This window comes from Acidovorax sp. GW821-FHT10E04, from assembly GCF_059415185.1.
Genome location: NZ_JBWKMT010000003.1, coordinates 836,021 through 890,125, shown reverse-complemented (window position 1 = coordinate 890,125; position 54,105 = coordinate 836,021). Strand labels below are relative to the sequence as shown.

At 68.1% G+C, this 54,105-nt stretch carries 55 protein-coding genes (1 of these 55 running past the window's edge); 24 read left to right on the top strand and 31 right to left on the bottom strand.

What is annotated here, in order from left to right; translation table 11 throughout:
- The 9 genes from AC07OC_RS13500 to AC07OC_RS13460 all read right to left on the bottom strand — a co-directional run.
- On the bottom strand, positions 1-98 hold a 98-nt coding region (locus AC07OC_RS13500; RefSeq protein WP_233151794.1), incomplete at its 3' end, for a GTP-binding protein.
- 219 nt (positions 99-317) lie between these two features.
- Positions 318-2,420, bottom strand: a complete 2,103-nt coding sequence (fusA, locus tag AC07OC_RS13495) for an elongation factor G (RefSeq protein ID WP_218296707.1) — start codon at positions 2,418-2,420, stop codon at positions 318-320.
- Between the two features lie 151 nt (positions 2,421-2,571).
- A complete protein-coding gene (rpsG, locus tag AC07OC_RS13490) occupies positions 2,572-3,045 on the bottom strand; it encodes a 30S ribosomal protein S7 (RefSeq protein ID WP_005798541.1) in 474 nt (157 codons plus the stop codon).
- A 171-nt stretch (positions 3,046-3,216) separates the two neighbouring features.
- Positions 3,217-3,594, bottom strand: coding sequence for a 30S ribosomal protein S12 (gene rpsL, locus AC07OC_RS13485; RefSeq protein ID WP_007851137.1), 378 nt, complete (start codon positions 3,592-3,594; stop codon positions 3,217-3,219).
- 294 nt (positions 3,595-3,888) lie between these two features.
- Complete coding sequence (locus AC07OC_RS13480; RefSeq protein ID WP_218339102.1) at positions 3,889-5,058, bottom strand: D-alanyl-D-alanine carboxypeptidase family protein; 1,170 nt, start codon at positions 5,056-5,058, stop codon at positions 3,889-3,891.
- A gap of 100 nt (positions 5,059-5,158) precedes the next feature.
- Positions 5,159-5,812 carry an alpha/beta hydrolase gene (locus AC07OC_RS13475; protein ID WP_218339103.1) on the bottom strand — a complete coding sequence of 218 codons (654 nt, stop codon included), beginning with the start codon at positions 5,810-5,812 and terminating at the stop codon, positions 5,159-5,161.
- Positions 5,813-5,899: 87 nt separating this feature from the next.
- The gene (locus tag AC07OC_RS13470; protein WP_494601419.1) at positions 5,900-6,259 is read right to left on the bottom strand and encodes a (2Fe-2S) ferredoxin domain-containing protein; all 360 of its coding nucleotides are present in this window, start codon (positions 6,257-6,259) and stop codon (positions 5,900-5,902) included.
- Positions 6,260-6,268: 9 nt separating this feature from the next.
- On the bottom strand, positions 6,269-7,366 hold the full coding sequence (locus AC07OC_RS13465; protein WP_369641147.1) for a VanZ family protein: 1,098 nt from the start codon (positions 7,364-7,366) through the stop codon (positions 6,269-6,271).
- Between the two features lie 154 nt (positions 7,367-7,520).
- The gene (locus tag AC07OC_RS13460; RefSeq protein WP_218296702.1) at positions 7,521-7,949 is read right to left on the bottom strand and encodes a CopD family protein; all 429 of its coding nucleotides are present in this window, start codon (positions 7,947-7,949) and stop codon (positions 7,521-7,523) included.
- A gap of 332 nt (positions 7,950-8,281) precedes the next feature.
- Between AC07OC_RS13460 and hemB the strand changes: the two genes are divergently transcribed.
- Together hemB and AC07OC_RS13450 are read left to right on the top strand one after the other, a co-directional pair.
- Positions 8,282-9,289 carry a porphobilinogen synthase gene (gene hemB / locus AC07OC_RS13455; RefSeq protein WP_492808091.1) on the top strand — a complete coding sequence of 336 codons (1,008 nt, stop codon included), beginning with the start codon at positions 8,282-8,284 and terminating at the stop codon, positions 9,287-9,289.
- Between the two features lie 60 nt (positions 9,290-9,349).
- Positions 9,350-10,483 carry a magnesium transporter CorA family protein gene (locus tag AC07OC_RS13450; protein WP_369641145.1) on the top strand — a complete coding sequence of 378 codons (1,134 nt, stop codon included), beginning with the start codon at positions 9,350-9,352 and terminating at the stop codon, positions 10,481-10,483.
- Positions 10,484-10,506: 23 nt separating this feature from the next.
- On the opposite strand, the gene AC07OC_RS13445 is transcribed toward AC07OC_RS13450, so the two are convergent.
- From AC07OC_RS13445 to AC07OC_RS13435, 3 genes are all read right to left on the bottom strand, one after another.
- Positions 10,507-11,160 (bottom strand): glutathione S-transferase family protein, encoded by a 654-nt coding sequence (locus tag AC07OC_RS13445; protein ID WP_218296699.1) that lies wholly within the window; start codon positions 11,158-11,160, stop codon positions 10,507-10,509.
- Positions 11,161-11,226: 66 nt separating this feature from the next.
- On the bottom strand, positions 11,227-12,156 hold the full coding sequence (locus AC07OC_RS13440) for an amidohydrolase family protein (protein ID WP_255590915.1): 930 nt from the start codon (positions 12,154-12,156) through the stop codon (positions 11,227-11,229).
- 11 nt (positions 12,157-12,167) lie between these two features.
- Positions 12,168-12,857, bottom strand: a complete 690-nt coding sequence (locus tag AC07OC_RS13435) for a dienelactone hydrolase family protein (protein WP_218296698.1) — start codon at positions 12,855-12,857, stop codon at positions 12,168-12,170.
- 171 nt (positions 12,858-13,028) lie between these two features.
- Here AC07OC_RS13435 and AC07OC_RS13430 point away from each other — a divergent pair, with 171 nt between their 5' ends.
- From AC07OC_RS13430 to creC, 4 genes are all read left to right on the top strand, one after another.
- Positions 13,029-13,784 (top strand): SDR family oxidoreductase, encoded by a 756-nt coding sequence (locus tag AC07OC_RS13430; RefSeq protein ID WP_370627736.1) that lies wholly within the window; start codon positions 13,029-13,031, stop codon positions 13,782-13,784.
- Between the two features lie 147 nt (positions 13,785-13,931).
- Positions 13,932-14,567, top strand: coding sequence for a MarC family protein (locus tag AC07OC_RS13425; protein WP_218296696.1), 636 nt, complete (start codon positions 13,932-13,934; stop codon positions 14,565-14,567).
- A 99-nt stretch (positions 14,568-14,666) separates the two neighbouring features.
- Positions 14,667-15,356 (top strand): two-component system response regulator CreB, encoded by a 690-nt coding sequence (gene creB / locus AC07OC_RS13420; RefSeq protein ID WP_218339105.1) that lies wholly within the window; start codon positions 14,667-14,669, stop codon positions 15,354-15,356.
- A 73-nt stretch (positions 15,357-15,429) separates the two neighbouring features.
- Positions 15,430-16,890: a two-component system sensor histidine kinase CreC gene (creC, locus tag AC07OC_RS13415; RefSeq protein ID WP_218339106.1), complete on the top strand. Its 1,461-nt coding sequence runs from the start codon at positions 15,430-15,432 to the stop codon at positions 16,888-16,890.
- On the opposite strand, the gene AC07OC_RS13410 is transcribed toward creC, so the two are convergent.
- Positions 16,887-17,267 (bottom strand): phosphopantetheine adenylyltransferase, encoded by a 381-nt coding sequence (locus AC07OC_RS13410; RefSeq protein ID WP_218296693.1) that lies wholly within the window; start codon positions 17,265-17,267, stop codon positions 16,887-16,889. The two genes, creC and AC07OC_RS13410, sit on opposite strands and share 4 nt — an antisense overlap.
- A 172-nt stretch (positions 17,268-17,439) precedes the next feature.
- Between AC07OC_RS13410 and creD the strand changes: the two genes are divergently transcribed.
- Both creD and AC07OC_RS13400 read left to right on the top strand, forming a co-directional pair.
- Positions 17,440-18,882 carry a cell envelope integrity protein CreD gene (gene creD, locus AC07OC_RS13405; protein WP_218339107.1) on the top strand — a complete coding sequence of 481 codons (1,443 nt, stop codon included), beginning with the start codon at positions 17,440-17,442 and terminating at the stop codon, positions 18,880-18,882.
- Positions 18,879-19,202, top strand: coding sequence for a hypothetical protein (locus tag AC07OC_RS13400; protein WP_255590917.1), 324 nt, complete (start codon positions 18,879-18,881; stop codon positions 19,200-19,202). The genes creD and AC07OC_RS13400 overlap by 4 nt, the downstream gene beginning before the upstream one ends.
- A gap of 140 nt (positions 19,203-19,342) precedes the next feature.
- Here AC07OC_RS13400 and AC07OC_RS13395 read toward each other — a convergent pair whose 3' ends face one another.
- From AC07OC_RS13395 to AC07OC_RS13385, 3 genes are all read right to left on the bottom strand, one after another.
- The gene (locus AC07OC_RS13395) at positions 19,343-19,870 is read right to left on the bottom strand and encodes a hemerythrin domain-containing protein (RefSeq protein ID WP_218296691.1); all 528 of its coding nucleotides are present in this window, start codon (positions 19,868-19,870) and stop codon (positions 19,343-19,345) included.
- A 171-nt stretch (positions 19,871-20,041) separates the two neighbouring features.
- Positions 20,042-20,623: a hypothetical protein gene (locus AC07OC_RS13390; RefSeq protein WP_218296690.1), complete on the bottom strand. Its 582-nt coding sequence runs from the start codon at positions 20,621-20,623 to the stop codon at positions 20,042-20,044.
- Between the two features lie 69 nt (positions 20,624-20,692).
- Positions 20,693-20,911, bottom strand: coding sequence for a CsbD family protein (locus AC07OC_RS13385; protein WP_142149166.1), 219 nt, complete (start codon positions 20,909-20,911; stop codon positions 20,693-20,695).
- Between the two features lie 360 nt (positions 20,912-21,271).
- Between AC07OC_RS13385 and AC07OC_RS13380 the strand changes: the two genes are divergently transcribed.
- Genes AC07OC_RS13380 through AC07OC_RS13370 form a run of 3 tightly spaced genes read left to right on the top strand, consistent with a single transcriptional unit; the run spans position 21,272 to position 26,030 of the window.
- Positions 21,272-23,146 carry a DUF1800 domain-containing protein gene (locus AC07OC_RS13380; RefSeq protein WP_218339108.1) on the top strand — a complete coding sequence of 625 codons (1,875 nt, stop codon included), beginning with the start codon at positions 21,272-21,274 and terminating at the stop codon, positions 23,144-23,146.
- Positions 23,147-23,181: 35 nt separating this feature from the next.
- Positions 23,182-24,621 carry a DUF1501 domain-containing protein gene (locus AC07OC_RS13375; protein ID WP_218339109.1) on the top strand — a complete coding sequence of 480 codons (1,440 nt, stop codon included), beginning with the start codon at positions 23,182-23,184 and terminating at the stop codon, positions 24,619-24,621.
- 32 nt (positions 24,622-24,653) lie between these two features.
- Entirely contained in the window at positions 24,654-26,030 is a 1,377-nt protein-coding gene (locus AC07OC_RS13370; protein WP_218339110.1) for an NAD(P)/FAD-dependent oxidoreductase, read from the top strand.
- Positions 26,031-26,149: 119 nt separating this feature from the next.
- On the opposite strand, the gene AC07OC_RS13365 is transcribed toward AC07OC_RS13370, so the two are convergent.
- From AC07OC_RS13365 to AC07OC_RS13350, 4 genes are all read right to left on the bottom strand, one after another.
- Positions 26,150-26,857 (bottom strand): ABC-type transport auxiliary lipoprotein family protein, encoded by a 708-nt coding sequence (locus tag AC07OC_RS13365; protein ID WP_218339111.1) that lies wholly within the window; start codon positions 26,855-26,857, stop codon positions 26,150-26,152.
- Between the two features lie 9 nt (positions 26,858-26,866).
- A complete protein-coding gene (locus AC07OC_RS13360; protein ID WP_218296684.1) occupies positions 26,867-27,832 on the bottom strand; it encodes an MlaD family protein in 966 nt (321 codons plus the stop codon).
- Complete coding sequence (locus tag AC07OC_RS13355) at positions 27,832-28,692, bottom strand: ABC transporter ATP-binding protein (RefSeq protein ID WP_218339112.1); 861 nt, start codon at positions 28,690-28,692, stop codon at positions 27,832-27,834. The genes AC07OC_RS13360 and AC07OC_RS13355 overlap by 1 nt, the downstream gene beginning before the upstream one ends.
- A 219-nt stretch (positions 28,693-28,911) precedes the next feature.
- Positions 28,912-30,039: an MlaE family ABC transporter permease gene (locus AC07OC_RS13350; protein WP_218339113.1), complete on the bottom strand. Its 1,128-nt coding sequence runs from the start codon at positions 30,037-30,039 to the stop codon at positions 28,912-28,914.
- A 275-nt stretch (positions 30,040-30,314) separates the two neighbouring features.
- Between AC07OC_RS13350 and AC07OC_RS13345 the strand changes: the two genes are divergently transcribed.
- Complete coding sequence (locus AC07OC_RS13345) at positions 30,315-31,994, top strand: GMC family oxidoreductase (RefSeq protein WP_218339114.1); 1,680 nt, start codon at positions 30,315-30,317, stop codon at positions 31,992-31,994.
- Positions 31,995-32,014: 20 nt separating this feature from the next.
- A complete protein-coding gene (locus AC07OC_RS13340) occupies positions 32,015-32,365 on the top strand; it encodes an antibiotic biosynthesis monooxygenase family protein (RefSeq protein WP_218339115.1) in 351 nt (116 codons plus the stop codon).
- Positions 32,366-32,407: 42 nt separating this feature from the next.
- On the opposite strand, the gene AC07OC_RS13335 is transcribed toward AC07OC_RS13340, so the two are convergent.
- Together AC07OC_RS13335 and AC07OC_RS13330 are read right to left on the bottom strand one after the other, a co-directional pair.
- Positions 32,408-32,740 (bottom strand): hypothetical protein, encoded by a 333-nt coding sequence (locus tag AC07OC_RS13335; protein WP_218296679.1) that lies wholly within the window; start codon positions 32,738-32,740, stop codon positions 32,408-32,410.
- Between the two features lie 173 nt (positions 32,741-32,913).
- Positions 32,914-34,269, bottom strand: a complete 1,356-nt coding sequence (locus AC07OC_RS13330) for an ammonium transporter (protein WP_494601411.1) — start codon at positions 34,267-34,269, stop codon at positions 32,914-32,916.
- Positions 34,270-34,634: 365 nt separating this feature from the next.
- Here AC07OC_RS13330 and AC07OC_RS13325 point away from each other — a divergent pair, with 365 nt between their 5' ends.
- From AC07OC_RS13325 to AC07OC_RS13300, 6 genes are all read left to right on the top strand, one after another.
- Positions 34,635-35,393, top strand: coding sequence for a sulfite exporter TauE/SafE family protein (locus AC07OC_RS13325; RefSeq protein ID WP_218296677.1), 759 nt, complete (start codon positions 34,635-34,637; stop codon positions 35,391-35,393).
- A gap of 365 nt (positions 35,394-35,758) precedes the next feature.
- Complete coding sequence (locus AC07OC_RS13320; protein ID WP_218296676.1) at positions 35,759-36,523, top strand: ABC transporter substrate-binding protein; 765 nt, start codon at positions 35,759-35,761, stop codon at positions 36,521-36,523.
- A gap of 34 nt (positions 36,524-36,557) precedes the next feature.
- Positions 36,558-37,340 (top strand): amino acid ABC transporter permease, encoded by a 783-nt coding sequence (locus AC07OC_RS13315; protein WP_218296675.1) that lies wholly within the window; start codon positions 36,558-36,560, stop codon positions 37,338-37,340.
- Positions 37,337-38,083, top strand: coding sequence for an amino acid ABC transporter ATP-binding protein (locus AC07OC_RS13310; protein WP_494601409.1), 747 nt, complete (start codon positions 37,337-37,339; stop codon positions 38,081-38,083). The genes AC07OC_RS13315 and AC07OC_RS13310 overlap by 4 nt, the downstream gene beginning before the upstream one ends.
- A 46-nt stretch (positions 38,084-38,129) precedes the next feature.
- Entirely contained in the window at positions 38,130-39,425 is a 1,296-nt protein-coding gene (locus AC07OC_RS13305) for a DcaP family trimeric outer membrane transporter (protein ID WP_494601407.1), read from the top strand.
- A 216-nt stretch (positions 39,426-39,641) separates the two neighbouring features.
- The gene (locus AC07OC_RS13300) at positions 39,642-40,532 is read left to right on the top strand and encodes a DMT family transporter (RefSeq protein WP_492244718.1); all 891 of its coding nucleotides are present in this window, start codon (positions 39,642-39,644) and stop codon (positions 40,530-40,532) included.
- A gap of 130 nt (positions 40,533-40,662) precedes the next feature.
- Here the strand turns inward: AC07OC_RS13300 and mrdA are convergent, their stop codons facing one another.
- From mrdA to AC07OC_RS13280, 4 genes are all read right to left on the bottom strand, one after another.
- Entirely contained in the window at positions 40,663-42,603 is a 1,941-nt protein-coding gene (mrdA, locus tag AC07OC_RS13295) for a penicillin-binding protein 2 (RefSeq protein WP_218296671.1), read from the bottom strand.
- A 124-nt stretch (positions 42,604-42,727) separates the two neighbouring features.
- A complete protein-coding gene (gene mreD, locus AC07OC_RS13290; protein WP_218296670.1) occupies positions 42,728-43,246 on the bottom strand; it encodes a rod shape-determining protein MreD in 519 nt (172 codons plus the stop codon).
- 82 nt (positions 43,247-43,328) lie between these two features.
- Positions 43,329-44,252 carry a rod shape-determining protein MreC gene (gene mreC, locus AC07OC_RS13285; RefSeq protein WP_218296669.1) on the bottom strand — a complete coding sequence of 308 codons (924 nt, stop codon included), beginning with the start codon at positions 44,250-44,252 and terminating at the stop codon, positions 43,329-43,331.
- 129 nt (positions 44,253-44,381) lie between these two features.
- Positions 44,382-45,425, bottom strand: coding sequence for a rod shape-determining protein (locus AC07OC_RS13280; protein WP_008907364.1), 1,044 nt, complete (start codon positions 45,423-45,425; stop codon positions 44,382-44,384).
- 204 nt (positions 45,426-45,629) lie between these two features.
- On the opposite strand from AC07OC_RS13280, the gene gatC reads away from it, so the two are divergent.
- From gatC to gatB, 3 genes are read left to right on the top strand one after another with little or no spacing between them, the layout of a single operon-like run.
- Positions 45,630-45,929 (top strand): Asp-tRNA(Asn)/Glu-tRNA(Gln) amidotransferase subunit GatC, encoded by a 300-nt coding sequence (gene gatC, locus AC07OC_RS13275; RefSeq protein WP_218296668.1) that lies wholly within the window; start codon positions 45,630-45,632, stop codon positions 45,927-45,929.
- Between the two features lie 7 nt (positions 45,930-45,936).
- On the top strand, positions 45,937-47,439 hold the full coding sequence (gene gatA, locus AC07OC_RS13270; protein WP_494601404.1) for an Asp-tRNA(Asn)/Glu-tRNA(Gln) amidotransferase subunit GatA: 1,503 nt from the start codon (positions 45,937-45,939) through the stop codon (positions 47,437-47,439).
- A 1-nt stretch (position 47,440) separates the two neighbouring features.
- Positions 47,441-48,931: an Asp-tRNA(Asn)/Glu-tRNA(Gln) amidotransferase subunit GatB gene (gene gatB, locus AC07OC_RS13265; protein WP_494601402.1), complete on the top strand. Its 1,491-nt coding sequence runs from the start codon at positions 47,441-47,443 to the stop codon at positions 48,929-48,931.
- A gap of 91 nt (positions 48,932-49,022) precedes the next feature.
- Here the strand turns inward: gatB and AC07OC_RS13260 are convergent, their stop codons facing one another.
- Positions 49,023-49,730 (bottom strand): DUF4124 domain-containing protein, encoded by a 708-nt coding sequence (locus AC07OC_RS13260; RefSeq protein WP_369641132.1) that lies wholly within the window; start codon positions 49,728-49,730, stop codon positions 49,023-49,025.
- Positions 49,731-49,735: 5 nt separating this feature from the next.
- The gene (gene pyrE, locus AC07OC_RS13255; RefSeq protein ID WP_218296664.1) at positions 49,736-50,434 is read right to left on the bottom strand and encodes an orotate phosphoribosyltransferase; all 699 of its coding nucleotides are present in this window, start codon (positions 50,432-50,434) and stop codon (positions 49,736-49,738) included.
- A 10-nt stretch (positions 50,435-50,444) separates the two neighbouring features.
- Here pyrE and AC07OC_RS13250 point away from each other — a divergent pair, with 10 nt between their 5' ends.
- Complete coding sequence (locus AC07OC_RS13250) at positions 50,445-51,248, top strand: exodeoxyribonuclease III (RefSeq protein ID WP_218296731.1); 804 nt, start codon at positions 50,445-50,447, stop codon at positions 51,246-51,248.
- Between the two features lie 22 nt (positions 51,249-51,270).
- Positions 51,271-53,178 carry a GspE/PulE family protein gene (locus AC07OC_RS13245; protein WP_494601400.1) on the top strand — a complete coding sequence of 636 codons (1,908 nt, stop codon included), beginning with the start codon at positions 51,271-51,273 and terminating at the stop codon, positions 53,176-53,178.
- Positions 53,179-53,322: 144 nt separating this feature from the next.
- Here the strand turns inward: AC07OC_RS13245 and AC07OC_RS13240 are convergent, their stop codons facing one another.
- The 3 genes in view from AC07OC_RS13240 to gstA are tightly spaced (at most 36 nt apart) and all read right to left on the bottom strand, a layout consistent with a single transcriptional unit that may run on beyond the window.
- Entirely contained in the window at positions 53,323-53,700 is a 378-nt protein-coding gene (locus AC07OC_RS13240; protein WP_494598265.1) for a nuclear transport factor 2 family protein, read from the bottom strand.
- A complete protein-coding gene (locus AC07OC_RS13235; RefSeq protein WP_494598264.1) occupies positions 53,697-53,924 on the bottom strand; it encodes a tautomerase family protein in 228 nt (75 codons plus the stop codon). The genes AC07OC_RS13240 and AC07OC_RS13235 overlap by 4 nt, the downstream gene beginning before the upstream one ends.
- A gap of 36 nt (positions 53,925-53,960) precedes the next feature.
- Positions 53,961-54,105, bottom strand: the end of a protein-coding gene (gene gstA, locus AC07OC_RS13230) for a glutathione transferase GstA (protein ID WP_494598263.1). It continues 464 nt past the right edge of the window; 145 of the gene's 609 nt are visible here — the last part of the coding sequence; the start codon falls outside the window, past its right edge; the stop codon is at positions 53,961-53,963.

Genomic DNA, 54,105 nt, shown 5'->3' with positions numbered 1-54,105 from the left:
GCGATGGCCGCCGTCAGCGTCGTCTTGCCATGGTCCACGTGGCCGATCGTGCCCACGTTGACGTGAGGCTTGGTCCGTTCGAATTTACCTTTTGCCATTTTGAATCTCCAAAGAGCAATGCCTGTGTTGGGGTTTAACGTCTGCACCCGATTGCTGGTTCGTCCCGCACAGGGCAACAGGACGGCACCGGGTCGCAGATTGCAAGAATTTTGCTACTGTTTTAATAGCTGCTAGCGCTTTATAGACAAGCGCCAGCAGCCAATTTGACTCAAAAAAAGAGGAAAGGCTGCCCAGGGCAGACCTTTCACTCGACGCGCTTACTTGGCGCGTGCAGCCATGATGGCTTCGGACACGTTGCGAGGCGCTTCGCTGTAGTGCTTGAATTCCATCGAGTACGTGGCGCGGCCTTGCGTCGCGGAACGCAGCGAGGTCGAGTAGCCGAACATTTCCGACAGCGGCACTTCGGCGCGGATGGCCTTGCCACCGCCCGGGATGTCGTCCATGCCCTGGACCATGCCACGGCGGGAGGACAGATCGCCCATCACCGTGCCGGCGTAGTCTTCAGGCGTTTCCACTTCCACGGCCATCATGGGTTCCAGGATGACGGGGTTGGCCTTGCGGCAGCCTTCCTTGAAACCGAAGATGGCAGCCATCTTGAACGCCAGTTCGTTCGAGTCCACATCGTGGTACGAACCGAAGTGCAGCGTGACCTTGACGTCCACCACGGGGTAGCCGGCCAGCACGCCTTGCGTGACGGCTTCGTTGATACCCTTTTCCACGGCCGGGATGAATTCGCGAGGAACCACACCGCCCTTGATCGCGTCGACGAACTCGATGCCCTTGCCGGCTTCGTTGGGTTCGATCTTGAGCACGACGTGACCGTACTGGCCCTTGCCGCCGGACTGGCGCACGAACTTGCCTTCGGCTTCTTCCACCGTCTTGCGGATGGTTTCGCGGTAGGCCACCTGGGGCTTGCCCACGTTGGCTTCCACGCCGAATTCACGCTTCATGCGGTCCACGATGATTTCCAGGTGCAGCTCGCCCATGCCGGCGATCAGCGTCTGGCCCGATTCTTCGTCGGTCTTCACGCGGAAGGATGGATCTTCTGCAGCCAGGCGCTGCAGCGCGATGCCCATCTTTTCCTGGTCGGCCTTGGTCTTGGGTTCCACAGCCTGCGTGATCACAGGCTCAGGGAACACCATGCGCTCCAGAATGATCTGAGAGTCGATGTCGCTCAGCGTTTCACCGGTCGTCACGTCCTTCAGGCCCACGCAGGCAGCGATGTCACCGGCGCGGATTTCTTCGACTTCCTGACGCTCGTTAGCGTGCATCTGCACGATACGGCCGATACGTTCCTTCTTGCCCTTGATGGGGTTGTAGACGGTGTCGCCCTTGCTCAGAACGCCGGAGTACACGCGCACGAAGGTCAGCTGGCCCACGAACGGGTCGGTCATCAGCTTGAATGCCAGGGCCGAGAACTTCTCGTTGTCATCCGCCTTGCGGGTGACAGGCTTTTCGTCTTCGTCCGTGCCGGTCACGTCAGGAATGTCCGTCGGTGCTGGCAGGTAGTCGATCACGGCGTCCAGCATGCGCTGCACACCCTTGTTCTTGAAAGCGGTACCGCACAGCATCGGGTGGATTTCCGTGGCGATGGTACGCGTACGCAGGCCGAACTTGATCTCGGCTTCGGAGAGGTCGCCCTCTTCCAGGTACTTGTTCATCAGCTCTTCGGAGGCTTCGGCAGCGGCTTCCACCATCTTCTCGCGCCATTCCTTGGCGGATGCGACCAGGTCGGCTGGAATTTCTTCGTAGGTGAACTTCATGCCCTGCGAGGCTTCATCCCACAGGATGGCCTTCATCTTGAGCAGGTCGACCACGCCGGTGAACTTGTCTTCGGCGCCGATCGGGATCACCACGGGCACGGGGTTGGCCTTCAGGCGCAGCTTCATCTGCTCGTAGACCTTGAAGAAGTTGGCACCGGTACGGTCCATCTTGTTCACGAAGGCCAGACGGGGCACCTTGTACTTGTTGGCCTGGCGCCAGACGGTTTCCGACTGGGGCTGCACTCCACCCACGGCGCAGTACACCATGCAGGCGCCGTCGAGCACGCGCATCGAACGTTCCACTTCGATCGTGAAGTCCACGTGACCGGGGGTGTCGATGATGTTGAAGCGGTGCTCTTCGTAGGAGTTGTCCATGCCCTTCCAGAAGCAGGTCGTGGCAGCCGAGGTGATCGTGATGCCGCGCTCTTGTTCCTGCTCCATCCAGTCCATGGTGGCAGCGCCGTCGTGCACTTCACCAATCTTGTGGCTCACGCCCGTGTAGAACAGGATACGTTCGGTGGTCGTGGTCTTGCCAGCGTCAATGTGGGCCGAGATACCGATATTGCGGTAGCGCTCGATGGGAGTCTTGCGAGCCATGGTGGATCCTTGGATGGGTCGTGTTATTCAGGGGAAGGGCCCAGCATTGTGGCGCTGCGACCCGTCAATTTTGTGACCGCCTCAATCGCCACAAGGCTGCAGGCAAGAATGCCGGCAGCCTTGCGCTTGGCGACGAGGGCAGTTCGTCGATTTAGAAGCGGAAGTGGCTGAATGCCTTGTTGGCTTCGGCCATGCGGTGCACTTCGTCACGCTTCTTCATGGCGCCGCCACGGCCTTCGGTGGCTTCGAGCAGCTCGTTGGCCAGACGCTGGGCCATCGACTTCTCGCCGCGCTTGCGGGCGGCTTCCTTGATCCAGCGCATGGACAGGGCCAGGCGACGGACAGGGCGCACTTCGACGGGCACCTGGTAGTTGGCACCGCCCACGCGGCGGGACTTCACTTCGACCATGGGCTTCACGTTGTTGATGGCAACGGTGAACGCTTCCAGAGGGTCCTTGTCAGGGTGCTTCTTCTCGATCAGTTCCAGGGCGCCGTAAATGATGCGCTCTGCAACTGCCTTCTTGCCGCCTTCCATGATCACGTTCATGAATTTGGACAGCTCTACATTGCCGAACTTGGGATCCGGCAGGATTTCACGTTTGGGGACTTCGCGACGACGTGGCATTTTTCACCTCTATCTTTGCTTCAGTTGGCATCTTTTCAGACACCGCGAGAGCCAATCAGGACTCCCACTTACTCGACCCGCGCAGAACACCTGCGTTTGGGGTCACTACGCTGCATCACCGCGCCACGCGGGAGACAGCACCGAAAATTCTGTTGTGCAAAAGCGCAGGGCTTACTTGGCCTTGGGCTTCTTGGCACCGTACTTGGAGCGCGATTGCTTGCGGTCTTTCACGCCTTGCAAGTCGAGCGAACCGCGCACGATGTGGTAACGCACACCGGGCAAGTCCTTGACACGACCGCCGCGAACCAGCACCACGCTGTGTTCCTGCAGGTTGTGGCCTTCACCGCCGATGTAGGAAATCACTTCGAAACCGTTGGTCAGGCGAACCTTGGCGACCTTCCGCAGAGCGGAGTTAGGCTTCTTTGGCGTCGTGGTGTACACACGGGTGCACACGCCGCGGCGCTGGGGGGAGTTCTCCATCGCAGGGCTCTTGGACTTGATCTTTTCGACCTCGCGCCCCTGACGGACTAGTTGATTGATGGTTGGCATGAAATACGTCCCTAAACGTAAAAAACGAAAACGTGAAACCCTTCGGAAATTCCGAAAAGCCTTCTAATGTAGCAGCAAGGGTGTAAAGAGGCAAGCCGCAGCGGCTTTCTCAAAAAACCACGCCACACGGATGGCCTGAACCTGCCATTGCCGACGGCCGTCGAAAGCGCACGGCAAATGTGAGGGCAGCCGTGCAAGGGCCGCCCCGCCGCACTGGCTGCGTCCCCCTTCCCGAATGGTGCAGCCATTCGAGAGGAGGGGTGAAGGCGCGAAAGCGCCTCAGGGGGTTGCACCCTATTTAATCCACAGCCGGATCGCATCCCAGGCCCGGCCCAGGATCCCCGCCTGATCCACGCCTTCGAGCGCGATGAGGGGCACCTCGGCCAGGGCCTGCTCGCCCAGCATCACCTTGAGGTGGCCGACGGACTGGCCCTTGGTGAACGGTGCCACCAGCGGGTCGGGCCGCGCGATCTGCGTGGTGATCTTGCCTGCGCTGCCCGAGGGCACCGCCACGACGATGGCTTCCTCGCGGCCGATCTTGAGGGTGTTTTCCGTGCCCTTCCAGACGGCGGGCGTGGCCACGGGCTTGCCGGCCTCGAACAGCTTGACAGCCTCGAACGCGGTATAGCCCCAGTTCAACAGCTTCTGGCTTTCATTCGCACGCGCATTTTCGCTGGCGGCCCCGAGCACGATGGACAGCAGGCGGCGCTGGCCCACGCCGGGGAATTCACGCTTGGACGTGGCCACCAGGCAGTAGCCCGCAGCAGCGGTATGGCCGGTCTTGAGCCCGTCCACCGTCGGGTCGCGGAACAGCAGCGAATTGCGGTTGCTGCCGTTCGACGCGGGGGTGCCGGGGTAGCTGTACTGCTTGGTGGAGTAGTAGTGCATGTACTCCGGGAAGTCCTTCATCAGGCGCATGGCCAGCACGGAAAGGTCGCGCGCGGTGGTGGTGTGGCCGGGTTCGGTGAGGCCTTCGGGGTTCTTGTAGCTCGTGCCCTTCATGCCCAGTGCCTGGGCCTGGTCGTTCATGAGCTTGACGAAGTTCTCGGCCGTGCCGCCCACGCCTTCGGCCAGCGCCATGGTGGCGTCGTTGCCCGACTGCACGATCATGCCCTTGATGAGGTCTTCCACCGGCACCTGCATCTTGGGGTCGATGAACATGCGCGAGCCGGGCATCTTCCAGGCGCGCACGCTCACGGGCAGCTTCTGCTCCAGGGATATCTTCTTGGCGCGCAACGCATCAAACACCAGGTAGCCGGTCATGAGCTTGGTGAGCGAGGCCTGCTCGACGGGAGCATCGATGTCCTTGGCCGCGAGCACCTGGTTGGCGGTGACATCCACCAGCAGGTATGTGCGCGCGGCGATTTCGGGAGGTTGTGGCGCCTGGGCAAAGGCCCCGAAGGCGGCAGGGGCCACCGCAGCAAGGACGGCCAGGGATCGCAGCGCGGACAGGATTCGTTTCATGGGGCAATAGGGGGCTGGAAAGGCTCGAGGAAAAAAGGGAATGAAGAAGAAAGACGGGACAGGAAGGCGCGGCGGCGTGGCCTGCCGCGGCCGGGGCGTTTCAGCCCCCCGACCGCAGGTGGCGCACCACCAGATTTTTCAAAAGCGGCAATTGTCCGTGAAAGAAATGGCCGCCCGCGGGAATGACTGTGACAGGCAGTATCTGGGGCCGCGCCCAGTCCATCACGGCGGAAAGCGGCACGGTGTCGTCCTGCTCGCCATGCACGACCAGGGTCTGCAGATGGGCGTCGGGGGGCACCGGGGCGACGGTGAAGCGGCTGGCTGCGGTGCCCACCAGCACCGCGTGGTCCACGCGGCCCTGCGGCCAGAGGGCGGCCAGCGCGTGGCTGGTGACGAATGCGCCGAACGAAAAACCCGCCAGCGCGATGCGCGGCCCCGCGTCGCCCGCGGGCGCCACCTGTTCCACCACGGCCAACAGGTCCTGTAGTTCGCCCCGGCCTTCGTCGTGCACGCCTTCGCTGCCGCCCACGCCCCGGAAGTTGAAGCGCACCGCCGTCCAGCCGCACTGCACGAAGGCGCGCGCCAGCGTCTGCACCACCTTGTTGTCCATGGTGCCGCCAAAGAGGGGATGGGGGTGCGCGATGATGGCCACGCCCCGGGGAGGCGCACCGCCGTCTGGCGCGGCGGCATCGCGCACGGCCTCGATGGCGCCAGCGGCGCCGGACAAGCTCAGGCGTTCGGTTTGGGCATTCACGAATTGCTACTCAATCAATAGCTGTTAGCGCACGGCAGTCGTGCGCCAGCGGCTGAAATCATTCCAAAGTCCAGGATGGAGGCGCTTTCAGCGCCCGAGTTCCGCCGGTGGCACCAGGCGTTCCACGATCTGGCCATTCTTGAGGTGCCACTCGACGATCTCGTCGATGTCGGCATCGTCGACATAGGTGTACCAGGTGCCTTCGGGGTAGACCACCGCGACGGGGCCGGCCGCGCAGCGGTCCAGGCAGCCCGCCTTGTTCACGCGCACCTTGCCGGCGCCCGCCAGGCCGGCCGCCTTGACCTGCGCCTTGCAGCGGTCAAAGCCCGCCTGCGCGTTGTGGTGGGCGCAGCTGTCTTCGCCGTTGGTCCGGTCGTTCAGGCAGAAGAAGATGTGGCGCTGGTAGTAGCCGGGCGCTGCGGCCGGCGAGGGGTTGGTGTCGCTCATCCGCCCATTTTAGGTTTGCGACTCGCGCCGGGACACGCGCAACAGCACATACAGCAGCGTGGCATAGGGCCACAGCCAGCCCAGCCACTGGCCCAGGCCGTAAAAACGGATGAACCGGCCCTGCTCCCAGATCTGCAGCGTCTGCGCGAAGTAGGCGCTGGTGGGCGCCTGGTTGAGCAGCGCCAGGTGCCAGACCAGCGCGACCAGCAGCACGGCCGCGCAGGCACGCCGGGGCAGCGCCAGCAGCAGCAGCGCCAGCGCCAGCGCACCCCACACGCCCACGCGCGTGGGCAGGCCCATCCACTCCCAGGCATGCACGGGCCCCCAGCTCAGGGCGGCCGACAGCGCGGTGAGCGTGACGCCCACGGCCACGACCCCCAGGGCAAACAGCGCGCGCCGGCCCACGGAGCGGATCACGCAGTAGCCCAGCAGGCAGGGGGTCAGCAGGCCCAGCGTCACGCACAGGAGCTCGCCGCTGGGCGAGAGCGGGTCGAACGCGGCGTCGCGCAGCGGAAGCCATTCCAGGAACGGGGTATCGGCCAGCAGCTCGATGAGCGCGGCCTCCAGCCGCTCGAGCACCTGGCCCAGCCCGAACGGCACGGCCGCCGGGAACAGCAGCGCCAGGGGCCACAGCGCCAGCAGCACGATGGCGCCGCTGGCATCGGCGACGAACCAGCGCCCCCTGAAGTCGCTCCAGCGGTCGATGGCGCCCGCGCGCTCCAGCAGCGCGGCACTCAGCGCCCCCGCCAGCGCCCCCGCCGCGTTGAGCAGCAGGTCCAGGTTGGAGGGCACGCGCCGGGGCAGGTAGATCTGCAGAAACTCCATGGCCAGCGACAGCAGCACGCCCACCAGCGTGGACAGCAGCACCGCGCCGCGCCGCCAGCCCGAGCGCAGCATGGCCAGCACCAGCAGAAAACCCAGCGGCGCATAGCCCACGACATTGGTGGCGATGTCGAAGCCCGTCCAGTACGGCGGCGGCAACGGCGCCAGCAGGAACACCAGGGGATCGATGCCCTGCGCGCGCCACCCGTCGAACGGGAACAGGCTGGCGAAGACGATCAGCGCCGTGTAGATCAGCGCCAGAGGCCAGGCGGAGGTCTTGTGCATGCCGTCTCAGCCATCCATGGCGCCATGCATCACCCATGCCCCGCAAGCACGGGCGCGGTAGAGGGCAGGGGCGCCGCGCGGGGCCCGGCCACCGCAGCGGGCCGGTAGAGGGGACCAGGGAGAAGGCGCGCGGCGCCGCAGGGAGCTGCCCACTTCAGAACGGCTTGACCACCACCAGCACCACGGCGGCCAGCAGCAGGACCACCGGCACTTCATTGAACCAGCGGAACCACGCATGGCTCCTGCGGCTGGTGCCGTTGGCCAGCTTGCGCAGCAGCACACCGCAGGCGTGGTGGTAGCCGATCACCAGCAGCACCACCGCCAGCTTGGCGTGCATCCAGCCGTTGCCCGGGCCGCGCCCGATGCCATAGCCCATCCACAGCCACGCGCCCAGCGCCAGCGCGGGCACGGCCAGCAGCGTGGTGAAGCGCAGCAGCTTCCTGGCCATGAGCAGCAGGCGGTCACGCTCCGCGGCCGAGCCCGGCGCCACCATCGCCAGATTGACGAAGATGCGCGGCAGGTAGAAAAGGCCGGCAAACCAGCTGGCCACGAAGACGATGTGAAAGGCTTTGACCCAGAGCATGGGGGCAGTTTAAGGGCCCGCACCATGCCGCCGGGGCCACGCCAAAAAAAAGCCCGGCAAATCCGCCGGGCCGGGAAAGCCTGTTTTGCATCGCTGCAATCCAAGGCCCCGCTCAGGGAGGGAAAGCGGGGGGCAGCAAGCCGCCCGGCGCCAATTTAGCACCGGGCAAGAGGTGTTACAAGCGGCATTTCCAGGGCGCGGCGCTGCGGCGCCAGCGTTTGGCAACGGGCGCTCCGCCATGCCAGTGCACCCGTGGATCCGGCTTTGCCGGTCCACCGGGTGCGTCCCCCTCTGGGGGAAGCCGCGCAGCGGCTCAGGGGGATAATCTTCACATGCATCTCCAAAGCCCCGCCCCCTTCCCCCAGAACCGCCCGCGCCGCCTGCGCCGCGATGCCTTCACCCGCAATCTGGTGCGTGAGAACGCCGTCACGCCGCACGACCTGATCTACCCCGTGTTCGTGCACGAGGGCCAGGGCCGCAGCGAGGCCGTGACCTCCATGCCCGGCGTGGACCGCCTGAGCCTGGACCTGCTGCTGCCCGTGGCCGAGGACTGCGTGCAGCTGGGCATTCCGGTGCTGGCGCTGTTTCCGGCCATCGACCCGGCGCTCAAGACACCCGACGGCAAGGAGGCGCTCAACCCCGACGGCCTGATCCCGCGCGTGGTGCGCGCCCTGAAGAAGGAATTTCCGGCCCTGGGCGTGATGACCGACGTGGCGCTGGACCCGTACACCAGCCACGGCCAGGACGGCGTGCTCGACGACACCGGCTACATCATCAACGACGACACGGTGGAGATCCTCACCGGCCAGGCGCTCACGCACGCCGAGGCGGGCGTGGACATCGTCGCGCCCAGCGACATGATGGACGGGCGCATCGGCGCCATCCGCGAGGCGCTGGAGGTGCAGGGCCACATCCACACCCGCATCATGGCCTACAGCGCCAAGTACGCCAGCGCCTTCTACGGCCCCTTCCGCGACGCGGTGGGCACGCGCGGCGCCTTGGGCAAGGCCGACAAGAACGTCTACCAGATGGACCCCGGCAACAGCGACGAGGCCCTGCGCGAGGTGGCCATCGACATCGCCGAGGGCGCCGACATGGTGATGGTCAAGCCCGGCATGCCCTACCTGGACATCGTGCGCCGCGTGAAGGACGAATTCAAGGTGCCCACGTTCGCCTACCAGGTGAGCGGCGAGTACGCCATGATCAAGGCCGCCGCCGCCAATGGCTGGCTGGACCACGACGCGGTGATGATGGAGTCGCTGCTGGCCTTCAAGCGCGCGGGCGCCGACGGCGTGCTGACCTACTTTGCGCGCGATGCCGCGCGCTTGCTCCGAAAATAAGAGCTGCTAGCGCTTGATGGACAGGCGCCAGAAGCACTTTTTATTGCCACCCGGGGTCGCATGCGCATTTTTCACATCCACAGCGGCAGCGTGCAGGAGCTGGCCGAGCTGCCCACGCAGATGCCTGCCCAGGGCTTTGTCTGGATCGCCTGCGCGCGCCCGGCCTTCCAGGCGCGGCTGGCCGAGATCCAGGCGAGCCTGCAGGCCCTGGTGGGGCTGCAGCTGGTGGACCTGCATGTCTCCGACCTGCTGAACGCGCAGCTTCCCTCGCACTACGACTACACCTCCCAGTACGATCTGCTCGTGTTCCGCCGGCTGGCCACCGCGCAGGGCGGCGGCCCGGAGGCCGAAGCGGGGCAGCCCGGCGACGCCGCCTCCCCGCTCAGGCGGGCCGGTCCGCCGGTGCTGCGCCGCATCGACACCAGCCCCGTGGGCTTCGCGGTGTTCGACCAGCTGCTGCTGACGGTGCACCCCACGGACTGCGCCGTGCGCGATGCGTATGCCGCGCGCCTGCTGGCCGCCACGCCCGCCCCCGCGAGCGAGGGCCGCAGCAGCCCCGTGCCCGGGGCGCGCCGGCCCACCAGCCCGGCCGACCTGATGCTGCGCGTGGTCAACCTCATGGTGGACGGCTACCTGGACCTGCGCCGCGAACTCACGCGCCAGCTGGACCACTGGCAGACCGAACTGCTCAAGCCCCGCGCCCGCTACGTGAACTGGAGCTCGCTGCTCGAGGCGCGGCTGGCGCTGCACAAGCTCGATGAAATCTGCGAGGACCAGCGCACCGCCGTGCAGGACTGGATCGACGCACTCGAAACCTGGGCCCTGCCCGACACCCCCGCCGGCCTGCGCGAGCTGGACCTGCTCAAGGTGCGCAGCCGCGACGTGCTGGAGCACATCGAGCGCGTGGTGCACCACGTGCGGCGGCTGGAGCAGAGCACGGAGACCGCCGTGCAGATGCACTTTTCCGTGCAGAGCAACCGCACCAACGACATCATGCGCACCCTCACGGCGCTCACCGCCGTGTTCCTGCCGCTGAACCTCATCGCCGGCATCTTCGGCATGAATTTCGAGTTCATTCCGCTGATCCACAAGGCCAACGGCTTCTGGTGGGCGATGGGCTCGATGGCGTTCATCGCCGTGGCGCTGGTGCTGGTGTTCTGGCGCAAGCGCTATCTGGCGCGCACGAGCAGGTAAGGGAGCGCGCCTGCCCGCCGCCGTCAGACGAAGGGTTCGGCCAGCGCCTCGTTGAACAGCACCCGCTGCACGGCCGGGCGCTCCAGCATGCGCCGCAGGTACGGCCCCAGGTGGGGACGGCTGCGGGCCGGCGCGGTGCGCTGGAAGTTGCGGGTCCAGCGGCACAGCGTGAACACGTAGGCGTCGAGCGCGCTGTAGCCCGCGCCCAGGAACCACGGGCCCCCGTGGCGGGCCAGCTCGGCGTCCAGCTGCGCCAGCAGGCCGTCGATGCGCAGTTCCGCGTGGCGCTGCAGCTCCAGCATGCCGGCCTCATGGCCCTCGTCCACCCAGCGGTGGGGATAGAAGTACACGATGAGCGTCGCCTGCAGCGTGTTGGTGAGCCACATCAGCCACTTGTAGAACTGCGCGCGCTGCGCCGTGCCCAGCGCGGGCGCCAGGGCCGCGGCGGGGTGGGTGTCGCACAGGTGCAGGGTGATGGCGGCCGTCTCGTAGAGCACCAGGTCCCCGTCGGTGAGCACGGGCACCAGCCCGTTGGGGTTGAGCCGCAGATAGGCGGGCGCCTGGTGGGCACGCTGGCCGATGTCCACGGGCACGCGCGCGTAGGGCGTGCCCAGCTCTTCAAGCAGGATGTGCGGCACCATGGCGGCGCTGCTGGGGGCGTGGTGAAGCTCGAGCATGGTGTTGTGCGGGAGGGGACCGGTGGCCTGAAAAAGAGGAGGATGCGCGGACCGCGCGGGGATCGATCAGGGCCGCGCCACGCCGAACAGGCCGGCGCCGTTGTCCCACGCGACCTTGCGCGCCACATCGGCGGGCAGGCCGCCCAGCCAGGTGCGGTAGCCCTGCATGAGGCTTTCATAGTGCTGCCAGCGCTGGTTCACCCAGGTGTCGGAGCCCACGACAAAACGCGTGGGGTACTTGAGCAGCAGCGCGCGCCACGCGGGGCACAGCTGGTCGTCGTCGCACACCAGGCCCGGCCGGTACGAGAGTTCGCCCACGAGGCCGGGGTAGCGCGCGAGCAGCGCGTCCACCCGCTCGGCCGGCGCGCCGCCGATGCCCGTGTGCGCCCAGATCAGGCGCAGCTTGCGCCCTTGCGTGGGGGTGTGCGCCATGAGCTTGTCGATGGCCACGTCGTCCACATGGGCCAGCACCACCAGGTCGCGCTCCTCGGCCAGCGCCATGAGCTTCCTGGCCACCGGGCCGTCGGCATTGGCGCTGTCGTACAGGTGGAACTCGCCGATGCCCCGGTACGGCCCGGCCGCCGTGCCGCGCGCCAGCTCGGCCTGCACCATGGCGTAGATGCTCTCGTCGGCGAACCAGCCGGTGTAGTCGGCGCGGCTGCGGTACAGCCGCACGAAGGGCACCACGGCGACGCCGGCCTCGCGCGTCTCGCGCAGGCCGGCCAGCGTGAGCGAGCCGGTGTTGGGCCGGGAGTTGGCCACGATGGCCCGCACGCCGCTTTTCTGCATGCGGCCCAGCACGTCGGCCGGCGGGTGCGGGCCGTTCTTGCCGTCCCACGCCTCTTCGTTGTAGTGCAGGTGGGCGTCGAACAGCGGCCCGGGATAGTCGGCCGCATGAGGCTGGACCCCAAACGCTATCAAACCGAAAGCTACCAGCGCCTTACCAGCAAGCGCCAGGTGCCAAAAAGGCTTCATGCTCTGAAGCGGGGCGGCCATGGTGCCGCCCCTCAGGCGAGATGTTTGTCGAAGAACGCCAGCGTGCGGTCGCGCGCGGCCATGGCCGAAGGCTCGTCGTAGCTGCCGCGCTGGTCGCAGTTGAAGCCGTGGTCGGCGTCGTAGATGTGGACCTCGACCTCGGGATGGGCGCGGGCAAATGCCTGCACGGTGTCGAGCGGGATGTAGTGGTCGCGCTGGCCGAAGTGCGCCAGCACCGGCACCTGCGGGTGGCGCGCTGCTTCGTCGGCTGAGGTCATGCCGCCGCCGTAATAAGGCACGGCCGCCGACAGCCCGCTCAGCGTGCAGGCCGCGCGCCAGGTCAACAGGCCGCCCCAGCAAAAGCCCACGATGCCGACCTTGCGGCCGCTTTGCTGCGCGGCGTAGTCGATGGCGGCCTGGATGTCGGGCATCACGCCTGGCGCGGGCAAGGCCTCGACCGCGGCCTTCAGACCCATGCCGGCCTTCATGTCGTCGCCGGTGTAGCCCATGTCCACATCCTGCTGCACGCGGTGAAACGTCGATGGTGCGACGGCCAGGTAGCCGCGCGCGGCAAACCGGTCGGCCACCGCGCGGATGTGCGAGTTCACGCCAAAAATTTCCTGCAGCACCACAATCGCACCGCGCGGCGCCGCATCGGGCTGCGCCACCCAGGCGGGCACGGCGAGACCATCGCTTGATGTCAGATTGACGAATTGACCCATGGCATTGACTCCTTGCTGCGTTGATGGACTGATGTGTGACTCGGGGGCATGCGGCCAGCGCGGGTGCCGGGGCTCCCCCACGCGCCGGTCCCGGCGCCCGCTGAACGCGCCATTCTGGCCGCTGAGCGGACCTCTGTTCAAATGCGGGCCATTTTCAGAGGAGTCCTTGCAGTGACCCACACCCACAAAGTAGCACTGATCACCGGAGGGTCGCGCGGCATCGGCGCGGCCACCGCCCGGCTGGCGGCGCGCCAGGGCTGGGCCGTGGCCGTCAACTACGCCCGCGACGCGCACGCCGCCGAGGCCGTGGTCGCCGCCATCGCCGCCCAGGGCGGCCGCGCCCTGGCGGTGCAGGCCGACGTGGCCGACGAGGCGCAGGTGATGGCCATGTTCCGCACGGTGGACGCGCAGCTGGGCCGCCTCTCGGCCCTGGTGAACAACGCCGGCGTGGTGGACGTGCCCGCGCGGGTGGAGGCGATGGGCGTGGCGCGCCTCAAGCGCATGTTCGACATCAACGTGATCGGCAGCTTCGTCTGCGCGCGCGAGGCCGTGCTGCGCATGGGCACGCGCCACGGCGGGGCCGGCGGCAGCATCGTCAACGTGTCCAGCGCCGCCGCGCGGCTGGGGGCGGCGGGCCAGTACGTGGATTACGCGGCCGCCAAGGGCGCGATCGACACCATGACCCTGGGGCTGGCGCGCGAGGTGGCCGCCGACGGCATCCGCGTGAACGCCGTGCGCCCCGGCCTGATCGAGACCGACATCCACGCCAGCGGCGGCCTGCCCGACCGCGTGCGCGACCTCTCGCACCAGGTGCCCATGCTGCGCGGCGGCACGGCCGAGGAGGTGGCCGAGGCCATCGTGTGGCTGATGTCGCCCGCCGCCAGCTACACCACCGCCACGCTGATGGACGTCTCGGGCGGGCGCTAGAGCGCTGCTGTGCAGCATGCGCGGGCGCCAAACCGCGCCAAAAACACCGCATACTCGCGCACAGCAGCCCGGCGGCGGCGCCTGTGCGCTGCCTTGCCGGGCCCAGCCCGATCCACCGCCCTGCCCCCTGCCTCCCGGAGCGCCCTGATGGACCTCAAACCCCTGATCACCCTGCTGGCCATCGTCAACCCGCTGGCCATCGTTCCCTTTTTCATCCACTACACGCAGGGTTTCTCGTACCCCCAGCGGCGGCGCACCATCCAGGTGGCGAGCTTCAGCGTGTTCTGCGTGATCGCCGCCTGCGCCCTGCTGGGCCTGCAGATCCTGGACTTCTTCAACATCTCGCTGCAGAGCTTCCAGGTGGGCGGGGGCATGCTGCTGCTCATCAGCGCGATGAACATGCTCAACGCCCAGCCCGCCGAGGCCAAGCCCAGCACGAACGAATACGAGGAAGGCGCCGAGAAGGCCGCCGCGGGCAGCAGCATCGCCGTGGTGCCCCTGACCATCCCGCTGCTCACCGGGCCGGCCAGCATGTCCACCGTGGTGATCTACGCCGACCGCGCGCAGACCTTCTGGCAGCATGCCGCCCTGGTGGGCTACGGCGTGGTGATCGCCCTGGCCACGGCCGTGTGCTTCGCGCTGGCCGACCCGATCGCGCGCGTGCTGGGCAAGACCGGCATCAACGTGATGACCCGGCTGATGGGCCTGATCCTGGCCGCGCTGGCCGTGGAAGTGATGGCCGACGGGCTGGGCAAGCTCTTTCCCATCCTCATCTCCCGCTGAGATGGAGCACCCCCTGAATCGCCTTCGGCGGCCTTCCTGGCCGCGACCGTGCCAGTTTCGTATGCCGCGGGTGTCTCGCAGCACGAGGGGCGACTAGGCATGTCTGCAAGGCTTCTGCTGCTGGAGGACGACCCCGCCATCGCCCGCACCGTGGCGTACGCACTGGAACGCGACGGGCTGTCCGTGACGCACAGCCTGCTGGTGCACGACGCGCGCCAGCAGATGCTCTCGCACCGCTTTGACCTCCTGGTGCTGGACGTGGGCCTGCCCGACGGCAGCGGGCTCGACCTGCTGCGCGATGTGCGCGGCGCTCCGCAGACCGCGGCCGTTCCCGTGCTCATGCTCAGCGCCCATGGCGAGGAGATCGACCGCGTGCTGGGCCTGGAGCTGGGCGCCGACGACTACCTGGCCAAGCCCTTCAGCCCGCGCGAGCTGGCGGCCCGCGTGAAGGCCCTGCTGCGGCGCGCGGGCACCCGCCTTGCCGCGGCGCCCACCGCCACGGCCAGCCCGTTCCATGACGACGAGGCCGGGCAGCGCATCAGCCTGCACAGCCAGGCCCTGCCGCTGACGCGGCGCGAATACCGACTCCTGTCGTGCCTGCTGCGCGGCGCGGGCCGCATCCACTCGCGCGATGCGCTGCTGGCCGCCGCCTGGGGCGACGACAGCGACAGCACCGACCGCACGGTGGACACGCACATCAAGACCCTGCGCGCCAAGCTGCGCGAAGTGGACCCGGCGCGCGAGTACATCAGCACGCACCGCGGCATGGGCTACTGCCTTGACGTCTGAAACCAAATGGGCCACTGGCGCTTGCCCATCAAGCGCTGACAGATATTGTTCTTGAAGCAGACCCCACAGATCCATGCGCCTCGGCATCCGCCTGCTCTTTGCGTTTTTCCTCATCAACGGCATCGCCGCGTTCTTCGTGCTGCGCGTGTTCATGGCCGAGATCAAGCCCAGCGTGCGCGAGGTGATGGAGGACATGATGGTGGACACGGCCAACATCCTGGCCGAGCTGGCCAGCGAGGACCTGGCGGCCGGCCGGCTGTCCGACGGCACGGGCCAGCACAGCCCGTTCGCGCAGCACGTGCGCCGCTATGCAAGCCGGCCCATCGACGCCGCGATCTGGGGTTTCTCCAAGCAGTCGCTGGACTACCGCATCTACGTGACCGACACCACGGGGCGCGTGCTGTTCGACTCCGAAAACCGCGCCATCGGCGCTGACTATTCGCGGTGGCGCGACGTGGCCCGCACGCTGCGCGGCGAGTACGGCGCGCGCTCCACGCGCGACGTGGAGGGCGACGACACCAGCGGCGTGATGCACGTGGCGGCCCCCATCTACGTGAACAATGAGATCGCCGGCGTGTTGACCGTGGCCAAGCCCACGCGCACCGTGCAGCGCTTCATCGACCGCGCCGAGCGCAAGGTGTTCATGGGCGGGCTGCTGCTGCTGGCGCTCTCGGCCGCCGTGGGCGTGGCCGTGACGCTGTGGATGGTGTGGAACGTGCGCCGCCTGCGCGACTACGCCCTGAGCGTGCAGGGGCCGGCCGACGGCGAACACCGCGACCCCGACACCCCGCCCATGGCGGCCCTGGCCGTGCCCCAGGTGCCCGGCGAGCTGGGCGACCTGGCCCGCGCCATGGACCGCATGCGCGCCCGGCTGGAAGGGCGCGACTACATCGAGGGCTACGTGCGCGCCCTCACGCACGAGCTCAAGAGCCCCGTGGCCGCCATCCGGGGCGCGGGCGAACTCCTGCAGGACGACCTGCCCGCCGCCGACCGCGCCGAATTCGCCACCCAGGTGGTGCAGCAGAGCGAGCGCCTGCAGCGCATCATCGACCGGCTGCTGGAACTGTCCAAGCTGGAGCAACGCCAGCACGCCGAAGGCCGCGCGCCCGTGGCGCTGCACGACTGCGCCGAGGCCGCCATCGCCCAGACCCGCGCCCGCGCGGGGCAGCGCGGCATCACGCTGGCGCTGCAAGGGCACGGCACCAGCGGCCCGTGGGAGGCCGAACTGGTGACGCTGGCGCTGACCAACCTGCTGGACAACGCCATCGACTTTGCCCCGCAGGGCAGCACCGTGCAGGTGGAGCTGGAAGGCAGCTGCGTGGCCGTGCAGGACAGCGGCCCGGGCGTGCCCGACTACGCGCTGCCGCGCCTGGGCGAGCGCTTCTTCACCACGGCGCGCCCGGGGGGCGAGCGCAGCGGCTCGGGCCTGGGCCTGGCCATCGTGCGGCGCGTCATGGCGCTGCACGGGGGGCAGCTGGTGGTGCGCAACACCGCACCGGGGCTGCGCGCCACGCTGGACTTTGCCGCGGCCTAGCTCCGCTGGCGCAGGTGCACGGCCACCCCCGCCACCAGCAGGGCCAGCGCCACCGCATCCACCCGCACGACCACGGCCAGCGGGGCGCCCAGGCCGCTGCCCCGCTGCAGCCACGCCAGGAGCAGAAAGGACACCACGCTCACCAGCCCCGCCACCAGGGCCAGCCGATGGAGTCCGGGGCGCATGGCGGCATACCCCATGAAGGCGGCCAGCAGCCCGAACAGGACGGCCCGGTGCCGCAGCAGCAGCTCCAGCCCCGCATCCGGCACCGGGGTGCCGTACAGCTGCGCCAGCCTGCCCGCCCCCAGCACCCCCACCACGGGCAGGGCGTGGACCACCGCCACCACCCCCAGAATCACCGCGACCACATGGCGCATGCCAGCCCCTTTGTTGTGAAGCGGTGGTTGTAGGCGCAAGGGGCGCGGCCGTCGATGACCTGGCAGGTCATGGCGGCGCGGCACCAGACTTCACACTGGCCTCACAAACTTCATAGCGCCCTCACACCGGCCCACAACACTGCCTCCACAACATTCACTTGTGGAGGACCTCTTGTTCAAGCACCCCCTGTTCACCAAACTGGCCGCGCTCGCGGCCGTCACCCTGCTGCTGCTCCTTGGCCTGGGCATGATCGACAACGTGGTGCGCGACCGCCAGCGCTACCGCAGCCTCACCGCACAGAGCGTGGCCGACAGCCTGGCCGGGCCGCAGACGCTGATGGGCCCCATGATCCACAGCGCCTGCGTGGAGACCTGGGACGTGGAAACCGGCAAGGGCGACGAGCGCCGCATGGTGGAGCAGCGCCGCGAGTTCCTGCTCACGGCCATGCCCGAGCAGCTCAAGCTGAGCACGGGCGCGGCGATGGAGGAGCGCGCGCGCGGCCTGCACAAGGTGAACACCTACAACCTCAAGGCCCACGTCACGGCGCAGTGGGGGTCGCTGGCCAGCCTCGAGCCGCAAAGCACCATGAAGAACTCGCGCATGCACTGCGGCGCGCCCATCGCGATGATGGCCGTGGGCGACGCGCGCGGCATCCGCACGGCGCAGCTCACGCTGGCGGACCAGGCCCTGGCCCTCAAGCCCGGCACCTTCCACCCCACCTACAGCCGGGGCCTGCACGCCGTGCTGCCCGAATCGGTGCGCGGCAAGGCCGATGGCCTGACCGCCACGCTGGACCTGGAACTGGTGGGCACCGAGCGCCTGGCCATCGTGCCCCTGGGGGGCAGCACCGAGGTGGTGATGACCAGCAGCTGGCCGCACCCCTCGTTCGCGGGGCGCTTCCTGCCATCGGAGCGGGAAGTCAAGAAGACCGGCTTCTCGGCGCAATGGCGGCTGTCGTCGCTGGCCACCACGGCGCAGGCCGATGTCGCCCACGGCAAGCGCATCTGCCTGGGGGGCGCGGACGACGGCGCCCGCGGCGACGACGCGCCCTCCAGCGCCACGCCGGGCGACTGCGCGGACAGCTTCAGCGTGGCCTTCGTCGACCCGGTGAATCCCTATTCCCTGTCGGACCGCGCCACCAAGTACGGCGTGCTGTTCATCGCACTCACCTTCGTGGCCGTGGGCCTGTTCGAGCTGATGAAAAAACTGCGCGTGCACCCCGTGCAGTACCTGCTGGTGGGCAGCGCGCTGTGCAGCTTCTTCCTGCTGCTCGTGAGCCTGTCGGAGCACCTGCCGTTCGGCGCCTCCTACGCCGTGGCGGCGACCGCCTGCGTGCTGCTGCTGGCCTACTACGCCAGCCACATGCTGGGCAGCCTGGCGCGCGGCATTCCCCTGGGGGCCGGCATCGCGCTGCTGTATGGCCTGCTGTACCTGCTGCTGCAGCTGGAGCAGACGGCGCTGGTCGTCGGTGCCATCGCGCTCTTCCTGGTGCTGGCGGCCGTGATGGTGCTCACGCGCAAGGTGAACTGGTACGGGCTGTCGCAAGGCGGCGCGCCAAGCCGCCCCACCCCGCCCGCCGCCCGCCCCACCGCCCCCCGCGCGGAGGCCGCATGAGAACGCACACCGCGCCGACAGCCTGGGCGCAGCACCTGGCGGACCCGGCGGCATGCACCGGCGCACCCGTGCCCACGCTGACCCCGGCGGAAGCCGAGCGCGTGCAGCGCCACCGCGATCAGCTGACGGCGGCCCTGCGGGCGCAGGACCGGGCGGCGCTGCTCAGCGCCAAGCAGCACGTGCTGGAAGCGGCCTACCACCCGTGCGGCGCCCCGGATGCGGCCTGCGGCCCCACCGACTCCCCCGCCTTGCGCAGGGCGCTGCGCGACCTGTCGTGGCGCATGGCGGGCCTGCTGCTGCCGCGCAGCCCGCGGCACTGAGTGCCCGGCGCCGGGTTCTTGATGAAAATAGCCGCCAACGCTTGATTGGCAGGCGCTGGCAGCTATCAAAACAGAAGCGCATTGCCCATCCCGGCCATTGCGGCTGGCCGGGCCTGGCGCACCGGCAGGCGGGAGAAAGGTCAGGCCACCGCTTCCTGCGGTGCGCAGGCGGCGGCGGGCGATGGAGCCCCCGCGTCCTCCGAGCAGGTCGCACCGCCGCATCCGTGGATCAGCTCGCCCGGCAGCGCCCCGGGGGCGTGCACCACGCCCGAGACGGGGTCGAATCCCACGCGGCGCAAGTGCAGGGCCAGCGCGGCATCCATGCTCTGCGCATGCTGCGGAAACCACAGGGCCAGTTCGCTGGCCATCACGCGCAGCACCGCGAGGTCGCCCTGCTGCGCACGCGCGGTGCCTTCACGCATCACCTGCAGCACCACCCGGTGCTGCATGCTGTGGCAGTTGCCCGATGCGAAGCGCGTGGAGGCCATCCAGGCGTCCTCCTGCGCGAAATGGTGGTCGGTGTGCTCCACCAGCGCCTGCCAGGCAGCCAGCAGGCGCGCGTCGTCCGCGCCATCGACGGCGGCCAGCAGGTCGACGAACTCACGGTGGGTGTCGTCCATCAGGGCCAGGTCCAGGGCCAGGGCGTCGGACCATTCGAGTTGAGCCATGCAAATCCCCTTGTGCACCAGGTCAAAGACAGGGGAGCGAGGTTAGTTTTTCGCGGCGGCCCGCATATTGATGCAGGTCAGGGTTCCGCCCCAGGGCCGCGGCCATCCCCATGAAAAAAGCCCCGCACGGGGCGGGGCTCCTGGGTGGGCGCGGGCCAGGGCCCTGCGCGCTCAGCTCTTGCCGTACATGCGCTTCATGTCATCCACGCACTTGGACTTCAGGTCGCCGGACATCGCGTCGCAGCGCTCCTTGGCGGCCTTGTAGGCGGCATCGTTCTTTTCGGCGTTGGCATCCTTGCGGGCCTCGGCCACCGCCGCGTTCTTCTCGGCGGCGTTGTCCGCGGGCTTGGCCTGGGTCTCGGCCACCTTGGCATCTTCCTTGGCCTTCACGCGGGCTGCCTTCGCATCCTTCTCGCACACGTCCTTGTCATTGCCCTTGAGGTCGTCGCACTTTTCCTTGGCGACGCCGTAGGCCGCATCCGCCCGCGCGTCGGCGACCTTGCGGGTGGCCTTGGGGCTGGGCTTGTGCTGCGCGTCGAGCTCGGCCTTGGCCACGTCCTCGGCGCCCTTGGCCTCCTTCACACAGATGTCCTTGGCGTTGCCTTGCAGGCCATCGCACTTTTGCTTGCTGGCCTTGTAGTCGGCGGAAATGCGTTCCTTGCCAGCCTTGTATTCGGCGTCCGTCAGCGCGAAGGCGGAAGTGGCCAGCAGGCCGGCTGCGACAGAAGCCATCAGGGTGCGGGTGAATTTCATGGGTTTCTCCTCGATCGGTAATGGATAGAAATAGGAAGGGAGGGGCCGGGAAACGAAGGGGCCGTGGCCTCAGTCGTTGAAGCGGAAATCGGGGTGGCGGGCCTGCCAGTCGCTGAGCTGCTTCTCGGCCACATCGCGGGCGATGCCCTGGCGTTCCTGCAGCTTGCCCAGGAACTGTTCGCGCTTGCCGTCGATGACGTCGAAATCGTCATTCGTGAGCTTGCCCCACTGCTCGATCATTTTTCCCTTGAACTGCTTCCAGTTGCCCTTGACGGTGTCTTCATTCATGGCGTGCATCCTCGAAAAGATTTCGCGTCAGCCATCCACCCGGAATGCGTGGAACAGGTGCGTGATGCGATGGGATTGACTCTAGAAATGATTCGCCGCGGGGACCGTAGGCCATGCCACGCAGCACGCGTCAGCACAGGACTACGGCGGCTGAAGGACAGGGCGCGGCGGCGAGGGCGGCGCCCCTCGCCAGCGGCCAACAAAGTGTTGCAATTTGCCATCACTGCTCCACTGTTACGCGTGGCCCCTTCCCAGCAAGCTGTTTCGTTTGGTAACGCTTGTGTTTCCACGCCGCAACGGCATGTGGTGAAGTCCTGAAATGCGCTGGTTTTGAACGCGCACCTTCACCCCCCACGATCCATGCACACCACCTCCGAGGCGCCTCCCGCAACGCAGACTGCGGGCGAGGCACAAGACAGCCCGCGCCACCCCGCGCCGGCCGCCGTTTCTTCCCAAGACACGAAGAACCCCCTTCCCCTGCTGGCCGGGCTGGCCGCATCCGCGGCGCTGGCGGCCTGCGGCGGTGGCGGAGGTGGCGGGGAAGAGGGCACGACAGCCAGCCCGGGCGCCGGTTCCGCGCTGCCCGGCGCAACCCACACGGCGCCGCTGACGGACGCGGAGGCCGCGCGCTTCCTGCTGCAGGCCCAGTTCTCCGCCTCCACCGCGGACATCGCCGCCCTGCGCTCCACCACCTACGCCAGCTGGCTGGAGAGCCAGTTCAGCGCCCCCCCGTCGCTGAGCGGCTGGGACTGGCTGAACCAGCGCGGCTACGCCGACGTCAACAAGGACACGGCCTACTACGACAACACCTACCCGGGCGACTACATGATCTGGCACCAGCTCCTGCAGTCCAGCGACGGGGTGCGCAAGCGGGTGGCGCTCGCGCTGTCGGAGATCTGCGTGGTGTCGCTCTCGGGCCTGGACCTGAGCTGGCGCAGCCATGCCCTCGCGTGGTACTGGGACCAGCTGGTGGCCAACGCGTTCGGCAACTACCGCAACCTGCTGCAGGACGTGACGCTCAACGCGGCCATGGGCTACTACCTCAATACGCGCGGCAACCAGAAGGAAAACGCCGCCACCGGCCGCCAGCCCGACGAGAACTACGCGCGCGAGGTGATGCAGCTCATGTCGATCGGCCTGGTGCTGCTCAACCCCGATGGCACGCCCCAGCGCGACAGCGCGGGCAAGCCCATCGACAGCTACACGCAAAGCGACGTGACCAACCTGGCGCGCGTGTTCACCGGCTACGACTACGACCAGTCGCAGAACACGCCGACCACCGTGCCGGGAACCACGCGCGTCGTGCCCGGCACCACCTTCGCGCGCCTGCCGATGGCGCTCACCGAGTCGCGCCATTCCACGCTGGCGGCCTCCTTCCTGGGCACCACCATCCCGGCCAACACGCCGGGCGCGGCGGCCCTCAAGACGGCGCTGGACACCCTGTTCAACCACCCCAACGTGGGCCCGTTCATCGGCAAGCAGCTCATCCAGCGGCTGGTCACCAGCAACCCCTCGCCCGCCTACGTGGCGCGCGTGACCGCCGCCTTCAACAACAACGGTGCCGGCGTGCGCGGCGACATGCGCGCGGTGGTCCGCGCCATCCTGCTCGACGACGAGGCGCGCGCGCCCGCCGGCCTCGCCCAGCCCGGGTTTGGCAAGCTGCGCGAGCCCATGCTGCGGTTTGTCCAGTGGGGCCGCACCTTCGGGCTGGAGTCGGCCCAGGGCAGCTGGAAGATCGGCAACTTCAGCGACCCGGGCTCGCGGCTGGGGCAAAGCCCGCTGCGCTCGCCCTCGGTGTTCAACTTCTTTCGGCCTGGCTACATCCCGCCGTCCACCGCGCTGGCGGCCAATGGCGCGGTGGCGCCCGAGTTCCAGCTGGTCAACGAAAGCAGCGTGGGCGGCTACCTCAACTTCATGCAGGGGGTGATCCGCAACGGCATCTTCGTGAACGCGCCGGAGCTGCCCCACAACGCCAGCACCGCCAACAACGGCTTCGACCTGAAGGCCAGCTACGCGCAGGAACTGGCGCTGGTCGCCGACGCGGACGCGCTCGTCGCGCGCATCAACCTGCTCATGTGCGCGGGCCAGCTCTCGGCCGGCACCGTCAAGCTCATCACCGATGCGCTCAAGGCCACCAACGTCACCGCGGCCAGCGCGGACAACGTCCGGCGCGACCGCGTGGCGGCCGCCGTCTTCCTGGTCATGGCCTCGGCCGAGTACCTCATCCAGAAATAAGCAACAAGCCCGGACCGCACCCGAGAAGCCACGCCATGCACCTGCTTCAACCCGAACTCCACACCCGCCGCGCGTTCCTGCGCCGCTCCACCCAGCTGGGCCTGGCGGGCACGGCCCTGCCCTTCGCGATGAACCTCGCCGCGATGGGCGAGGCAGCCGCCTTCGCGGCCAACGACTACAAGGCCCTGGTCTGCGTGTTCCTCTATGGCGGCAACGACTACGCCAACACCGTGGTCACCTACGACGACGCCAGCCACGGCCGCTACAGCGCCATCCGCGGCAGCATCGCGCTGCCCAAGGCCTCGCTCACGCCCACGCTGCTCAACCCCTCCACGCCGCTGCCCGACGGGCGCCAATACGCGCTGCACCCCGCCATGACCGGGCTGGCGGGCCTGTTCAACAGCGGCAAGGCCGCCGTGCAGTTGAACGTCGGCCCGCTGGTCGTGCCCCTGACGCGCGCGCAGTACAACAGCCCCGACCGCAAGGCCTACCCCGTCCCGCCCAAGCTGTTCTCGCACAACGACCAGCAGTCGGTGTGGCAGTCGTCCTCGCCCGAGGGCTCCACCGTGGGCTGGGGCGGCAACATCGGCGACCTGGCACTCTCGTCCAACGGCAACTCGCTGTTCACCTGCATCGCCGTCACCGGCAACGCGGTGTTCCTCTCGGGCGACTCGGCCCTGCAATACCAGGTCAGCACGAACGGCGCCGTGGCCATCAACGGCGTGAAGAACAATGTCTACGGGTCCAGCGCGGTGCGCGGCGCGCTGTCGGCGCTCATCCAGCAGCCCAGCGCGCACACGCTGGAGAACGAGTACACCCGCGTGACCACCCGCGCGGTCACGTCCGAAAGCCAGATCACCGGCGCGCTGGCCGGCACCACGCTGGGCACGACGTTCCCCGCCAACAATTCGCTGGCCGACCAGCTCAAGATGGTGGCCCGCCTCATCGGCTCGCGCAACGCGCTGGGCAGCAAGCGCCAGGTGTTCATGGTGTCGCTGGGCGGGTTCGACCTGCACGACAACCTGATCTCGCAGCAGCCCTTGCTGATGCAGCGCGTGAGCGACGCCCTGACGGCCTTCCACAGCGCCACGGTGGAACTGGGCGTGGCCGACAAGGTGACCGCGTTCACCGCGTCGGACTTCGGCCGCACGCTGAGCTCCAACGGCGACGGCTCGGACCACGGCTGGGGCAGCCACCACCTGGTGGTGGGCGGCGCCGTCAAGGGCAAGGCGTTCTACGGCAGCGCACCGCCCGTGAGCATCACCAATACCGCGGCCCCCGAGGACCAGTGGCACGTGGGCCAGGGCCGCCTGCTGCCCACCACCTCGGTGGACCAGTACGCGGCCACCCTGGCCAGGTGGTTTGGCGTGGCCGACAGCGAAATGGCCGGCGTGCTGCCCAACATCACGCACTTCGGCGCCGCCGCCGGCCGGCCCGACTATCCGGTGGACATGGGGTTCATGGGCCCTCCCTGAAGCGGCGCGGGCGGTGCCCCAATAATGGGGGCATGACCCCAGCCTCCACACCTTCGTCCCGCCCCCGCGTCGTCATCATCGGCTGCGGCTTCGGCGGCCTGGAAGCCGCCCGGGCGCTGCGCGGCGCGGCCGTGGACATCACCCTGGTCGACAAGACCAACCACCACCTCTTCCAGCCGCTGCTGTACCAGGTGGCCACCGCCGGTCTGTCGGCCCCCGCCATCGCGGCCCCCATCCGCCACCTGTTCCGCCAGCAGCCCAACGCCACCACCTTGCTCGGGGAGGTCACGCGCATCGACGTGGCGGCGCGAACCGTGTATCTGAAGGACGGCCCCCATCCCTCCGCCCCCCTGCCGTACGACCACCTCATCGTCGCGGCCGGCGCCACGCACAGCTACTTCGGCCAGGATGCATGGGCCACGCACGCGCCCGGGCTCAAGACGCTGGACGATGCCTTCGAGATCCGCCGCCGCATCCTGCTGGCCTTCGAGGCCGCCGAGAAGGAGCCCGACCCCGGCCGCCGCGCCGACTGGCTCAACTTCGTGGTCGTGGGCGCCGGGCCCACCGGCGTGGAGATGGCGGGCACCCTGGCCGAGATCGCGCGCCACACGCTGCCGGGCGAATTCCGCCACATCGACCCGGCCAGCGCCAGGATCATCCTGCTCGAAGGCGGCACGCGGGTGCTGCAGGCCATGCCGGAAGCACTGAGCCAGCGCGCCAGGGAGCAGCTGGAAAAACTGGGCGTGGAAGTGCGCCTGCAGGCCCGCGTCACCACCATCGACGGTGACGGCCTGAGGGTCGAATCGCCCCCTGACGCCAGCTCATCAAGCGCAGTCAGCTATCAAATCAAGAGCAAATGCATCATCTGGGCGGCCGGGGTGGCGGCCTCCCCGCTGGGCCGCCATCTGGCCGAGGCCACCGGCTGCCCCACCGACCGCGCGGGCCGCGTGGTCGTGGCGCCCGACCTCACGCTGCCCGGCCACCCGGAGATCAGCGTGATCGGCGACCTGGCCGCCGCCCAGAGCCACGCGCCCGGCCAGCCTCCCCGGCCGGTGCCCGGCGTCTCGCCCGGCGCCAAGCAGATGGGCCGCGCGGCGGCCGCCAACATCCTGCGCCGCCTGCGCGGCCAGGCCACGCAAGCGTTTCGCTACCGCGACTACGGCAACCTCGCCACCATCGGCCGCAACTCCGCCGTGGTGGACCTCACCTCGCCCGCGGGGCCGGTGCGGTTCTCGGGCTACTTTGCCTGGCTGTTCTGGCTGTTTGCGCACGTGTATTTCCTGATCGGCTTCCGCAACCGGCTGGTGGTGCTGCTCGACTGGGCCTGGGCGTACTGGAGCTTTGCACGGTATGCGCGTGTGGTGACGGGGATCGAGCCGGGCACGGCCCCGCCGCCCCCGCGGTCCTGACGCGGGCCAGGCACCACACCGCGCGGCGAACGCCGCTGCGGCGGGCGGATGACCCGGGGAGCCCGGGAGCGCGCGCACCGCGAGGGCGCACGGGCTGGGACCGGGGTGCCCCCGGCAGCTCAGTTCGTGCGCTGCGTCACCTGTTCCAGCCAGTCCGCCAGCTCCTGGGCGACCTGTGTGGAGGCCTCCGCCAGGGCCTTCACGCCGCCGGCCGCGTCGGCGCTGGGCGCCGGGGTGCGCACGATGAACACACGCTGGCCGCGCAGCGACTCGCCCGCCAGCGTCAGGTCCACCACCGTGGCACGCAGGCGCACCACGCCAGCGCTTTCGGTGGGGCTGGCGAAGAGATGGCTGAATTCCTCCAGCTCCACGCGCAGCACCGGGGGCAGCCGGCCGCCCTGGCTGGCGTCGCGCGCCTGGGCCGCACCGTCGTCGGCCTTGAGGATGGCGCGCCGCTGGCCCAGCTGCTCGCGCAGCCGCTGCTGCAGCAGCTGGGCGGGGGGCTGACTCCAGCGGGCCTGGCTGTAGGGGCGCAGCTGCTGGGCGTCGGCATAGCCCAGGCGGTAGAGCACGGCATTGCTGCCCTCGGGCAGGCCGGGCGCCTCCACGTCGGCCAGGGCCAGGGGCTGCAGCGGTGCCCGGCGGTCGGCCGGCGCCGGGGCCACCGGGCCGGGGCCAAAGTCGTACAGCACGGGGCGCGAGGGCGGGCTGGGCAGGGCCGAGCAGCCGGCCAGGCCGATCACCACCACCAGAACCATGCCGCCCAGCAGGCCGCCAGCGCTTTTCGGGAAGGCGCCGGCAGCTATGTTTTTAATAGTACTTTTCATGAACACTCCTCACGGTGCCGCAAAGCCGGGCTCGCCGGGGCCGGGCGGTATGCGGCCGGACCCATAGATGAACAGCTGCGGGTTGTCGGTGACGCCGCCCGCCGTGCGGCCGAGCTGGCGGGCCGCGCGCGACGTGTCGTCGGCGGCGCGGTTCAGGCGCGGCAGCGTGGAGGCGCCGAACTGGTCGGCCGCGCGGGCGAGGGACTGCGTGCCGATGGTGATCTGGTCGATGGGGCCGCCCTCCGCGCCCAGGCGCTGGGTGGTCTTGCTGACGTCGGCAGCCAGGGACGTCACGCTGGCGCCGGCCTGCTGCAGCGACTGCAGCGTCTTGCGCGCGTCGCTGGCCAGCGGCGGCAGCGCGGCCAGGGCCGGGTCCAGCCGCTGCGCGACGGTGGCATCGAGCCGCTGGGTCAGGGTGTTGACGCTGCCCGCGGCCTGGCCGATGTTGGCGAGGGCTTCGGTGAGCTTTTGCTGGTTGGTGTCGCCCAGCAGCTGGTTGATGCGGCGCGTGGCCTCCTCCACCTGCGCCAGGATGGCCGGCGCCTGCTCGGCGAGCTTGCCAAACGGCGAGGGCTTGAGCGGTAGGCGGGGCAGCCCGCTGGGGCCGGGCGGCAGTTCGGGATAGGGCTTGTCGGCGTCGTCCAGCTGCACATGGGCCAGGCCCGTGACGCCCTGGTAGCCCAGCACGGCGAAGGTGGTGGGGCTGATGGGCGCCTGTTCGTTGACGGCGATGCGGATCAGCACGTTGCCGGTGACCTGGGGGTCGAATCCGATGCGCGTGACCTTGCCCACGGCCACGCCCTTGTAGCGGACGGTGGCCTGGGGCTGCAGGCCGCTCACGCCGTCCTTGGTGGACAGCTCGTACTGCTCGTAGTTGGCGTTGTCGCGCGTGAGCCAGATGGCCAGGCCCGCCAGCATGGCGGCCACCACCAGCACGAAGATGCCTGCGGCGAGGGCGTGTGATTTGTTTTCCATCAGGGATGTTCCTTGTCTGGCGGGGAGGCGGCCGGCCGCGCCGCCGCCGGTACCGGGGCCATGGCGCGCTGGCCGCGTTCGCCCATGAAGAAGTGCTCGATGAAGGGGTGCCTGAAATGCGCGACCTCGTGCGGCGGGCCGGTGACGATGACCTTCTTGTCGGCCAGCACGGCCACGCGGGTGCTGAGAGCGAACAGCGTGTCCAGATCGTGCGTGACCATGACCACCGTGAGCCCGAGCGCGGCGCGCAGCTCGCGCAGCAGCGCGCAGAAATCGTCGGAGCTGCTCGGGTCCAGCCCGGCGGTGGGTTCGTCGAGCAGCAGCAGCGGCGGGTCCATGATGAGCGCGCGCGCCAGCGCCACGCGCTTGACCATGCCGCCCGACAGGTCGGCCGGCATGCGGCTGGCGTGCTCGGGCTTGAGGCCCACCATCTGCAGCTTGACCAGCGCGGCATCGCGCACCAGGTCGTCGGGCAGGGTGCCCTGCTCGCGCAGCGCGAAGGCCACGTTGTCGAGCACGTTGAAGGCCGAGAACAGCGCGCCGTGCTGGAACAGCATGCCCACGCGGCTGGCCGCGCCCTCGCGCCCCATCTCGGACGCCGGCCGCCCCAGCACCGTGACCGTGCCGCGCGCCGGCCTGGCCAGCCCCAGGATCTGGCGCAGCAGTACCGTCTTGCCCGTGCCCGAGCCCCCCACCAGCGACAGCATCTCGCCGCGCTGCACGGTGAAGTTCAGGTCCTGGTGCACGGTGAAGGCTTCGTCGCCCTTGCCGAACACCGTCCACAGGCCCTGCACGTCCACGATGGGCGGCTCGCCCGGCGCGACTGCGATGTGCTCGGGCTTGGCGATGCGTTCAGTCATGGCCACGCTCCGGTAGAAACTGGCGCGGCGCAATACCCGTGCCTCCGTGGAACTGGCTTTGCCAGGCCACGGGTGGCGTCCCCCCTTGGGGGGAAGACGCGAAGCGGCTCAGGGGGGGCTTCACATGCGGGTGCTGGCGGCGTCCCCCTTCCCGAGCTGCGCAGCAGTTCGGGAGCAGGGGGAAGCGGCGAAGCCGCTCAGGGGGAAGCCACCTCATCTTCATATTCCGATGTTCTTGAAGGCCACCGCGAACAAGGCGTCCACGATGATGACCATGGTGATCGACGTGACCACCGAGGCCGTGGTGCCCTCGCCCAGGCTCTGGGTGTTGGGTTTCACGCGCAGCCCCCAGTGGCAGCCGATGAGCGCGATGAAGGCGCCGAATACCACCGACTTGGCCATGGCGAGCCCCAGGTTGCCCACCTTCACCGCCGCGGGCAGCGCCTGCACGAAATACGCGGGCGAGATGTCCATGGAGATGTCGGCCGCCAGCATGCCCCCGGCCAGCGCGGCCAGCGTGGTCCACACGCTGATGAGCGGCATGGCCAGCGCCAGCGCCAGCGTGCGCGGCATCACCAGCCGAAAGCCGTGCGGGATGCCCATGACGCGCATGGCATCGAGCTCCTCGGTCACGCGCATCACGCCGATCTGCGCGGTGATGGCCGAGCCCGAGCGCCCCGCCACCAGGATGGCCGCCAGCATGGGGCCCAGCTCGCGGATGAGCGAGATGCCCAGGATGTTGACGATGAACGACTCGGCCCCGAACTGGCGCAGTTGCAGGCTCATCAGGTAGGCCAGCACCACGCCGATCAGAAATCCCACCAGCGCCGTGATGGGCAGCGCCGTGGCGCCCATGCGGTACAGATGGCCCGACACGTCGCGCCACGGCCCCCGGCGCGGCGCGCGCGCCAGGCGGCCCAGGTCGAGCAGCAGCTGCCCCACCATTTCGAGCATGTGCCGCGCATGGCTGAGGCCGTGCAGCACCAGCACGCCCAGGTGGTCCGCCTGCTCGGCCAGGCGCCAGGGCTCCCGGGCCGGCGGGGTGGCCGTGGTGAACTCCGCCACGCGCTCCAGCATGTCGCGCTGGCCGTCGGTACAGGCCAGCTGCGCCGGCCAGGCCCGCTGCCAGTGGTTCCACACCAACTGCGCGCCCACGTGGTCCAGCCACTGCAGCTGCGTCAGGTCCCAGCCCAGCCCGGGCGCGGGGGGGCTGGCGCGCAGCTGCTCGCAGACCGCCTCCCACTGCGACCGTGTGCCCAGTTCGGCCGCGCCCCAGCGCCCATGCAGTTGCGCACTCGCCCCCTGGGGCGTGTCGGCGCGAACAATGCGAGGTGCGTGGTCGGTCATGGACTGGGCGGCGCGGCCGCCAAGAGGGAAAGAGAGGGTGCATGGTAGCGGAGCCACGCACAGGCGGCGCGTAGGATTTACGCCCGCCCGCACGGGCCGCCAAGCACAGGCCGGCCGGGGCCGCGTGAAATTAATATCAAACAGGCCTCCAGCGCTTTGGCATCAAGCGCTTCAAGCTACATATTTAGTAGCAATAGGCACTGACCCTCTCGACACGCGTGGTGCCATCCGCACAATGGCCCTCCGTCCCAACCCTTGCACCGCACCGCCTGCCCATGAGCGACCACACCACGTTTGACACCATCATCATCGGCGGAGGCACCGCCGGCGCCCTGCTGTGCAACCGCCTGAGCGCCGACGGCCGCCACCGCGTGCTGCTGATCGAAGCAGGCCGCAAGGACGACTACCACTGGATCCATATCCCCGTCGGCTATCTCTACTGCATCGGCAACCCGCGCACCGACTGGCTCTACAACACCGAGCCCGACGCGGGCCTGAACGGCCGCACCCTGCGCTACCCGCGCGGCAAGACGCTGGGCGGCTGCAGCAGCATCAACGGCATGATCTACATGCGCGGCCAGGCGCGCGACTACGACCAGTGGGCCGAGCTGACCGGCGACGCCAGCTGGCGCTGGGAGAACGCCCTGCCCTACTTCCGCCGCCACGAGGACCACTGGCGCCTGGACCAGCCCGATGGCGTGAATGAAAATTTCAAGCGCCTGCACGGCAACAAGGCCACGGGCAGCTCCGGCGAGTGGCGCGTGGAAAAGCAGCGCCTGCGCTGGGACGTGCTGGACGCCTTCGCCCAGGCCGCGCAGCAGGCCGGCATCCCCGCCACCGACGATTTCAACGGCGGCAGCAACGAAGGCGTGGGCTACTTCGAGGTCAACCAGAAAAGCGGCTGGCGCTGGAACACCGCCAAGGCCTTCCTGCGGCCCACCTGCTACGGCCGCCCCAACTTCGAGATGTGGACCAGCGCGCAGGCCGCCAAGCTCCTCATCGAGACGCAGCCCGACGGCAGCAAGCGCTGCACGGGCGTGCAGGTGTGGGACGGGCATGAGATGGTCACGGCCCGCGCCACGGGCGAGGTCATCCTGAGCGCCGGTGCCGTCAACTCGCCGCAGCTGCTGCAGCTCTCGGGCATCGGCCCCTCCGCGCTGCTGCGCCAGCACGGCATCGACGTGGTGCACGACCTGCCCGGCGTGGGCGCCAACCTGCAGGACCATCTGCAGATCCGCGCGGTGTTCAAGGTGGGCGGCGTGCCCACGCTCAACACCATGGCCAGCTCGCTCTGGGGCAAGGCCAAGATCGGGCTCGAATACGCGACCAAGCGCAGCGGTCCCATGAGCATGGCGCCCTCGCAGCTGGGCGCCTTCACGCGCAGCAGCGCCGACCAGCCCTGGCCGAACATCGAGTACCACGTGCAGCCGCTGTCGCTCGACGCGTTTGGCGAGCCGCTGCACAGCTTTCCGGCCTTCACGGCCAGCGTGTGCAACCTCAACCCCACGAGCCGGGGCACGGTGAACATCAAGAACGCCGACTTCAAGGCCGCACCGGCCATCGCGCCCAACTACCTGAGCACCGCCGAAGACCGCCAGGTGGCGGCCGACAGCCTGCGCGTCACGCGCCGCATCGTGGCCCAGCCCGCGCTGGCCAAGTACCGGCCCGAGGAATGGAAGCCCGGCGTGCAGTTCGAGAGCGACGAGGACCTGGCGCGCCTGGCCGGCGACATCGCCACCACCATCTTCCACCCCGTGGGCACGACGAAGATGGGGCGGGATGATGACCCGATGGCCGTGCTGGACTCGCAACTGCGCGTGCGCGGCATTGCGGGCCTGCGGGTGGTGGATGCGGGGGCCATGCCCACCATCACCAGCGGTAACACCAACTCGCCCACCCTGATGCTGGCCGAGAAGGCGGCGGAGTGGATCATCCAGGCGCGGCGCACGGCATAGGCGTGGGTACCATCGCGCCCATGTACTCCTCCACCTTCATCTTCGCCACCAAACAGTTCGACGACGCCTTCCACCGCCTGGACGAGGCGATTGCCACCGCCGCCCGCTCCATCGACGGCTACCTGGGCGAGGAATCGTGGGAGGCCACGGGCAAGGGCCTGGTGTCCAACGTGTACTACTGGCAGTCGCTCGAGGCCCTGCAGGCATTGATGCAGCACCCCGCCCACCTGAAGGCCAAGGCGGCGCAAGCGCAGTGGCTCAACGGCTACCAGGTCGTGATTGCGCAGGTGCTGCGCACCTATGGCGACGACAAGCTGGCCGGGCTGCTGCCCACGGCGGGCCTGTTCGTGCAGGGCGCGGCAGCGCACTGATATGGATCCCGCCCACGCGCGGGCCCCACGGCCGCGGCGCGGTCAGCGGATTCCCCCGACATACCGGGGCACCTCGGGCGCGGGCTCCGGCGGGGGCGGCGCCATGCGCTGGCGCACCGCCTGGGTGGCCACATCCAGCAAGGGGCGGCGCGGGGCGGCCGGTGGCGCGGCATGGATGGCCTGGTCCAGGCGGTCCGCCCATTCGGTGAGTTCGGGCGCGTTGTCCTCCTGCGCGCGCTGGCGCGCGAACCGCACGATCTCCAGCGCGTACTCGGCGTTGGCCGCCATCCACTCGGTGTCGGTCACGCGCCCCGTCTTGCGGCGCAGCAGCACATGCAGGTGGGCGGCAATGGCGAGCTTGTCGGAATCGGGCATGGTCGGCTCCTTACTGCATTTCAGTCATCCATTGCGCTGCGCACAACCCGCGGCGAATGAAACCGGTGCGGCCCAGGCGCGGGCCGCCGCGCTGGCTGCGCCCCCCGGCCCGCATTGCGCGGCGGTGCGAGAGCGGGGGAAGGCCCGCGGGGCCTCGGGAGAGCGGGCTTCATTCAGCCGCCCAGGTGTTCGCGGTGCTGGGCGATGTCGAGCCCGGTCTGCTCGCTCTGCGCATCCACGCGCACGCCCATCGCAAAATTGATGATCCACAGCAGCGCGGCCGTCACCACCATGCTGTAGGCCATCACGGCGCCCACCCCGATGGCCTGGGTGAGCAGGCTGCCCTGCACGCCCCCCACGGTCTTGCTGGCCAGCACCCCCGTGAGCAGCGAGCCCACGATGCCGCCAATGCCATGCACGCCAAACACATCCAGCGAATCGTCGGCACGCAGCAGGCGCTTGAGCCCCGTGGCCCCCCAGTAGCACGCCAGCCCGGCCACCAGGCCAATCACCACCGCCGAGCGCAGCGTGACGAAGCCTGCGGCGGGCGTGATCGCCACGAGTCCCGCGACCAGGCCCGAGCACAGCCCCAGCAGCGAAGGGCGCCCGCGCACCACCCACTCGCCCAGCATCCAGGACAGCGCACCAGCGGCGGCGGCCAGGTGCGTGACCGCCATGGCCAGGCCCGCCCGGCCATCGGCCGCCACGGCCGAGCCCGCGTTGAAGCCGAACCAGCCCACCCACAGCAGGCCCGCGCCCGCCATGGTGAGCCCCAGGTTGTAGGGCTCGAAGGGCTCGCGGCCATAGCCCGTGCGGCGGCCCAGGAACCACGCGCACACCAGCCCCGCCACCCCAGCGTTCACGTGCACCACGGAGCCCCCGGCGAAATCCAGCGCGCCCATCCGCGCCAGCCAGCCCCCCGGCTCCCACACCCAGTGCGCCACCGGGGCATAGACCAGCAAGGTCCACAGGCCGATGAAGATCAGCATGGCGGAAAACCGCATGCGCTCGACGAACGCGCCCACCAGGAGCGCGGCCGTGATGATGGCGAAGGTGAGCTGGAACATGGCGTACACCGATTCGGGAATGTGCGGCGCGACATGGCTCACGGCGAGCTTGCCGCCCGCCAGGTCGAAGTCCAGCCCCGTGAACCCCGCGCGCTCCCAGCCGCCCACCCAGGCGTTGCCGGGCGTGAACGCCAGCGAGTAGCCCGCCCCGAACCACAGCAGGCTGACCAGCGCCGCGATGGCGACCACGCTGGCCATGGTATTGAGCACATTCTTCTTGCGCACCATGCCCGCGTAGAACAGCGCAATGCCGGGCAGCGTCATCAGCAGCACGAGCGCCGTGGAGGTCATCATCCAGGCGGTGTCCGCCGCGCTGACGGCGCCGTGCGCCACCAGGCCAGGGCGCGCCAGGGGCGCGGCGGGGGCCGCCGCCACCTCGGGCACGGCCTGCGCCAGCGCGCTGGCGCACAGCCCCAGACCCAACGACACGACCGCGATGAACCGGTGGTTGACTGCCCGCATGAAGGCTCCCTTTCGCAAATTGTTACAAGCGCATTGCATGAGCCGTGCCAACCCGCGAACCCCGATTCGTGGCCCCGCGCGCGGTTTTCCCGCCCCACAACGGGGGCGGGAAACCCCCAATGCACCAGTGGGGTGCAGCCGTTACAGTTGCGGCACTCGAAAGCGCGCTTCGGTGTGCCAAGCGAGGGGCCCGAGGAGACATCCTTTCTACCAATAACCAAATTTCAAGCACCCAACGAGGTGCGTTTTTTTTCAGGCGCTGGCGATCCCAGCGCCTTTTTCTTGCCCGTTCGCCGCCGGGCCCGGTGCGCTGGTCTCTGTATCTGTTCCTAAATCCATAGCAGGCTGGGTGCGAAAATACTGCGATGGAATGGATTTTTATTACCCTGGCCTCGCTGCTCGCGGGCTTCGTGGACGCCATCGTGGGTGGCGGCGGGCTGGTGATGGTGCCGGCGCTGTTCGCGGCTTTTCCGGGGGCGCCACCGGCCACGCTGCTGGGCACCAACAAGGCCGCCTCGGTGTGGGGCACGGCCATGGCCACCTGGCAGTACAGCCGCCGCGTGCAGATCCGCTGGCCGGCGATGCTGCCGGCCGCGGCGGCCGGTTTCGCCGGCTCGTTCGCCGGCGCCTGGGCGGTGACGGTGATGTCGGCCGACTTCCTGCGCAAGCTGCTGCCCCTGGTGCTGCTGGGCGTGCTGGCCTACACGCTGGCCAAGAAGGAACTGGGGCGGCACCATACGCCGCGCTTCGCGGGCCGCGCCGAAGTGCTGGCGGCCTGCCTGATCGGCGTGCTGATCGGTTTCTACGACGGGTTCTTCGGCCCGGGCACCGGCAGCTTCTTCGTCTTCCTGTTCGTGCGGCTGCTCGGCTACGACTTTCTCAATGCCTCGGCCTCGGCCAAGCTGCTCAATTGCGCCACCAATGTCGCCGCCATCGTGCTGTTTGCCGCCAAGGGCCACGTCTGGTGGCACTTCGCGGTGACGCTGGCCGTGGCCAACGTCGTGGGCAGCCTGCTGGGCACGCACCTGGCGCTCAAGCACGGCACGGGTTTCGTGCGCGGCATCTTCATCGTGGTGGTAAGCACGCTGATCCTCAAGACGGGGTACGACGCGTTTCTTCGGTAACCCCCTGAGTCGCCTTCGGCGCCTTCCCCCTGAAGGGGGACGCCCCCAGCGCGGCGGGGCAGCCCTTGCGCGGGGGCACTGGTCTGGCTCGCGCCGGTAGCGCAGACCGCGCCCTGTAGACGGAGGCGTAGCGCCTGCGTCCGGTTGGAGACACCGCTCTAAACCTGTTGTGAATTGGCACACAACGGGGCTTTGAGGGTTGTCCGCAGGCCCAAGGAAAAAATTCGCATATTTATAATCGTTACTACTTGATGACGGCAGGCTTCGCGTTTCGCGATGCCTGTGCATCCGATCCACCAGCCTCCGGCCTGCTACCCGCATGCCGGATTTTTTGTACCTGAAATACCCCCGACAGGACCCATCCCATGAAATTGTTCAAGGCTGTTGCCACCGCCCTCGCGCTCTGCGCCGCTTTCGCTTCTGCCCAGGCCCGCACGCTGGACGAGGTCAAGAAGGACGGCAAGATCCTCATCGCGACCGAGGGGCAGTTCGCTCCGTTCAATTTCTTCAACGGCACCACGCTGACCGGCTTCGAGGTGGAGACGGCCGAACTGGTGGCCAAGAAGATGGGCCTCGCGATCCAGTGGAAGACCCTGGGCTTCGATGCGCTGCTCACCGGCCTGCGCCAGGACCGCTGGGACCTGGTGATCGCCTCGCACGGCATCACCGAAGAGCGCGCCAAGGCCGTCACCTTCACCGACCCGCACTACTGCTCGGGCGGCATGATCATCGCCATGGACCCCGCCATCAAGAGCGCCAAGGACCTGGCGGGCAAGGTGGTGGCCGTGCAGACCGGCACCAGCTACCTCGAGAACGTGCAGAAGGTCTCGTCCATCAAGGAAATGAAGAACTTCCCCACCGACGTGGATGCCCGCAGCGCGCTGAACTCGCGCCGCGTGGACGCCTGGGTGACCGACCGCTTCGTGGCCAAGGCCGTGGCAGAGAAGAACCCCGGCGCCGGCTTCAAGCTCGGCGACATGCTGTTCATCGAGCGCATCGCCGCCGCCGTGGCCAAGGGCAACAGCTCGCTGGCCGCCGGCTGGAACAAGGCGCTGGCCGAAGTCATGGCCGACGGCAGCTATGCCGCGCTGTCCAAGAAGTATTTCAACGAAGACGTCCGCTGCCAGTAAGCACGACCCGCATGTAGTCACAGGGGTCTTTTTCATGCTCACCGCCTTTTGGCCGCAGCGCTGGAGCCGCCAGCAGCGCAGCAACGCCACGCTCGTCTCGGCCGTCATCCTGATGGTGCTGGTGCTGGCACTGCTCGGCAAGCTGCTGTCCTTCCTGCCCGAGCCCATCGGCCCCAACGCCCAGGCGTTCTCCGACGGCGCGCGCACCACCCTGTGGCTCACGCTGATCAGCGGCAGCGTCGGGCTGGTGCTGGGAACCGCCGCCGCGCTCGCCCGCACCGCGCGCTTTGCCGCCGTGCGCTGGGTGGCCAGCTTCTACATCTGGGTCATCCGCGGCACGCCGCTGCTGGTGCAGATCCTGTTCGTGTACTTCGCGCTGCCGGTGCTGGTGCCGGGCCTGAACCTGCCCGACTTCGCGGCCGCCGTGCTGGCGCTGGGCCTGAACGTGGGCGCCTACAACGCCGAGGCCATCCGCGCCGGCCTGCTGGCCGTGCCGCGCGGCCAGACCGAGGCCGCCAAGGCCCTGGGCCTGGGCCGCATGCATGTGTTCCTGGACGTGGTGTTTCCACAGGCCTTCAAGATCTCGCTGCCGCCGCTGGTGAGCAACTTCGTCGCGCTGCTCAAGGACTCGTCGCTGGCCTACGCCATCGGCGTGGTGGAGCTGACCAACGTGGGCAACCGCATCCAGTCGGCCACGTTCCAGCCCATTGCCACGCTGTCCACCGTGGCCATCACCTACCTGCTGCTGACCACCCTGGTCACGCAGATCTCGAACGCGGTGGAATACCGCTTCGACGTGGAAGGCCGCAACCAATGACACGCCAGGCCACACCCTTCATCGTGGTGGACCGGGTCTGCAAGTCGTTCGGCGCCCATCAGGTGCTGCGCGATGTGTCCACCGTGTTCAACACCGGCGAAGTCACCGTGATCATCGGCGCCTCGGGCTCCGGCAAGAGCACGCTGCTGCGCGCCATCAACCGGCTCGAACCCCATGACTCCGGCCGCATCACCATCGGCGGCGAAGACGTCACCGACGACCTGGCCACGCTGCAAAAGCAGCGCAGCGAGGTCGGCATGGTGTTCCAGCAGTTCAACCTGTTCGGCCACATGAGCGTGCTGGACAACGTGACCCTGGCGCCCCGCCGCATCCGCCGCACGCCGCGCGCCCAGGCCAACGAGCAGGCGATGGCCTTGCTGCGCCGCGTGGGCATGCAGGACCACGCGCACAAGTACCCCTGGCAGCTGTCGGGCGGCCAGCAGCAGCGCGTGGCCATCGCCCGCGCGCTGGCGATGCAGCCGCAGGTGATGCTGTTCGACGAGCCCACCTCGGCCCTGGACCCGGAGATGGTGCAGGAGGTGCTCGACGTGATGCGCGAGCTGGCCCGTGGCGGCATGACCATGATCGTGGTGACCCACGAGATGGGCTTCGCCCGCGAGGTGGCCGACCGCGTGATGTTCTTCGACCAGGGGCGCATCGCCCACGACGCCACGCCCGCCGAATTCTTCAACAACCCCGCCAACGACCGAATCCGCGCCTTCATCGGCCGCATGAGCGCCTGAGATCCAGGCCCATGCAATGCCATTACCAGCCCCTACCGGAGTGACCATGAAACTGAACCCCACGTTCCTCGCCCTGCTGGCCGCCGGCCTGTGCAGCCTGCCCCCCGCCGCGTTCGCGCAGTCCGCCAAGGACTTCGAAGAGATGCGCAACGAGCTCAAGGCCCTGCGCGCCGAGCTCAACCAGCTCAAGGCCCAGCAGGCCCAGGCGCCTACCGCGCCCGCCGCGTCGGCATCGGCCTGGAACGACCGCATCGAGGCCGTGGAACTCAAGCAGAAGGACGCCGTGGTGCTGGGCGACATTCCGGGCAGCTTCCGCCTGCCGGGCAGCGAGACCTCGATCCGCGTGTACGGCTTTGCCGAGGCCAACATGGTCAAGGACTTCAAGGGCACGGCGCCCGGCGACACCTTCACCAACCTGATGGAGCAGCCCCTGGGCGACAGCCGCCACGGCAAGAGCAGCCTGACGGCGCAGACCTCGCGCTTCGGCTTCGAGACCTCCACGCCCACCTCCATCGGCACCTTCAACACCAAGATCGAGGCCGACTTCTACGCCTACTGCGGCGCCGAGTGCAACCGCAACCGCCTGCGCCTGCGCCACGCCTACGGCGAGTACGCCGGCTGGCTGATCGGCCAGACCTGGTCGACCTTCATGGACGTGGACAACCTGCCCGAGACCGTGGACTTCAACGGCCCGCCCGGCGCCACCTTCCGCCGCCCGGCCCAGGTGCGCTACACCTACAACAACCCGGACCTGGCCAAGTTCCAGTTCGCGGTGGAAGAGCCCACCGACGGCGCCAAGAGCCTGAACTTCGTGGCCCGCGTGGACAAGGCCTTCGACTGGGGCAACATCAACGCCCGCCTGCTCTCGCACGAGCAGCGCGTGGACGGCATCGGCAAGCGCGGCACCGGCTTCGGCCTGGGCGCGGGCTACAAGATCACCGGCACCACCACGCTGATGGCGCAGTACACGCGCCTGGACGGCGACGGCGACGGCGCCTACCTGGTGGGCACCAACTACCCCGTGCTGGACGGCGGCACCGTGCGCCTGGACAAGTCGCACGGCGTGGTGCTGGGCCTGTCCAACGTGTTCAGCGAGAAGCTGCGCGGCACCGTGTCGCTGGGCATGGTCCGCTCGCGCCACAAGCTGGGCGACGCCTACGTGGACGCCTACGGCGCCGAAGGCAACCACAAGCTGTACCAATGGCATGCCGGCATGTACTACCTGCCCATCAAGAACGTGGAACTGGGCGGCGAGCTGATCGGCGGCCGCCGCACGACGTTCGACGGCCAGCAGGGCGAGATGCTGCGCCTGAACCTGCAGGCACGCTATCTTTTTAATTGACACCCCCTGAGGCGCTGCGCGCCTTCACCCCTCTCTCTACGCGCTGCGCGCCAAGGGAGGGGGACACCACCGGTGGCCTGGCAGAGCCAGTTCCGCGGCTACCTCGCTGAGGCCGCGCCAGTGCGACGGCAGCAGGTCGTGCGCAGGCGCTGCGAGGAAATCTTCTGCAAGTGGCTGGCCGGGGAACCGACCAGTCTTTTCTTGTTTTTGGAGCCTATGAAACCCGAACGTCTGGGCCTGATTGCCCTGCTGGTGGTGACCGTGGTGTGGGGCACCACCTTCCCCGCCATGAAGCTGTTGTCCGCGCACCTCGATGCACTGCAGATCATCTGGCTGCGGTTCGTGATCGCCCTGGTGGTGCTGGCCCCGCTGTGGTGGGGCATGCGGCGCCACGAGCGGCGGTGGGGCTGCGCGCTGGGGGTCCTGCTGTTCCTGGCGTTCTGGCTGCAGATCGAGGGGCTGGCGCGCACCAGCAGCAACCGCAATGCCTTCGTGACCGGGCTCAATGTGCTGGTGGTGCCATTGATTGCGATGGCGGCGCTGGGGCGCCGCTACGGCTGGCCGCTGTGGGCGGCGTGCGCCCTGGCCTGCACGGGCATGGCGCTGATGTTCCACGAGAACGAGCCCTGGAACCTGGGCGATACGCTGACGCTGGCGAGCACGGTGTTCTACGCCATCTACATCCTGGCGCTGGAGGAGTGCGCGCGCCGCACGGCGGCAAGCCCGCCGCGGGCCACGCGCATGGCGGCCGCGCAGGCGACCGTCATGGCACTGGCTTCCACGTTCATGCTGCTGGGCCAGGGCGGCGGCATGGGCTGGCTGCACACCACCGCGCAGTTGCCCGCCGATGCCTGGGTGGCGCTGCTGTACCTGGGCCTGCTGGCCAGCGTGGTGGTGGTCACGCTGCAGGCCTGGGGCCAGCAGCGGGTGGACGCCATGCGCAGCGCCATCGTGTTCGGGCTGGAGCCGGTATTCGCCGCGCTCACCGCCTGGGCCCTGCTCGGCGAGCGGCTGGGATGGGCGGGCCTGGGCGGCGCGGCGCTGATCGTGGCGGCGCTGGTGTTCAGCCAGCTTCAGCCACCGCCAGCGCGGGCGGCGGCGGCCTGAGGGCGGCCCGGCATCGGCCAGCGCCCAGCGCAGGCACCGGGTTCATTTCAAGAATGGCCGGCACCGCGATTCGATGCCGGATTGGGCTCCTGCGCTTATCTGTATTGCGCTAACAGCTATTGTTTTTATATCAAGGCGCCGCCACGGGCACATCCGCCGCCTTGCGCGGCTTGCCAATGGGAGCGCCGGCCTGGCCCTTTTGCACCGCCGCGATGTCTTCCTCGCTCGGGTAGTCCCCCATCAGCCAGTAGTCGAATACGCGGCGCGCGATGGGCGCCGCATGGGCCGCGCCAAACCCGGCGTTCTCGACAATCAGCGCCAGCGCTATCGTGGGCTGCTCTGCCGGGGCGAACGCCGCATACAGCGAGTGGTCGCGCTGGTGCTCTTCCAGCGCCTTCGCGTTGTACTTCACGTTCTGGCCCATGGTCACCGCCTGCGCCGTGCCGGTCTTGCCGCCGGAGGTGTACGGCGCCCCGGCAAACACGCGCGTGCCGGTGCCGCCCTTGTTCACGGCGACCATGGCATTGCGCACGATGTCCACGTTCCGGGGCAGATACCCCAGGTCTTCGCCGGGCGGCTGCACGATCTCGGTGACGACGCCCGTGACCGCGTTCTTCACGGCCTTGGCCATGTGCGGCCGGTAGCGGATGCCGCCGTTGGCCAGCGTGCCCTGCGCCAGCGCGAGCTGCAGCATGGTGAAGTTGTTGTAGCCCTGGCCGATGCCCAGGGACACGGTCTCGCCGGGAAACCAGCGCTTCATGTCCGGGCGCTTGTAGGCATTGCGTTTCCACTCGGTGCTGGGCAGCGTGCCCCGCACTTCGCCATTGAGGTCGATGCCGGTGGACTGCCCAAAGCCCAGCGGCTTCATGAAGTCATGGATGGCATCGACGCCCATGTCCACCGCCAGCGAGTAGAAGTAGGTGTTGCTCGACTGCTGGATGGCGCGGTGCATGTCCACACCGCCCAGCCCGCCCTCGTGGCTGCGGAAGGTGTGGCCGCCGAAGGTGTAATACCCCGGATCGTTCACCACCAGGCTGGGCGAGCGCTTGCCCAGCTGCAGCGCGGCCAGCGCCATGAAGGGCTTGTAGGTGGAGCCTGGCGGGTACGTACCCCGCAGGGCCCGGTTCAGCAGCGGCTTGTCGATGGATTCGTTGAGCGCGGTCCAGTTCTCCACATCGATGCCTTCGACGAAAAGATTGGGGTCGAACGTGGGCTTGCTGACCAGGGCCAGGATCTCGCCGTTGCGCGGGTCGATGGCCACCAGCGCGCCACGGCGGGTGCCGTACAGCTCCTCGACGAGTTTCTGCAGCTTGATGTCGATGGACAGCATCACGCTGTCGCCGGGCGTGGCCGCGTGGCTGGAGAGCTTGCGCACCGCCCGCCCGCCCGCCGAGGTCTCCATCTGCTCGACCCCGGTGGCGCCGTGCAGCGCGGACTCGAAGCTCTGCTCGATCCCCAGCTTGCCGATGTATTCCGTGCCCCGGTAGTTGGCCTCGTCCTCGGAATCCTGGATGCGCGCCTTCTCGCTCTGGTTGATGCGGCCGATGTAGCCGATGGCGTGGCTGGCCACGTCGCCCAGCGGGTAGTTGCGGAACAGGCGCGCCTTGATGTCCACCCCCGGGAAGCGGTAGCGCTGGGCCGTGAAGCGGGCCACTTCCTGGTCGGTCAGGCGCGTGCGGATGGGCAGCGATTCGAAGTTGCGCGACTCTTCCATGAGCCGCTTGAAGCGGCGGCGGTCGCGGCTCTGGATCTCCACCACCTTGGACAGCTCGTCGATGGTGTCGTCGAGCGTTCCAGCCCGCGAGGGCGTGATCTCCAGCGTATAGGCCGAATAGTTGGTGGCCAGCACCACGCCGTTGCGGTCCAGGATGAGCCCCCGGTTGGGCACGATGGGCACCACCGCCGTGCGGTTGCTCTCGGCCTGCGCCGCCAGGTCTTCGTGCCGGACCACCTGCAGGAACACCAGCCGGGCCGCGATGAGGCAGAACGCACAGAACACCAGGGCGCCGACGATCAGCGCCCGCACGCGAAAGCGCGAGGCATCGGCCTCGCTGCTGCGCACCTCGGTCATGCGGCAGCTCCATCGCGCCACGCCCCGAAGGCGTGCGCTGAAACCGGCGCGCGCCCGTCCCCCGGCCCGCAGCGCTGCGGGACAAGGGGGATGCGGCGCGGGCGCTCAGGAGGTTGCTTCATGGCTACAGAGGCCGGTTCTGGTCGCGGTCGGGAGGCCGGCGCTGCGGCGCCAGCAGCACCCAGCTGGCCAGCGGCCAGAGCAGGGCTTCGAGCACCGGCGCCAGAAAGCTCCACAGGCCCGGGAATATGCCCCCGGACGCCATCCGCAGCAAGAGCTCGATGGCATGGGCCAGCGCGAACAGGGGAAGCACCTGCAGGGCCTGCGACGGCACGCTGAACCACAGCAGGCGGCGGTGGATGGCGATGGCGCCAAACGACAGCACGGTGTAGGACAGCGCGTGCTGGCCCAGCAGCGCCGACTGGCTCACATCCATGCACAGGCCCAGCACGAAAGCCACGCCCATGCCGATGCGCAGGGGCTGGTGCACGCCCCAGAAGACCAGCAGCACCATCAGGACATCCGGCGTCCAGACAATGCGGCCCAGCGGCAGCATGTTGATGGCCAGCCCCGCAGCGAGGCTGGCGACGATGAAGACCGGATTGACCGGAAGCAGCAGCGGCTCGCCGCGCGGCATGATCATCGCGCACCTCCCCGCGGCAGCCACGGGCCATCGCGCAGGACGCGCGGCCCCACAAGGGCCATGGCAGGCACAGGCGATGCCCTCATCCCTTGCGCCCCCCGCGTTTCGCCGGCGCCGGGTGCGCGGGCTCCGGCCGCGGCAGCTCGTTGTCGGCCAGCGGCTTGAGCACCACCACATGGCGGGCGCCCTGCACCTGGGCCAGGGGCACGCAGTAGATGCGCGCGAAGGCGGAATCGGCCCTGCGCTCCACGCGCACCACCCGCGCCACGGGGAGCCCCGACGGGTACAGGCCATCCACGCCGCTGGTGGTCAGCAGATCGTCCTCCCGCACATCGGCGTTGGCGGGCATGAAGCGCAGCTCCATGCCGCCGCCATGCCCGGCCACCGGATCCCCATAGGCGACACCCCGCGCACCCGTGCGAATGTTGAGGACCGGAATGGCCTGGTCGCGGTCCACCAGCAGCGTGACCTCGCTCACGAGCGGAAAGACACGCGTCACCTGGCCGAGCACGCCCGCCTCATCCATCACGGGCGCGCCCATCTCCACGCCGCCCATCTGCCCCCGGTCGATGACCACGCGGCGCGTGTAGGGGTCGGCGGTGTCATAGATCACCTCGGCGGCCTGCGCGGGCGTCTCCAGGCGGCCGCGCAGCGCGAGCAGCTGCCGCAGCCGCTCGTTCTCCAGGGCCAGCTGTTCCGCCTGGTTGGCGCGCTGGCCCATCACGGTCATTTTCTTGCGCGCGGCGTCCAGTTCCTGCTGCGCGGTCTGCAGCGACTGGAAGTACCCGGAACCATGGCTTGCGAACTCCACCGGCTTGAGCATCAGCCACTGTACCGGGTAGAGCACGGTGGCAACCGCCTGGCGGAACGGCCCCGTGAGCTGGAAACGTGCATCGGCCACCATGAGGAACAGCGCCAGCGCGCTATAGACGGCCAGGCGCGAAAGGGCCGAAGGGCCCTGTTTGAAGAAAGGCGGAGCGCTGCGCTCGAGGGTACCCAGTGGCATCGTGCGCAGCGGTCAGGATCTGTCGCGTGGAGCCGGGGCCACGGACGCATGCTCAAAAAGCATTGGAGCGGGTGCAGTCATGCAGTTCAGAGCGCAAAAAAAGTGCCTGCAGCATACAGGCCCGGGGGCTTACTCGCTCGTGAAAATGCTGCCCAGGCGGTCCATGCGCTCCAGCGCGATGCCGCAGCCGCGCACCACGCAGGTCAGCGGATCTTCGGCCACCAGCACGGGCAGGCCGGTTTCCTCGGCCAGCAGGCGGTCCAGGTCGCGCAGCAGCGCGCCGCCACCCGTCAGCATCATGCCGCGGTCGGCGATGTCGGCGCCCAGCTCAGGGGGGGTTTGTTCCAGCGCGTTCTTCACAGCGGAGACGATCTGGTTGAGCGGGTCGGTCAGGGCTTCGAGCACTTCATTGCTGGAAATGGTGAAGCTGCGTGGCACGCCTTCGGAAAGGTTGCGGCCCTTGACTTCCATCTCGCGCACTTCGGAGCCGGGGAAGGCCGAGCCGATGTTCTTCTTGATGGCTTCCGCGGTGGGCTCGCCGATCAGCATGCCGTAGTTGCGGCGGATGTAGCTGATGATGGCTTCGTCGAACTTGTCGCCGCCCACGCGCACACTGCCCTTGTAGACCATGCCGCCCAGCGAGATCACGCCGACCTCGGTGGTGCCGCCGCCGATGTCCACGACCATGGAGCCCGAGGCTTCGGAGACGGGCAGGCCCGCGCCGATGCCGGCGGCCATGGGTTCCTCGATCAGGTACACCGCCGTGGCGCCGGCCGCTTCGGCCGCGTCCTTGATGGCGCGCCGCTCGACCTGGGTGGAGCCGCAGGGCACGCAGATGATGATGCGCGGGCTGGGGGTGAACAGCGTGCGCGGGTGCACCATCTTGATGAACTGCTTGATCATCTGCTCGGTGATCACGAAGTCGGCGATCACGCCGTCCTTCATGGGGCGGATGGCTTCGATGTTGCCGGGCACCTTGCCCAGCATGGCCTTGGCCTCGTGGCCTACGGCCTGGATAACTTTCTTGCCATGGGGCCCGCCTTCGTGGCGGATGGCGACGACAGAGGGCTCGTCGAGCACAATGCCTTTGTCGCGGGCGAAGATGAGGGTGTTGGCTGTGCCAAGGTCAATGGCAAGGTCGGTGGAGAAATACCGACGGAAAGCTCCGAACATTCAAAAATCCTCTCAGGCACGGCATGCACGTCGGCCTGCCATCGCCGGGTTTACGGGGTCAAATATCGCTTTTTTCGCACAATGACCGGCAGGTAGGAGGGTATTGCGGCAAAGCCGGGATAATACCCCATCCCCTGTGAATAACTCCCTCCGGCGCGGCCCGGATCACAGCTTTACTTCTGGTTTCCCTCAATTCTCCTCCCTATGGCACTGACCCCCCAGGACATCGGCCGCATCGCCAATTTGGCACGGCTTGAGCTGACCCCCTCTGAAAGTGAGCGCATGCTGACCCAGCTCAATGGCTTCTTTGACATCGTGGAACAGATGCGGGCTGTGGATACCTCGGGCATCACGCCCCTGGCGCACCCCGTCGCGGCCGTCCAGGACGTGGCCCTGCGGCTGCGCGAGGACGTGGCCAGCGAGCCCAACCAGCGCGAAGCCAACCAGAAGAGCGCCCCCGCCGTGGAGCGTGGCCTGTTCCTCGTCCCCAAAGTGATCGAGTGAGGCGCGCATGAGCACGACAACGACCAAAGCCCTGCACGACCTGGGCGTTTCCGAGCTGGCCGCCGGCCTGCGCAACAAGCAATTTTCTGCCGTCGAAGCCGCCCGGCATTTCCTGGCCCGCGCCAAAGCGCACCAGAACCTGGGCGCCTACGTGGCCCTGAACGAAGACGCCACCCTGGCGCAGGCGCAGGCCGCTGACGCCCGCCTTGCCGCCGGCACGGCGGGCGCGCTGGAAGGCGTGCCGATCGCCCACAAGGACATCTTCGTCACGCGCGACTTCCCCAGCACCGCAGGCTCCAGGATGCTCGCGGGCTACCAGTCTCCGTTCGACGCCACCGTGGTCACCCGCCTGGCCGACGCGGGCGCCGTCACCCTGGGCAAGCTCAACTGCGACGAGTTCGCGATGGGTTCGTCCAATGAAAACTCGGCCGTGGCGCCCGTGGGCTTCGACGCCCCCGCGCCCGTGCGCAACCCCTGGGACACCCACCGCATCCCCGGCGGCTCCTCGGGCGGCAGCGCCGTGGCCGTGGCCGCGCGCCTGGCCCCTGCCGTCACCGGCACCGACACCGGCGGCTCCATCCGCCAGCCCGCATCGTTTTGCGGCATCACCGGCATCAAGCCCACCTATGGCCGCGCCAGCCGCTACGGCATGATCGCGTTCGCCTCCAGCCTGGACCAAGCCGGCCCCATGGCCCGCAGCGCCGAAGACTGCGCGATGCTGTTGTCTGCCATGTGCGGCCCCGACCCGGACCGCGATTCGACCAGCCTCGATGTGCCAGCCGAAAACTTCAGCGCCCACCTGAACGGCAGCATCGACGGCCTGCGCATCGGCATTCCCGCCGAGTTCTTTGGCGAGGGCCTCGCGCCCGACGTGCGCGCCGCGGTCGACGGCGCCCTGAAGGAATACGAAAAGCTCGGCGCCAGGCTCGTGCCCATCAGCCTGCCGCGCACCGAACTGTCCATCCCGGTGTACTACATCATCGCGCCCGCCGAGGCGTCGTCCAACCTCAGCCGCTTTGACGGCGTGAAGTTCGGCCACCGCGCCAAGGACTACGCCGACCTGGTGGACATGTACAAGAAGACCCGCGCCGAAGGTTTTGGCGACGAGGTCAAGCGCCGCATCATGATCGGCGCCTACGTGCTGAGTCACGGCTACTACGACGCCTATTACCTGCAGGCGCAGAAGATCCGCCGCATGATCGCCGACGACTTCCAGAACGCGTTCAAGAGCTGCGACCTCATCGCCGGGCCGGTGGCCCCCACCGTGGCCTGGAAGCTGGGCGAACACGGCAACGACCCGCTGGCCGACTACCTGGCCGACATCTTCACCCTGCCCGGCTCGCTGGCCGGCCTGCCGGGCATGAGCGTGCCCGCCGGCTTTGGCGAAGGCGGCATGCCGGTGGGCCTGCAGCTCATCGGCAACTACTTCCAGGAAGCCCGCCTTCTGAACGCTGCGCACCGCCTGCAGCAAGCCACCGACTTCCACCTCCGCCAACCCGGAGGCCTGTGACATGACGACGACCAGCAAATTGATCCACGGTTATGAAGTCGTCATCGGCTTCGAAACCCACACCCAGCTCGCCACGCAGAGCAAGATCTTCAGCCGCGCGCCCACCGCCTTCGGCGCCGAGCCCAACACGCAGGCCTGCGCCGTGGACCTGGCCCTGCCCGGCACGCTCCCCGTGATGAACCGCGAGGCCGTGGCCTGCGCTATCAAACTGGGACTGGCCCTGGGCTCCCACATTGCGCCCGTGAGCATTTTTGCGCGCAAGAATTATTTCTATCCCGACCTGCCCAAGGGCTACCAGATCAGCCAGTTCGAGATCCCGGTGGTGCAAGGCGGCGAGGTGGAGTTCTTCCTGGGCGACGAGAAGAAGACCGTGCGCCTGGTGCGCGCCCATCTCGAAGAAGACGCGGGCAAATCGCTGCACGAGGACTTCATCGGCCAATCGGGCATCGACCTGAACCGCGCCGGAACGCCCCTGCTGGAGATCGTGACCGAGCCCGACATGCGCTCGTCCGACGAAGCCGTGGCCTATGCGAAAGAGCTGCACAAGATCGTGACCTGGATCGGCATCTGCGACGGCAACATGCAGGAGGGCAGCTTCCGCTGCGACGCCAACGTGTCCGTGCGCAAGCCCGGCGGGCCGCTGGGCACGCGCCGCGAGATCAAGAACCTGAACTCGTTCAAGTTCATGCAGCAGGCGATCGACTACGAGATCCGCTGGCAGATCGACCAGATCGAGGACGGCCACGCCATCCAGCAGGCCACCGTGCTGTTCGACCCGGACACGGGCGAAACGCGTGCGATGCGGACCAAGGAGGACGCGGCGGACTACCGCTACTTCCCCGACCCGGACCTGCCGCCGCTGCACATTTCGGAGCAATGGGTGCAGGAACAGCGAGCGCTGATGGCCGAATTGCCCCGCACCATGGCCGCGCGCTTCGTGGCCGACTACGGCCTGCCCGAGTACGACGCCACGACGCTCACGCAAAGTCAGGCCATGGCGTCCTACTTTGAAGACTCGGTGAAATTGGCCGGGCCCAAGGAGCAGGAGAAACCGCTCGCCAAAATGGTCGCCAACTGGATGTTGGGTGAGCTGAGCGCCACGCTGAACTCGCGAGGTTTGGACATCACGCAATCGCCGATAGGCCCTGAGCTTTTGGGCATGCACGTCCACTTTGTGTTTAATCAGAAGGTCTCCAACCCAAAAGCCCTGTTCAAAGCACTGTTGGAAGCGGAGTTCAAATCTTTCGACAATCTCGCCGAACAAATCGGCGAATTGGTGAAGGCCAGAGATCTGGCGCCTATGAACGACTCCGGCGCGCTGGAGAAAATCATCGACGAAGTCATCGCCGCCAACCCCGACAACGTGGCCCAGTTCCGCGCGGGCAAGGACAAGGCGTTCAATGCGCTGGTCGGCCAGATCATGAAAGCCAGCAAGGGCAAGGCCAACCCGCAGCAGGTCAATGATCTGCTGCGCGCAAAGCTGGGCAGTTGACGCCTGACCGGCCTGCCCTGCGGGGCAAAGGCACAGTAAAAAAACAAAGGGGCCGCAGGGCCCCTTTTGTTTTTACTTCCCCAGCCCGGCCCTAGGGCACGCGCGCTGCCGGTGCGCCAACGGGGGGAACGGCACTGGCCGAGCCCATGGCGGGAGGCACACGCTGCGCGTCCCACAGCTTGCGCAGATGGGCCAGTTCCGCATCGAACCGCGCGTGCACGCGCCGCTTTTCCTGGTCCTGGCCGGCAATGAACCGCTGCTGCTCGGCAACGCTGTCATCGACTTCACCGATCTTGCGGCGCAGCGTCATGGGTGCCTTGTTGGGGTCCTTCTTGTAGAACTCCATTTCCACATCCAGCTTCTTGCGCTCCGCTTTCAGCTCGGCAATGCGCTTTTCGGCGGTGGCGGTCACATCGTCCACCAGCTGGATCGCGGCCGCGCGCTCCACATCGTGGGCCGCCTTGTCCGGGTAGCGCGTCACCAGCACGCGTTCGCGCCGGCGCTCCTCCACCACGCGGGCCCGCTCCTCGGCATCCTTGCGGTTCTGGGCGTCCTGGGCCGCACGCTCCAGCTCGGTGAGCGACGGCCCGATCTGCCGGCGCGTGATGCCCGAGGGGCTCAGCTCGCGCTGCTCCCGGTCCAGGCATTCGGGAATGGGCCGGTCGGCCGTCAGCCGGCGCCCACTGCGGTCCACACAGGTATAGATGCTGCCGGGCGCACCCTGGGGCTGTGCCGAGGCCAGCTCGGCGCCCAGGGTGACCAGCAGAACACCGCCCATGATCCACGCCGACTTGCTCAAATCATCTACCCTTCGTTGACGCCATACCGCTGGCGGTAGGCCAGCACTTTCTCATGATGGGAGCGCATCCCCTCTTCCCCGTTGTGCGAGAGGTACAGCAATAAGTCTGCCAGTCGGGCAATGGCGCACACCTGCATGCCCAGTTGCCCGCGAACGTACTGCACCGCGCTGTGGTCCACATCCTGGCCATTCTCCGTGGCTTTTTCCTGCCGGTCCAGCGCTATGGCCACCGCGTGGGGCGTGGCGCCCGCGGCGCGGATGATGGCGATCGATTCGCGGGCGGCGGTCCCGGCCGACATGACGTCGTCCACGATCAGCACCCGCCCCTTGAGCGGGGCGCCCACGAGCGTGCCGCCCTCGCCGTGGTCCTTGGCCTCCTTGCGGTTGTAGGCAAAAGGCACGTTGCGCCCCAGCCGGGCCAGCTCCACCGCGACCGTGGCCGCCAGGGGAATGCCCTTGTACGCGGGGCCGAAGACCATGTCGAATTCAATGCCGCTGGCCAGCAGGGCTTTTGCATAGAATTCCGCGAGCCGGCCGATCTTGCGGCCATCATCGAACAGGCCCGCATTGAAGAAATACGGACTCAGGCGGCCCGCCTTGGTCTTGAATTCACCGAACCGCAGCACGCCTGATTCAACGGCAAACCGTACAAAATCCTGCGCGAGCTGGCCCTGCTCTGAGGTTTGCGCGCCAACATCCACCATGGGGAAATCCTTGTTCAAGTTAACCAGCCTCAATCTCAATGGCATCCGCTCGGCCACCAGCAAAGGCGTGGAAAGCTGGATGGCAGCCACGCGGCCGGATTGTATTTGCGTGCAGGAAGTGAAGGCCCAGGCGGCCGACATGGCCAACCGCTTCGAGCGCCTGGCCGGCCTGCAGGGTCACTTCCACTTTGCCCAGAAAAAGGGCTATTCCGGCGTGGGCATCTATACCCGGCATGAACCCTCTGATGTAGTCATTGGCTATGGGTCGCCAGAGTTCGATACAGAAGGCCGCTACGTGGAACTGCGCTTTGACACGCCGGCCCGCAAGCTGTCCATCATCAGCGCCTATTTTCCCAGCGGCTCGTCCGGCGAGGAACGCCAGCTGGCCAAGTTCCGCTTCCTCGCCGAGTTCCATCCCCATCTGATGAAAGTCAAGGGCGAACGCGACTTCATCCTGTGCGGCGACATCAACATTGCGCACCAGCAAATCGACCTCAAAAACTGGCGCAGCAACCAGAAAAACAGTGGTTTTTTGCCCGAAGAACGGGCCTGGATGACAAAGTTGTTGCACACAACTGATGAAGGCGGCGGCATCATAGACGTTTACCGCCAGTTACAACCTACCGCCACCGACACCGCCTACACGTGGTGGAGCAACCGGGGGCAGGCGTATGCCAACAACGTGGGCTGGCGGCTGGATTACCACCTGGCCACCCCCGCGATCGCGGCGCTGGCACGTGCTGAATCCATCTACAAAGGTGAGAAATTCTCGGACCACGCGCCCATCACGGTGGACTATGACTTCAGCCTTTGACGATGCCCGCCCCTGACCATTGATGCCCGACACCGCTGCCTCCACCGCCCCCCCGCCCCATGGTTTTCGCCCCGTCAACGCGGAATCATTGTGGAAGCAGCTCTCCACTCCCCACCCCACCGTCGGCAAAGCGCGGCACCTGGGCGAGGCGCTGATCCATGCCGGCATGGTGTCACCCTCGGCCCTGCAAGACGGCCTGCAGACCCAGCAGCAGGAGCGCAGCGGCGGGCAGCACCGGCTGATCGGACAGATTCTGGTGGAGGATGGCGTCCTGACCCAGGAGCAGTTGCGCCAGGTCATTGCCGCGTGGCTGGGCGAGTACACCGTGCACCCCGGCGACATCACGCCCGAGGCGGCGGCCCTGGCCCTGGTGCCCCGGGCGATGGCCGAACGTGAATCCGTACTGCCGCTGATCGCCCGCGAGGATGCGCTGGTACTGCTGATGGCCGACCCGCTCGATCGCGTGCTGCTGGACGAACTGCGGTTTCTCACGCAGCGGCGGCTCATTCCGCTGCAGGCCGCGCCAGGCACGCTGATGCCCGCCATCCACCGCGCCTACCGCACCCAGCCTGGCGGCGCCGCTGACGCCACCACCGCCGCCCGCGCCACCTCGCGCGAGCTGGCCGCCAACCTGGGCAGCACCGTCCCGGACACGGACTCCGAGCAGGCCGACGTGATCAGCGAGTCGGACAACACCCTGGTGCGGCTCATCAACTCGGTGATCGACGAAGCCATCCACCACCGCGCGTCCGACATCCACATCGAGACCGAGCCCGCTCCGCAGAACGTGCGCATCCGCCTGCGCATCGACGGCGACCTCACGCCCTACCTGGAGCTGCCAGCGCGCTACCGCTTCGCGATGGTGGCGCGCATCAAGATCATGGCGGGCATGGACATCTCCGAGCACCGCAAGCCCCAGGACGGCAAGATCGACTTCGCCCGCTTCGGCGGCCCGCCGGTGGAGCTGCGCGTGGTCACCGTGCCCACCTCGCGCGGGCTGGAGGACGTGGTGCTGCGCCTGCTGGCGGGCGCCAAGCCGCTGCCTCTGGAGAACATCGGCCTGAGCCCGCCCAACCTGCAGGCCCTGCGGGCGGTGGTGCAGAAAAGCTATGGCTTGGTGCTGGTGTGCGGCCCCACGGGCTGCGGCAAGACGACCACATTGCACTCGGTGGTGCGCGACATCAACACCGCCGGCCGCAAGATCTGGACGGCCGAAGACCCCATCGAGATCACCCAGGAAGGGCTGCGCCAGGTGCAGGTGAACCCGCGCATCGGCTGGACCTTTGCCGCCGCCATGCGCACCTTTTTGCGCGCCGACCCGGACGTGATCATGATCGGCGAGATGCGCGACGAGGAAACCGCGCGCATCGCCATCGAGGCTTCGCTGACGGGGCACCTGGTGCTGTCCACCCTGCACACCAACTCGGCGCCCGAGAGCATTGCGCGGCTGCTGGAGATGGGCCTGGACCCGTTCAACTTCTCCGATTCGCTGCTCGCCATCCTGGCCCAGCGCCTGGTGCGCCGCCTGTGCACGGCCTGCCGCGCGCCGCGTGTGGCCGACCACGACACGCTGCTGGGCCTGGCATCGCAGTACCTGGACAGCGGCACCCACAACACCCCCGAGGCCCGCGCGGCACAGGTGGCGCACTGGCGCCAGCAGCACGGCGGCGCACAGGGCGAGCTGCGCCTGTGGCGCCATGTGGGCTGCACGCAATGCGACGGCCATGGCTACCACGGCCGGCTGGGCATCCATGAACTGATGCTGAGCGACGAGACCATCCGGCAGCACATCCGCCACCGCGCCCCCGCCTCGGACATCCGCCACTCGGCACTGGCCGCCGGCATGCTGACCCTGCGCCAGGACGGCATCGAGAAGGTGCTGCAGGGGCTGACCGACATGTCGGAAGTGGTCGCGGCGACCAACCTGTGAGGCGGGCACACCGCCGGTGGTGCCTGCCGCCGGTTTTTTAGCAAAAATGGGCTCTAGCGCTTATCTGGCAAGCGCCAGCAGCTATCAATAAATGAGTCCTTCCGAAAGGAGGAACTCGCCCACCGGCTTGCACGCACCGCCGCCTCAGCGATCCAGTTCGTAGTGAAACACCTTGGCAATGATCTGCCAGCGCCCGTCCACGTGGATCAGGGTCAGCAGGTCGGTGAAGTGCTTGGGCAGGATGGCGCATTCGACCTTGGCCAGGGCAGTCACCGGCCCGGCGAATTCAATCGACAGGATGCGCTCCTGCACCGTCTCGCCCCGGCTCGCGGGCGAGGGGCGCTGGTCCACGATGGGGAAATATTCCTCCATGCGCAGGATCACCGCAGGCTCGGCCGTGGCGCAGGCATAGACCGCCTGCGGGTGGAACACGCGGCGCAGGCGCTGCGTGTCGCTGTGGCACAGGCCGTCGAAATAGTCCTGCAGCACGGCGGCGACTGCGTCGAAGCGCGGGTCACTCATGGCGCATTCCCTGCGGCGGCCACCCGGGCACGCTGGCGCCGCACGGTCACCGTCTCACCGGCCACACCCCAGTTGTCGGTCTCGACCTCGTCGATCACGACAAAGGTGGTGGCGGGCTCCTTGTTCAGAACGCGCACCAGCAAATCGGTGGCGCCCTCGATGAGCGCGGCCTTCTGTGCGCTGCTGACCCCCTCGCGCGTCACTTTGATGTTGATGTAAGGCATGGCGTGTTCCTTGTGGATGGATGAATGAACGGCGTCTCAGCCCAGCAACCCTTCGGCCCGCATCGCGGCCTGCACGGCAGGGCGCGCGGCCACGCGGCGCATGAACGCCTGCAGATGGGCCAGGTCGCTGATGTCCAGCTTCACGAACTTGGCCCAGCCCAGCACCACAAAAAGATAGGCG

Bases quoted from the DNA above. Each gene is read 5' to 3' on its own strand.
- AC07OC_RS13355 (WP_218339112.1), bottom strand. From the start codon at position 28,692: ATGACTGAACGCATCGCCAAGCCCGAGCACATCGCAGTCGCGCCGGGC.
- creB (WP_218339105.1), top strand. From the start codon at position 14,667: ATGTCTGCAAGGCTTCTGCTGCTGGAGGACGACCCCGCCATCGCCCGC.
- gatA (WP_494601404.1), top strand. From the start codon at position 45,937: ATGAGCACGACAACGACCAAAGCCCTGCACGACCTGGGCGTTTCCGAG.
- creC (WP_218339106.1), top strand. From the start codon at position 15,430: ATGCGCCTCGGCATCCGCCTGCTCTTTGCGTTTTTCCTCATCAACGGC.
- AC07OC_RS13380 (WP_218339108.1), top strand. From the start codon at position 21,272: ATGCACACCACCTCCGAGGCGCCTCCCGCAACGCAGACTGCGGGCGAG.
- fusA (WP_218296707.1), bottom strand. From the start codon at position 2,420: ATGGCTCGCAAGACTCCCATCGAGCGCTACCGCAATATCGGTATCTCG.
- AC07OC_RS13470 (WP_494601419.1), bottom strand. From the start codon at position 6,259: ATGAGCGACACCAACCCCTCGCCGGCCGCAGCGCCCGGCTACTACCAG.
- mrdA (WP_218296671.1), bottom strand. From the start codon at position 42,603: ATGACCGAGGTGCGCAGCAGCGAGGCCGATGCCTCGCGCTTTCGCGTG.
- AC07OC_RS13330 (WP_494601411.1), bottom strand. From the start codon at position 34,269: ATGCGGGCAGTCAACCACCGGTTCATCGCGGTCGTGTCGTTGGGTCTG.
- AC07OC_RS13410 (WP_218296693.1), bottom strand. From the start codon at position 17,267: ATGCGCCATGTGGTCGCGGTGATTCTGGGGGTGGTGGCGGTGGTCCAC.
- gatB (WP_494601402.1), top strand. From the start codon at position 47,441: ATGACGACGACCAGCAAATTGATCCACGGTTATGAAGTCGTCATCGGC.
- AC07OC_RS13280 (WP_008907364.1), bottom strand. From the start codon at position 45,425: ATGTTCGGAGCTTTCCGTCGGTATTTCTCCACCGACCTTGCCATTGAC.
- AC07OC_RS13465 (WP_369641147.1), bottom strand. From the start codon at position 7,366: ATGCACAAGACCTCCGCCTGGCCTCTGGCGCTGATCTACACGGCGCTG.
- AC07OC_RS13320 (WP_218296676.1), top strand. From the start codon at position 35,759: ATGAAATTGTTCAAGGCTGTTGCCACCGCCCTCGCGCTCTGCGCCGCT.
- AC07OC_RS13375 (WP_218339109.1), top strand. From the start codon at position 23,182: ATGCACCTGCTTCAACCCGAACTCCACACCCGCCGCGCGTTCCTGCGC.
- AC07OC_RS13370 (WP_218339110.1), top strand. From the start codon at position 24,654: ATGACCCCAGCCTCCACACCTTCGTCCCGCCCCCGCGTCGTCATCATC.
- hemB (WP_492808091.1), top strand. From the start codon at position 8,282: ATGCATCTCCAAAGCCCCGCCCCCTTCCCCCAGAACCGCCCGCGCCGC.
- AC07OC_RS13300 (WP_492244718.1), top strand. From the start codon at position 39,642: ATGAAACCCGAACGTCTGGGCCTGATTGCCCTGCTGGTGGTGACCGTG.
- pyrE (WP_218296664.1), bottom strand. From the start codon at position 50,434: ATGGTGGATGTTGGCGCGCAAACCTCAGAGCAGGGCCAGCTCGCGCAG.
- AC07OC_RS13395 (WP_218296691.1), bottom strand. From the start codon at position 19,870: ATGGCTCAACTCGAATGGTCCGACGCCCTGGCCCTGGACCTGGCCCTG.
- AC07OC_RS13400 (WP_255590917.1), top strand. From the start codon at position 18,879: ATGAGAACGCACACCGCGCCGACAGCCTGGGCGCAGCACCTGGCGGAC.
- AC07OC_RS13425 (WP_218296696.1), top strand. From the start codon at position 13,932: ATGGACCTCAAACCCCTGATCACCCTGCTGGCCATCGTCAACCCGCTG.
- AC07OC_RS13235 (WP_494598264.1), bottom strand. From the start codon at position 53,924: ATGCCTTACATCAACATCAAAGTGACGCGCGAGGGGGTCAGCAGCGCA.
- mreC (WP_218296669.1), bottom strand. From the start codon at position 44,252: ATGCCACTGGGTACCCTCGAGCGCAGCGCTCCGCCTTTCTTCAAACAG.
- AC07OC_RS13385 (WP_142149166.1), bottom strand. From the start codon at position 20,911: ATGAATGAAGACACCGTCAAGGGCAACTGGAAGCAGTTCAAGGGAAAA.
- AC07OC_RS13340 (WP_218339115.1), top strand. From the start codon at position 32,015: ATGTACTCCTCCACCTTCATCTTCGCCACCAAACAGTTCGACGACGCC.
- rpsL (WP_007851137.1), bottom strand. From the start codon at position 3,594: ATGCCAACCATCAATCAACTAGTCCGTCAGGGGCGCGAGGTCGAAAAG.
- AC07OC_RS13440 (WP_255590915.1), bottom strand. From the start codon at position 12,156: ATGGCCGCCCCGCTTCAGAGCATGAAGCCTTTTTGGCACCTGGCGCTT.
- AC07OC_RS13345 (WP_218339114.1), top strand. From the start codon at position 30,315: ATGAGCGACCACACCACGTTTGACACCATCATCATCGGCGGAGGCACC.
- AC07OC_RS13450 (WP_369641145.1), top strand. From the start codon at position 9,350: ATGCGCATTTTTCACATCCACAGCGGCAGCGTGCAGGAGCTGGCCGAG.
- rpsG (WP_005798541.1), bottom strand. From the start codon at position 3,045: ATGCCACGTCGTCGCGAAGTCCCCAAACGTGAAATCCTGCCGGATCCC.
- gatC (WP_218296668.1), top strand. From the start codon at position 45,630: ATGGCACTGACCCCCCAGGACATCGGCCGCATCGCCAATTTGGCACGG.
- AC07OC_RS13480 (WP_218339102.1), bottom strand. From the start codon at position 5,058: ATGAAACGAATCCTGTCCGCGCTGCGATCCCTGGCCGTCCTTGCTGCG.
- AC07OC_RS13240 (WP_494598265.1), bottom strand. From the start codon at position 53,700: ATGAGTGACCCGCGCTTCGACGCAGTCGCCGCCGTGCTGCAGGACTAT.
- AC07OC_RS13365 (WP_218339111.1), bottom strand. From the start codon at position 26,857: ATGAAAAGTACTATTAAAAACATAGCTGCCGGCGCCTTCCCGAAAAGC.
- AC07OC_RS13335 (WP_218296679.1), bottom strand. From the start codon at position 32,740: ATGCCCGATTCCGACAAGCTCGCCATTGCCGCCCACCTGCATGTGCTG.
- AC07OC_RS13245 (WP_494601400.1), top strand. From the start codon at position 51,271: ATGCCCGACACCGCTGCCTCCACCGCCCCCCCGCCCCATGGTTTTCGC.
- mreD (WP_218296670.1), bottom strand. From the start codon at position 43,246: ATGATCATGCCGCGCGGCGAGCCGCTGCTGCTTCCGGTCAATCCGGTC.
- AC07OC_RS13390 (WP_218296690.1), bottom strand. From the start codon at position 20,623: ATGAAATTCACCCGCACCCTGATGGCTTCTGTCGCAGCCGGCCTGCTG.
- AC07OC_RS13325 (WP_218296677.1), top strand. From the start codon at position 34,635: ATGGAATGGATTTTTATTACCCTGGCCTCGCTGCTCGCGGGCTTCGTG.
- AC07OC_RS13315 (WP_218296675.1), top strand. From the start codon at position 36,558: ATGCTCACCGCCTTTTGGCCGCAGCGCTGGAGCCGCCAGCAGCGCAGC.
- AC07OC_RS13305 (WP_494601407.1), top strand. From the start codon at position 38,130: ATGAAACTGAACCCCACGTTCCTCGCCCTGCTGGCCGCCGGCCTGTGC.
- AC07OC_RS13350 (WP_218339113.1), bottom strand. From the start codon at position 30,039: ATGACCGACCACGCACCTCGCATTGTTCGCGCCGACACGCCCCAGGGG.
- AC07OC_RS13435 (WP_218296698.1), bottom strand. From the start codon at position 12,857: ATGGGTCAATTCGTCAATCTGACATCAAGCGATGGTCTCGCCGTGCCC.
- AC07OC_RS13360 (WP_218296684.1), bottom strand. From the start codon at position 27,832: ATGGAAAACAAATCACACGCCCTCGCCGCAGGCATCTTCGTGCTGGTG.
- AC07OC_RS13310 (WP_494601409.1), top strand. From the start codon at position 37,337: ATGACACGCCAGGCCACACCCTTCATCGTGGTGGACCGGGTCTGCAAG.
- AC07OC_RS13460 (WP_218296702.1), bottom strand. From the start codon at position 7,949: ATGCTCTGGGTCAAAGCCTTTCACATCGTCTTCGTGGCCAGCTGGTTT.
- AC07OC_RS13445 (WP_218296699.1), bottom strand. From the start codon at position 11,160: ATGCTCGAGCTTCACCACGCCCCCAGCAGCGCCGCCATGGTGCCGCAC.